At 46.4% G+C, this 57671-nt stretch carries 52 protein-coding genes, 4 tRNA genes and 1 pseudogene; 21 read left to right on the top strand and 36 right to left on the bottom strand.

Annotation, left to right across the window (positions count from 1 at the left end):
- Nucleotides 1–153 precede the first annotated feature (153 nt).
- Nucleotides 154–1146, bottom strand: coding sequence for a 6-phosphogluconolactonase (gene pgl / locus HH682_RS12885; protein ID WP_214237947.1), 993 nt, complete (start codon nucleotides 1144–1146; stop codon nucleotides 154–156).
- 137 nt (nucleotides 1147–1283) lie between these two features.
- On the opposite strand from pgl, the gene HH682_RS12880 reads away from it, so the two are divergent.
- Nucleotides 1284–2102: a pyridoxal phosphatase gene (locus tag HH682_RS12880; protein WP_214237946.1), complete on the top strand. Its 819-nt coding sequence runs from the start codon at nucleotides 1284–1286 to the stop codon at nucleotides 2100–2102.
- 36 nt (nucleotides 2103–2138) lie between these two features.
- Here the strand turns inward: HH682_RS12880 and HH682_RS12875 are convergent, their stop codons facing one another.
- On the bottom strand, nucleotides 2139–2279 hold the full coding sequence (locus tag HH682_RS12875) for an AcrZ family multidrug efflux pump-associated protein (RefSeq protein WP_048911819.1): 141 nt from the start codon (nucleotides 2277–2279) through the stop codon (nucleotides 2139–2141).
- Between the two features lie 161 nt (nucleotides 2280–2440).
- On the opposite strand from HH682_RS12875, the gene modF reads away from it, so the two are divergent.
- The 6 genes from modF to gpmA all read left to right on the top strand — a co-directional run bounded on the left by modF (nucleotide 2441) and on the right by gpmA (nucleotide 9952).
- Nucleotides 2441–3916: a molybdate ABC transporter ATP-binding protein ModF gene (gene modF, locus HH682_RS12870; RefSeq protein WP_214237945.1), complete on the top strand. Its 1476-nt coding sequence runs from the start codon at nucleotides 2441–2443 to the stop codon at nucleotides 3914–3916.
- A 292-nt stretch (nucleotides 3917–4208) separates the two neighbouring features.
- Nucleotides 4209–5627 (top strand): NAD(P)/FAD-dependent oxidoreductase, encoded by a 1419-nt coding sequence (locus HH682_RS12865; RefSeq protein WP_214237944.1) that lies wholly within the window; start codon nucleotides 4209–4211, stop codon nucleotides 5625–5627.
- 219 nt (nucleotides 5628–5846) lie between these two features.
- A complete protein-coding gene (gene galT, locus HH682_RS12860) occupies nucleotides 5847–6890 on the top strand; it encodes a galactose-1-phosphate uridylyltransferase (protein ID WP_214237950.1) in 1044 nt (347 codons plus the stop codon).
- A complete protein-coding gene (gene galK / locus HH682_RS12855; protein WP_214237943.1) occupies nucleotides 6890–8044 on the top strand; it encodes a galactokinase in 1155 nt (384 codons plus the stop codon). The genes galT and galK overlap by 1 nt, the downstream gene beginning before the upstream one ends.
- Nucleotides 8038–9057 carry a galactose-1-epimerase gene (locus HH682_RS12850; RefSeq protein ID WP_214237942.1) on the top strand — a complete coding sequence of 340 codons (1020 nt, stop codon included), beginning with the start codon at nucleotides 8038–8040 and terminating at the stop codon, nucleotides 9055–9057. Before galK ends, HH682_RS12850 begins: the two co-directional genes overlap by 7 nt.
- Before the next feature lie 142 nt (nucleotides 9058–9199).
- Nucleotides 9200–9952, top strand: a complete 753-nt coding sequence (gpmA, locus tag HH682_RS12845; RefSeq protein ID WP_214237941.1) for a 2,3-diphosphoglycerate-dependent phosphoglycerate mutase — start codon at nucleotides 9200–9202, stop codon at nucleotides 9950–9952.
- A 30-nt stretch (nucleotides 9953–9982) separates the two neighbouring features.
- Here gpmA and aroG read toward each other — a convergent pair whose 3' ends face one another.
- From aroG to HH682_RS12825, 4 genes are all read right to left on the bottom strand, one after another.
- The gene (gene aroG / locus HH682_RS12840) at nucleotides 9983–11038 is read right to left on the bottom strand and encodes a 3-deoxy-7-phosphoheptulonate synthase AroG (RefSeq protein ID WP_214237940.1); all 1056 of its coding nucleotides are present in this window, start codon (nucleotides 11036–11038) and stop codon (nucleotides 9983–9985) included.
- A 99-nt stretch (nucleotides 11039–11137) separates the two neighbouring features.
- Nucleotides 11138–11854, bottom strand: a complete 717-nt coding sequence (gene pnuC, locus HH682_RS12835; RefSeq protein WP_214237949.1) for a nicotinamide riboside transporter PnuC — start codon at nucleotides 11852–11854, stop codon at nucleotides 11138–11140.
- Between the two features lie 550 nt (nucleotides 11855–12404).
- Nucleotides 12405–12728 (bottom strand): type II toxin-antitoxin system RelE/ParE family toxin, encoded by a 324-nt coding sequence (locus tag HH682_RS12830; protein ID WP_214237939.1) that lies wholly within the window; start codon nucleotides 12726–12728, stop codon nucleotides 12405–12407.
- A complete protein-coding gene (locus HH682_RS12825) occupies nucleotides 12703–12933 on the bottom strand; it encodes a ParD-like family protein (RefSeq protein WP_214237938.1) in 231 nt (76 codons plus the stop codon). Before HH682_RS12825 ends, HH682_RS12830 begins: the two co-directional genes overlap by 26 nt.
- Nucleotides 12934–13261: 328 nt before the next feature.
- Between HH682_RS12825 and HH682_RS12820 the strand changes: the two are divergent.
- Nucleotides 13262–13976, top strand: a pseudogene (locus HH682_RS12820) (IS1 family transposase).
- 85 nt (nucleotides 13977–14061) lie between these two features.
- Here HH682_RS12820 and HH682_RS12815 read toward each other — a convergent pair.
- The 19 genes from HH682_RS12815 to sdhC form a co-directional block, all read right to left on the bottom strand.
- Nucleotides 14062–14137 (bottom strand) — tRNA-Lys (locus HH682_RS12815).
- A gap of 166 nt (nucleotides 14138–14303) precedes the next feature.
- Nucleotides 14304–15101: a cell division protein CpoB gene (gene cpoB, locus HH682_RS12810; RefSeq protein ID WP_214237937.1), complete on the bottom strand. Its 798-nt coding sequence runs from the start codon at nucleotides 15099–15101 to the stop codon at nucleotides 14304–14306.
- 9 nt (nucleotides 15102–15110) lie between these two features.
- On the bottom strand, nucleotides 15111–15641 hold the full coding sequence (gene pal / locus HH682_RS12805; RefSeq protein ID WP_048911808.1) for a peptidoglycan-associated lipoprotein Pal: 531 nt from the start codon (nucleotides 15639–15641) through the stop codon (nucleotides 15111–15113).
- 44 nt (nucleotides 15642–15685) lie between these two features.
- Nucleotides 15686–16981, bottom strand: a complete 1296-nt coding sequence (gene tolB, locus HH682_RS12800; protein WP_214237948.1) for a Tol-Pal system beta propeller repeat protein TolB — start codon at nucleotides 16979–16981, stop codon at nucleotides 15686–15688.
- Nucleotides 16982–17094: 113 nt separating this feature from the next.
- Complete coding sequence (tolA, locus tag HH682_RS12795; protein WP_214237936.1) at nucleotides 17095–18459, bottom strand: cell envelope integrity protein TolA; 1365 nt, start codon at nucleotides 18457–18459, stop codon at nucleotides 17095–17097.
- A gap of 25 nt (nucleotides 18460–18484) precedes the next feature.
- Complete coding sequence (gene tolR / locus HH682_RS12790) at nucleotides 18485–18913, bottom strand: colicin uptake protein TolR (RefSeq protein WP_214237935.1); 429 nt, start codon at nucleotides 18911–18913, stop codon at nucleotides 18485–18487.
- Nucleotides 18914–18927: 14 nt separating this feature from the next.
- The gene (gene tolQ, locus HH682_RS12785; RefSeq protein WP_214237934.1) at nucleotides 18928–19614 is read right to left on the bottom strand and encodes a Tol-Pal system protein TolQ; all 687 of its coding nucleotides are present in this window, start codon (nucleotides 19612–19614) and stop codon (nucleotides 18928–18930) included.
- A complete protein-coding gene (gene ybgC, locus HH682_RS12780; protein WP_214237933.1) occupies nucleotides 19611–20015 on the bottom strand; it encodes a tol-pal system-associated acyl-CoA thioesterase in 405 nt (134 codons plus the stop codon). Before ybgC ends, tolQ begins: the two co-directional genes overlap by 4 nt.
- A 243-nt stretch (nucleotides 20016–20258) precedes the next feature.
- Nucleotides 20259–20366, bottom strand: coding sequence for a cytochrome bd-I oxidase subunit CydX (cydX, locus tag HH682_RS12775; RefSeq protein ID WP_214237932.1), 108 nt, complete (start codon nucleotides 20364–20366; stop codon nucleotides 20259–20261).
- 12 nt (nucleotides 20367–20378) lie between these two features.
- The gene (cydB, locus tag HH682_RS12770) at nucleotides 20379–21518 is read right to left on the bottom strand and encodes a cytochrome d ubiquinol oxidase subunit II (RefSeq protein ID WP_214237931.1); all 1140 of its coding nucleotides are present in this window, start codon (nucleotides 21516–21518) and stop codon (nucleotides 20379–20381) included.
- 18 nt (nucleotides 21519–21536) lie between these two features.
- Complete coding sequence (cydA, locus tag HH682_RS12765) at nucleotides 21537–23099, bottom strand: cytochrome ubiquinol oxidase subunit I (RefSeq protein ID WP_214237930.1); 1563 nt, start codon at nucleotides 23097–23099, stop codon at nucleotides 21537–21539.
- A gap of 414 nt (nucleotides 23100–23513) precedes the next feature.
- A complete protein-coding gene (sucD, locus tag HH682_RS12760; protein ID WP_214237929.1) occupies nucleotides 23514–24389 on the bottom strand; it encodes a succinate--CoA ligase subunit alpha in 876 nt (291 codons plus the stop codon).
- A complete protein-coding gene (sucC, locus tag HH682_RS12755; protein WP_214237928.1) occupies nucleotides 24389–25555 on the bottom strand; it encodes an ADP-forming succinate--CoA ligase subunit beta in 1167 nt (388 codons plus the stop codon). Before sucC ends, sucD begins: the two co-directional genes overlap by 1 nt.
- Before the next feature lie 57 nt (nucleotides 25556–25612).
- Nucleotides 25613–26833 carry a 2-oxoglutarate dehydrogenase complex dihydrolipoyllysine-residue succinyltransferase gene (gene odhB, locus HH682_RS12750; RefSeq protein ID WP_214237927.1) on the bottom strand — a complete coding sequence of 407 codons (1221 nt, stop codon included), beginning with the start codon at nucleotides 26831–26833 and terminating at the stop codon, nucleotides 25613–25615.
- Nucleotides 26834–26848: 15 nt separating this feature from the next.
- Complete coding sequence (gene sucA, locus HH682_RS12745) at nucleotides 26849–29659, bottom strand: 2-oxoglutarate dehydrogenase E1 component (protein ID WP_214237926.1); 2811 nt, start codon at nucleotides 29657–29659, stop codon at nucleotides 26849–26851.
- A gap of 218 nt (nucleotides 29660–29877) precedes the next feature.
- On the bottom strand, nucleotides 29878–30591 hold the full coding sequence (locus tag HH682_RS12740; protein ID WP_214237925.1) for a succinate dehydrogenase iron-sulfur subunit: 714 nt from the start codon (nucleotides 30589–30591) through the stop codon (nucleotides 29878–29880).
- A 15-nt stretch (nucleotides 30592–30606) separates the two neighbouring features.
- The gene (gene sdhA / locus HH682_RS12735; protein WP_214237924.1) at nucleotides 30607–32373 is read right to left on the bottom strand and encodes a succinate dehydrogenase flavoprotein subunit; all 1767 of its coding nucleotides are present in this window, start codon (nucleotides 32371–32373) and stop codon (nucleotides 30607–30609) included.
- On the bottom strand, nucleotides 32373–32720 hold the full coding sequence (gene sdhD, locus HH682_RS12730) for a succinate dehydrogenase membrane anchor subunit (RefSeq protein ID WP_214237923.1): 348 nt from the start codon (nucleotides 32718–32720) through the stop codon (nucleotides 32373–32375). Before sdhD ends, sdhA begins: the two co-directional genes overlap by 1 nt.
- Nucleotides 32714–33103: a succinate dehydrogenase cytochrome b556 subunit gene (gene sdhC, locus HH682_RS12725; protein ID WP_214237922.1), complete on the bottom strand. Its 390-nt coding sequence runs from the start codon at nucleotides 33101–33103 to the stop codon at nucleotides 32714–32716. Before sdhC ends, sdhD begins: the two co-directional genes overlap by 7 nt.
- 607 nt (nucleotides 33104–33710) lie before the next feature.
- Here sdhC and HH682_RS12720 point away from each other — a divergent pair.
- Nucleotides 33711–34991: a citrate synthase gene (locus HH682_RS12720; RefSeq protein WP_214237921.1), complete on the top strand. Its 1281-nt coding sequence runs from the start codon at nucleotides 33711–33713 to the stop codon at nucleotides 34989–34991.
- 44 nt (nucleotides 34992–35035) lie between these two features.
- On the opposite strand, the gene aroE is transcribed toward HH682_RS12720, so the two are convergent.
- From aroE to seqA, 8 genes are all read right to left on the bottom strand, one after another.
- Complete coding sequence (aroE, locus tag HH682_RS12715; protein WP_214237920.1) at nucleotides 35036–35893, bottom strand: shikimate dehydrogenase; 858 nt, start codon at nucleotides 35891–35893, stop codon at nucleotides 35036–35038.
- Nucleotides 35894–36064: 171 nt separating this feature from the next.
- Nucleotides 36065–36997, bottom strand: a complete 933-nt coding sequence (locus HH682_RS12710) for a 5-oxoprolinase subunit C family protein (RefSeq protein ID WP_214237919.1) — start codon at nucleotides 36995–36997, stop codon at nucleotides 36065–36067.
- Nucleotides 36991–37647 carry a 5-oxoprolinase subunit PxpB gene (gene pxpB, locus HH682_RS12705; RefSeq protein WP_214237918.1) on the bottom strand — a complete coding sequence of 219 codons (657 nt, stop codon included), beginning with the start codon at nucleotides 37645–37647 and terminating at the stop codon, nucleotides 36991–36993. Before pxpB ends, HH682_RS12710 begins: the two co-directional genes overlap by 7 nt.
- Nucleotides 37648–37764: 117 nt before the next feature.
- Nucleotides 37765–38508: a type 2 GTP cyclohydrolase I gene (locus HH682_RS12700; RefSeq protein ID WP_214237917.1), complete on the bottom strand. Its 744-nt coding sequence runs from the start codon at nucleotides 38506–38508 to the stop codon at nucleotides 37765–37767.
- A 21-nt stretch (nucleotides 38509–38529) separates the two neighbouring features.
- Complete coding sequence (phrB, locus tag HH682_RS12695; RefSeq protein WP_214237916.1) at nucleotides 38530–39963, bottom strand: deoxyribodipyrimidine photo-lyase; 1434 nt, start codon at nucleotides 39961–39963, stop codon at nucleotides 38530–38532.
- 10 nt (nucleotides 39964–39973) lie between these two features.
- Complete coding sequence (locus HH682_RS12690) at nucleotides 39974–40795, bottom strand: YbgA family protein (RefSeq protein ID WP_214237915.1); 822 nt, start codon at nucleotides 40793–40795, stop codon at nucleotides 39974–39976.
- Between the two features lie 120 nt (nucleotides 40796–40915).
- On the bottom strand, nucleotides 40916–42556 hold the full coding sequence (gene pgm, locus HH682_RS12685; RefSeq protein ID WP_214237914.1) for a phosphoglucomutase (alpha-D-glucose-1,6-bisphosphate-dependent): 1641 nt from the start codon (nucleotides 42554–42556) through the stop codon (nucleotides 40916–40918).
- 28 nt (nucleotides 42557–42584) lie between these two features.
- Nucleotides 42585–43127: a replication initiation negative regulator SeqA gene (gene seqA / locus HH682_RS12680; RefSeq protein ID WP_214237913.1), complete on the bottom strand. Its 543-nt coding sequence runs from the start codon at nucleotides 43125–43127 to the stop codon at nucleotides 42585–42587.
- 221 nt (nucleotides 43128–43348) lie between these two features.
- On the opposite strand from seqA, the gene HH682_RS12675 reads away from it, so the two are divergent.
- The 4 genes from HH682_RS12675 to fur all read left to right on the top strand — a co-directional run bounded on the left by HH682_RS12675 (nucleotide 43349) and on the right by fur (nucleotide 45744).
- Nucleotides 43349–44119 carry an alpha/beta fold hydrolase gene (locus HH682_RS12675; protein ID WP_214237912.1) on the top strand — a complete coding sequence of 257 codons (771 nt, stop codon included), beginning with the start codon at nucleotides 43349–43351 and terminating at the stop codon, nucleotides 44117–44119.
- Between the two features lie 147 nt (nucleotides 44120–44266).
- Nucleotides 44267–44548 carry a LexA regulated protein gene (ybfE, locus tag HH682_RS12670; protein WP_214237911.1) on the top strand — a complete coding sequence of 94 codons (282 nt, stop codon included), beginning with the start codon at nucleotides 44267–44269 and terminating at the stop codon, nucleotides 44546–44548.
- A 120-nt stretch (nucleotides 44549–44668) separates the two neighbouring features.
- Nucleotides 44669–45199, top strand: coding sequence for a flavodoxin FldA (gene fldA, locus HH682_RS12665; protein WP_214237910.1), 531 nt, complete (start codon nucleotides 44669–44671; stop codon nucleotides 45197–45199).
- A gap of 98 nt (nucleotides 45200–45297) precedes the next feature.
- Nucleotides 45298–45744 (top strand): ferric iron uptake transcriptional regulator, encoded by a 447-nt coding sequence (gene fur, locus HH682_RS12660; protein WP_214237909.1) that lies wholly within the window; start codon nucleotides 45298–45300, stop codon nucleotides 45742–45744.
- 87 nt (nucleotides 45745–45831) lie between these two features.
- Here fur and HH682_RS12655 read toward each other — a convergent pair whose 3' ends face one another.
- From HH682_RS12655 to nagE, 3 genes are all read right to left on the bottom strand, one after another.
- Complete coding sequence (locus HH682_RS12655; RefSeq protein ID WP_214237908.1) at nucleotides 45832–46782, bottom strand: hypothetical protein; 951 nt, start codon at nucleotides 46780–46782, stop codon at nucleotides 45832–45834.
- 258 nt (nucleotides 46783–47040) lie between these two features.
- Nucleotides 47041–48705, bottom strand: coding sequence for a glutamine--tRNA ligase (glnS, locus tag HH682_RS12650; protein ID WP_214237907.1), 1665 nt, complete (start codon nucleotides 48703–48705; stop codon nucleotides 47041–47043).
- 152 nt (nucleotides 48706–48857) lie between these two features.
- Entirely contained in the window at nucleotides 48858–50849 is a 1992-nt protein-coding gene (nagE, locus tag HH682_RS12645) for an N-acetylglucosamine-specific PTS transporter subunit IIBC (RefSeq protein WP_250318694.1), read from the bottom strand.
- 341 nt (nucleotides 50850–51190) lie between these two features.
- Here nagE and nagB point away from each other — a divergent pair, with 341 nt between their 5' ends.
- From nagB to HH682_RS12605, 8 genes are all read left to right on the top strand, one after another.
- Complete coding sequence (gene nagB, locus HH682_RS12640; RefSeq protein WP_214237905.1) at nucleotides 51191–51991, top strand: glucosamine-6-phosphate deaminase; 801 nt, start codon at nucleotides 51191–51193, stop codon at nucleotides 51989–51991.
- A gap of 41 nt (nucleotides 51992–52032) precedes the next feature.
- Nucleotides 52033–53181 (top strand): N-acetylglucosamine-6-phosphate deacetylase, encoded by a 1149-nt coding sequence (nagA, locus tag HH682_RS12635; protein ID WP_214237904.1) that lies wholly within the window; start codon nucleotides 52033–52035, stop codon nucleotides 53179–53181.
- 8 nt (nucleotides 53182–53189) lie between these two features.
- Nucleotides 53190–54428 (top strand): DNA-binding transcriptional regulator NagC, encoded by a 1239-nt coding sequence (gene nagC / locus HH682_RS12630; RefSeq protein ID WP_214237903.1) that lies wholly within the window; start codon nucleotides 53190–53192, stop codon nucleotides 54426–54428.
- Between the two features lie 23 nt (nucleotides 54429–54451).
- Nucleotides 54452–55213 (top strand): HAD-IIA family hydrolase, encoded by a 762-nt coding sequence (locus HH682_RS12625; RefSeq protein WP_214237902.1) that lies wholly within the window; start codon nucleotides 54452–54454, stop codon nucleotides 55211–55213.
- 271 nt (nucleotides 55214–55484) lie between these two features.
- Entirely contained in the window at nucleotides 55485–57149 is a 1665-nt protein-coding gene (asnB, locus tag HH682_RS12620) for an asparagine synthase B (protein WP_214237901.1), read from the top strand.
- Nucleotides 57150–57395: 246 nt separating this feature from the next.
- Nucleotides 57396–57472: transfer RNA gene (locus HH682_RS12615), tRNA-Met, on the top strand.
- 8 nt (nucleotides 57473–57480) lie between these two features.
- Nucleotides 57481–57565: transfer RNA gene (locus HH682_RS12610), tRNA-Leu, on the top strand.
- Between the two features lie 30 nt (nucleotides 57566–57595).
- Nucleotides 57596–57670: transfer RNA gene (locus HH682_RS12605), tRNA-Gln, on the top strand.
- Nucleotide 57671 lies beyond the last annotated feature (1 nt).

The raw sequence follows: 57671 nt of genomic DNA, 5'->3' as shown, positions 1-57671 counted from the left end.
GGATAATGTTGTTGTGCAAATTTACCGTAGTCCATACAACGATTAGCGATTTGCTTAATGTTTAGATAAAAGAGGGTCTTCTTGAGATCCTCTTTTATTGGGCATAATCTTTTTCCCTGAATCAGAAGTGCCACCTAAGTGGCACCTTGCGATTTATTCAGGGGTATGGGCAATCGCCCACATCGGTCCCTGACCTGCCGCATAACGACCTAAATCGGTTAGCTGCCCGCTTTGCTGATCAATACGGTATACCGCGACATGATGAGATTTTTGGCCAGTTGCGATTAAAAACTGCCCTGCTTTATCCAAGGTAAACCCGCGTGGTTGCGTCTCTGTCGGGTGGAAACCCACTAAGGTCAGCGCATCCCCTTGCTGAGACACGGCAAAGATAGTCAGTAGACTACTGGTCCGATCACAGGTGTAGAGAAACTTCCCATCGGGCGTGAGATGAATATCCGCGGCCCACGGGGTTCCAGTGAAATCTTCCGGTTGGGTCGGAAGAGTCTGGACTACCGTATCGTCGCCGCTACCTAAAGCAATAACCATTACCGTGCTATCTAATTCATTAATGGTGTAAGCGAACTGACCTTGTGGATGAAAGGCCATATGACGAGGACCTGCGCCTGCCGCTGATTCAATTTGCGTCACGTTAGCATCATCCAAACTCTTATCGTCACGTAAAGGATAAACACAGATACGGTCTTGCTTTAACGCGGGAACATAAAGCTGGTTATTGGTTAAGTTGATATTCGCGGAGTGACAACCGTCTAAACCTTTCAGTATTTGGGTCGGAGTGGTAGGTTGGCCTTCCGCACCAAGCTTGCCATAGCTCACGAAGCCATCATGGTAATAGCCAATATACAGAGCCTCACCTTCGCGATCCGTAGCAAGGTAGGTGGCACTACCAGGAAGCACAGCTTCATCGAGCCAAGTCAATGTACCTGTTGCGCCGATTTTCCAAGCTGCCACGCGGAAGTCAGGTTTTACACCCGCGTATAACACCTGCTGGCGTGAGTTAATGGCTAAAGGCTGCGGTTGACCCGGCGCCTTGACCGTTTGCAAAAGTGTCAGGTCTCCTTGTTCAGTCAGTTGCCATACATGGATCTCTTCACTTTCTGGGCTAGCTGTATAGATAACTTGTTTCATGCGCTCTCCTTAACTTGTAGTAAGATCTAGTTTGCATCAATTCTATAATTGTAACAGTGATTTTGTGCGAGATTTGCTGCTTCGCTCTATTCAGGTGTAGACTTTTTTCATACATCATAAAATTAAGTGACGTTATTATGGATTATCGAGTTATCGCATTAGATTTAGATGGGACCTTACTAACGAGTCAGAAACAGGTATTGCCCGAATCCATTGAAGCCCTCTCTCGGGCCAAAGCCGCGGGTTATCACGTGTTAATTGTGACAGGTCGTCACCATAGTGCAATTCATCCTATTTATCAGACCTTAGCGCTTACCGATCCCGCTATTTGTTGCAATGGTACCTACTCTTATGATTATCAAAAACGTTCGGTGATCAACAGTGATCCGCTTCCTGCTCAAGAGTCCGAAATCGTGATCGCGTCATTACGCCAAGCGCAAATTAAAGGATTACTGTATGCCGGTGACGCGATGTACTATGAGCATCCCACCCCCCATGTGATTCGTATGCAAGCGTGGGCCGAACAGTACCCAGTAGAATTACGTCCCGTTTTCCGTCAAGTCAATGACCTGATGTCAGTCGTTGAAAGCGGTGAACCCTTATGGAAATTCGCCTTAGCACATTCCGATCTTTCGCAATTACATGCTTTCGCTGACCGTGTTGAAGCCGAGGCACAGGTGGTATGTGAGTGGTCATGGAAGGATCAAATTGATATTGCTAAGCGCGGAAACAGCAAAGGCAAGAGACTAGCAGAATGGGTTAACGCGCAACAGCTATCAATGGACCAAGTGGTCGCTTTTGGTGATAATAATAATGATTTGAGTATGTTAGAACGGGCTGGTATTGGTGTAGCGATGCAAGAAGCAAAACAAGAGATTAAAGATCGCTGTCAGGTCGTTATCGGTAGTAATGATGCGCCTTCTATTGCGCAGTTTATTGAGTCTAGGCTTCTGTAGGGACTCTGCCTATGCCGAGCAGGCATAGGCGACACATCAGGCTGAGTTTTTTTCGTTCTTAGTTCCTGAAATTAGGTTAAATAGCTCACCTAATCCCCAAATTAATCCCAAAATAACGGCCATCAGTACAGGTACCATGATGATCGCCATCAGCAAACTTTTCAGCAGTTCAAGCATAGTCTTATCCCTTCGGCGTAAAAAACAGCTATTTTAACGAGACTCGAGGTGAGTGGATACCGCTTTTTGTGCCTTTATTCTGATCAGTCCTAAACAGGAAGGATTGACAAGCTTGCGGCGGGTCGCTAAAACTAAGGTAAATGCATAAAATGGTATAAAACATGAAAATATTGCATATTTCGCAATGTACATTTCATCGTGGGGAACATTGGTCCTTACATATAGACGACTTCAACTTAACTGAAGGCGAAAGTGTCGCGCTGGTCGGGACGAATGGCAGTGGTAAATCTTCCTTAGCCTTGGCGTTAAAAGGAGAATTACCCAACGCTAAAGGCACTCTCGTCAATCAATTTACGTCCCCCACTCGGCTCTCTTTCGAACAGCTTTCCGCCTTCATTAATCAAGAATGGCAACGAAATAATAGTGATCTTTTCAGCGAAGGGGAAAATAGTGACGGTAAGCTGACGCGCGACGTTATTCAAGAATCCTGGGGTGATAGTGAGCGCTGTGAAGCCTTAGCCAAACGCTTTGGTATTGCCCCATTGCTGGATCGCCCGTTTAAGGTGCTCTCGACGGGAGAAACTCGCAAGACGTTATTGTGCCAAGCCCTGATGGCGGATCCCGATCTATTGATCCTCGATGAGCCTTTTGATGGACTGGATGTCGAGTCTCGTACCGCGTTACACCAACTGCTGTTGGAATTACAACAACAAGGGCTAACCTTAGTTTTCGTGATCAATCGTTTCGAAGATATACCGCCCTTCGTCGACCGTGTTGGCTTACTGATCGAAGGCCACTTAGCCTCTTTAGCGCCGCGCGAGCAAGTACTGGCTGACAACATTGTTGCCCAGCTTCATCATCTTGAGCAATTATCCGCGGTACAACTCCCCGAAAGAGATACCCCGCTAGCTAACCAAAATATATCGCCCTCTTCTCCATTGATAAGCTTACTATCGGGCCATGTTTCGTGGGATGAGAACGTCATTATCGATAATCTCACTTGGCAGGTGAACCCCGGTGAGCATTGGCAAATCACTGGCCCGAATGGCGCTGGTAAATCAACATTACTGAGTTTAGTGACCGGCGATCATCCACAAGGGTACAGTAATGATCTGACCTTATTTGGTATCCGACGGGGAAGTGGTGAGACCTTGTGGGATATCAAAAAAAATATCGGTTATGTCAGCAGTAGCCTACATCTCGAGTATCGAGTTAGCGCCTCGATTCGCACGGTTATTTTATCCGGTTATTTCGATTCCATCGGCCTTTATCAAGTACCTGGGGACCGTCAACAGGCGCTAGCTGATCAATGGTTAGCGTTAATCGGTATCTCCGCTGATCAAGCACACCTCCCCTTTCATGACTTATCGTGGGGCCAACAACGGTTAATTCTTATCGTGCGTGCATTAGTCAAACACCCACAATTATTAATCCTTGATGAACCTCTACAGGGACTGGATGCACTCAATCGTCAGCTGATTAAACAGTTTGTCTCAATGCTGATTGCCCAAGGTACTACACAGTTATTATTTGTTTCTCACCATGCTGAAGATGCACCACGTTGTATCACTCACCGACTCCGCTTTGTCGCAAATTCACATGGCGGCTACGACTATGTACAGGATGCATTAGCCTGAAACCACTGTACCCACTGCACCCACTGTTACGGCAGTGGGCACCTTTCAAAAACAGATATAAAAACCACCAAATAATAACATTTCAAAATATTTTGCTACATATTATACAAAATAATAACATCCGCGCGCTTTCGTTAGGCTTGTTTACCATTTTCTGCTGAAGCATCTCCCCCTAGTGGTTGATTATCCTCTGCGAGTGCAGCGGCCTCATGGAAGCGTTAAGAACAGTGGTTAAGCCTCTGTATTGATTGAATCATGGCTGTAGAGTCACCCACCATTTGAAAAATATATAATGAATATTTCTAGAAGAAAATTTTTAGTCGGATCCGCTGCTGCCGTTGCAGTGATTGGCGGTGCCAGTATTGTTACGCCAATGTTACGTCGTGAAGGACGCTTTGTGCCTGGACACCCGCGCTGGGGATTCGTCGAAGGTGAAAAGGGAGCCCTACCCCAACACGCCGATGTGGTGATTATCGGCGGTGGGATCAATGGCATCATGACGGCGATTCGTATGGTTGAACGTGGATTGTCAGTGGTTGTCGTTGAAAAAGGAAATATTGCGGGTGAACAATCTTCACGTGCTTACGGGCAAGTGATCACTTATAAAATGCCGGATGCCACTTTCCAACTGCATCACTTGGGCAAAAAGTTGTGGCGCGAAATGAATCAAAAAGTGGGCGTCGACACCAGCTATCGTACCCAAGGGCGAGTCGAAGTTCCATTGGATGAGGCGGATATCAGTGCAGTACAACAATGGATTAAAGATAAACAAGAGAAGGCCGGATTTGGCGTACCATTGAAAACCCGCTTTATCGAAGGCAGCGAATTAAAAAATAAATTGCTGCATGCAACAACTGATTGGAAGTTAGGTGCTTTCGAAGAGGATTCTGGCAGTCTGGATTCTGAAATTACCAGTTTTGTGATGGCCGATTATGCAAAACGCATTGGTGTAAAATTTTATACCAACTGTGCGGCGAGAGGGATTGAAACCGCTGCTGGGAAGGTTTCAGATGTGGTGACAGAAAAAGGAGCCATTCGTACCTCAATGGTGGTAGTCGCGGGGGGAGCATGGACCCGTAAATTTATGGGTAATCTTGATATTGATATCCCGACCCTTCCCGCTTATCAATCGCAACAAATCATAAGTGCAGCGCCCGGGGCTCCTTCTGGTAACGTTGCCCTGCCTGGAAATATCTATTTTAGACAACAATCGAACGGGACTTACGCTACGTCACCTCGTATCATTACCGCACCCGTGGTAAAAGAGTCGTTTACTTATGGCTATAAATATTTGGGTCTATTATCCGCACCTGATTTCCCCGTGCATATCGCGCTTAACGAGCAGTTGATTCACTCTTTGACTGAACCCACGCACTGGAAACTTAACGAAATCTCCCCTTTTGAAACACAACGGGATATGACCGCATTACCTGATATTCAGGATCTTGATGACTCGTTGATAAAATTGGCAGAGGAATTTCCTGCTTTCAAGGCTGCAAAAGTGATCGACCGCTGGAGTGGTGCAATGGCCATCGCACCGGATGAAGTGCCAATTATTTCGACAATAAAGCAGTTACCGGGCTTGGTGCTCAATACTGCCACCGGATGGGTGATGACGGAAAGTCCTGTCTCTTCCCTACTCACCACCAGCCTATTATTAAATGAAAAACCGATTATTGACGTTGAACCTTTCAGTTTGAATCGCTTTTAGTGAATAAGGCTCGCACCGTAATTCAGAATACTGGATTACGGTTTTTTTCCTTACATAAGTGTAATCGGTTACACAAAACATTATAATTTACGCTGAAATCCTCGATTAATCCTGTAACCTTGTGTGTAAACGCTTCCATAAATAGTAGCCTGATCACAAAAAACCTCTCACGTTCATGCTACGCTTTATCTAATATTGCTTTAAGATTATGAGATGACTATGCAAACATTCGATCCGATCGACCATCCTCATCGCCGATTTAATCCTTTGATTGGTGAGTGGGTATTAGTGTCCCCCCATCGTGCAAAACGGCCATGGCAAGGCGCTGAAGAGAGAGTTTCCCCGCAACAGCTCCCGCAGCACGATCCTGAATGCTATTTATGCCCTGGTAATACTCGTATTAATGGTAAAGTAAACCCTAATTACGATACGCCTTTTGTATTTACCAATGACTTTTCAGCTTTATTACCCGACACGCCAGCCGCGGATAAAAGTGATGATGAGTTGTTCCAACTGGAAAGCGCACGGGGTATTAGCCGTGTAATCTGCTTCTCGCCAGATCATAGTAAAACGCTACCGGAATTAACGATCTCAGCAATCACACAAGTCATACAGGTATGGCAAGAACAACTCACGGAGTTAGGGAAAACCTATCCTTGGGTACAAGTTTTCGAGAATAAAGGTGCGGCAATGGGCTGTTCAAACCCGCATCCTCACGGCCAAGTGTGGGCAAATAGCTTTATTCCTAACCAAATCGCCACCGAGGATCGCCAGCAACGCGACTATTATCAGCGCCATCACAGCCCGATGTTATGGGACTATGCACAGAAAGAGCGCCAACAAAAAGAACGAGTCGTAGTCGAAACCGAACACTGGATCGCTGTCGTACCCTGGTGGGCGGTGTGGCCTTTCGAAACCTTATTACTTCCAAAGGCTAAGATTGCTCGTTTGACCGAGATCTCCCCCGCCCAACGTGACGATCTCGCACTAGCCTTAAAACAGTTGACCAGTCGTTACGATAATCTGTTTCACTGCTCGTTTCCCTACTCTATGGGTTGGCATGGCGCGCCTTTTACGAAAGAAGATCCTTCACACTGGCAATTACATGCCCATTTTTATCCGCCACTGCTACGCTCCGCCAGCGTCCGTAAGTTTATGGTGGGTTATGAAATGTTAGCCGAGGTTCAGCGTGACCTTACCCCTGAACAAGCAGCAGAACGCCTTCGGTCCGTGAGTGACCGCCACTTTCGAGAGACTCCATAATGATCACTGAACTTAAACAGCGTTGCGAACAACGTTTTCAGCACCTTTTCGGCTACGCCCCGACCGATTTTTTTCAAGCGCCTGGCCGCGTCAACTTGATTGGTGAGCATACCGATTACAACCAAGGTTTTGTTCTCCCCTGCGCCATTGATTATCAGACGGTCATCAGCTGTGCAAAACGCCAAGATAATCGGGTACGCGTCATTGCTGCTGATTACGATGACCAAATGGATGAGTTTTCCTTGGAAGAGCCGATTGTGTTTCGTGAGTCAGCGATGTGGGCGAATTATCTGCGTGGTGTGGTCAAACATTTACGCCAAATCAATGACCAGTTTCAGGGAATGGACATGGTGATTAGTGGTAACGTACCACAAGGTGCCGGGTTGAGCTCCTCTGCCTCCTTGGAGGTAGCCATCGGGACCGCTATTCAACACTTATGGCAACTACCGATTACCCCTGTGGAAATAGCGCTCAATGGCCAAGCGGCTGAAAACCAGTTTGTTGGCTGTAATTGCGGCATTATGGATCAAATGATTTCGGCAATGGGCAAAGCTGACCATGCATTATTACTAGACTGTCAGTCGCTTAAAACAGAGTCTGTTTCTATGCCAGACGATATTGCTGTGCTCATTGTGAATTCTAATTTTCGACGGACGTTAGTGGGAAGCGAATATAATTTACGCCGCGAGCAGTGCCAGCAGGGTGCCGCATTTTTCGGCCAGCCCTCTCTTCGGGAAGTCTCACTTGAAAGCTTCCACGCACGAGAAGCGGAAATGGATCCTACCGTCGCTAAACGAGTGCGGCATATTTTAACCGAAAATCAACGTACCCTAGAGGCAACCCAAGCGCTTAACCAAGGTGACTTAAAACGTATGGGACGGTTAATGGCGGAATCTCACAACTCAATGCGTGACGACTTTGCGATAACGGTGCCACAAATTGATCGTTTGGTAGCGTTACTGCAAGAAGCGATCGGTGAAGAAGGCGGCGCACGCATGACAGGAGGAGGCTTCGGCGGCTGTGTCGTCGCGCTCCTACCCGCCCACAAAGTCGACGCGGTTAAAGCAGCCATGGCTGATCGCTATTTCGCTGCCACGGGAATTAAGGAAACTTATTATCTCTGTCACGCTTCACAAGGCGCTAGCTCATGTTAACGACTAAGGCACATGCTCCCGACGGTCAGCCGTTTAATATCGCTGAACTGCGTAATTCGCAAGGGATGGTTGTACGCTTTATGGATTGGGGAGCAACATGGCTTAGTGCTCAGATTCCGCAAGCGGATGGCAGCCTGCGTGAAGCTATTCTTGGCTGCGGATCGCCAGCGCGTTACCTTCAACAAACCGCGTATCTGGGTGCAACGGTAGGACGTTATGCTAATCGTATTCGCCAAGCTTATTTAAGCCAAATCGACTGTCCGCTAGCGAGTAACCAAGGACCTCATCAATTACACGGCGGGCCAGAAGGGTTTAGTCATCGGCGCTGGCAACAAGTGAGTCATGACACCAATAGATTAACCTATCGCTTGTATTCTCCTGAGGGTGACCAAGGTTTTCCAGGGATTCTAAACGTTGAGTTAACCCTGACGCTGAATGATGATAATCGCCTCGATTTCTGTTTTACAGCACAAAGTGATGCCCTCACCCCACTCTCTTTAACAAACCATGCCTATTTTAATCTGGATGGGGTACAAGGCGATATCCGAGCGCATCAACTTGCACTGCACAGCTCGTATTTTCAACCCGTCGATACTGAGGGACTTCCTGATGGGGAGTGCCTACCGGTAAATCAAACCGCTTTCGATTTCCGCTCACCAAAATCCCTTTCGCAGGATTTTCTGTCTGACCGTTTTCAACAGGCGGTAGGGGGTTATGATCATGCTTTCGTGCTTGACCCTCACGCTATAGAGCAGCCTGTCGCAACGCTCACGTCGACAGATGGTCAATTACAGATGAACCTGTTCAGTAGTGAACCTGCATTGCAGGTCTATACCGGAAATTACCTCGCAGGTACGCCGTCACCTCAGGGGGAATACCAAAATTATCAAGGCATTGCATTAGAGCCTGGCTATTGTCCTGATGCGGCAAATGATACGCCACCTGCGGGATGTTGGTTACCCGCAGAGGAAATTCGGCAGATTCGTTTTGGGTATCACTTTATCAGTGCTTAAAAAGTCACCGCAAAGTCGGCCAGAGACTTACGCGACGAGCCCTTTTCCGCTATGGTAGTGGCAGTAGTGTCTCTTGACCGAGCAGTTGTTGCGGTGAGAACCATTTTTACAGTGAATGATTAATCATTGAAGGAGCTTTACGATGGCAGTAACTAAGCTTGTACTGGTCCGCCACGGCGAAAGCCAGTGGAACCAAGAAAACCGCTTCACCGGCTGGTATGACGTTGACCTTTCTGAAAAAGGACGTGGAGAAGCGCAAGCTGCGGGCAAACTTCTCAAACAAGAGGGGTTCACTTTTGACTTCGCTTATACTTCTGTTCTTAAACGTGCCATTCATACGCTGTGGTCTGTATTAGATGAGCTTGACCAAGCGTGGCTCCCCGTTGAAAAGAACTGGCGTCTAAATGAACGCCACTACGGTGCCCTGCAAGGTCTTAACAAAGCAGAAACCGCAGAGAAATACGGTGACGAGCAAGTTAAACAATGGCGTCGTGGCTTTGCCGTGACACCACCAGACTTAGAGCGTTCTGATGAACGTTTCCCGGGCCATGACCCACGTTATGCTTCACTGAGCGCGGAAGAGCTTCCAGTGACTGAAAGTTTAGCAACCACCATCGAGCGCGTAATTCCTTACTGGAATGAAGCTATCCTACCGCGTATTAAAAGCGGTGAGAAAGTGATTATCGCTGCACATGGTAACTCCCTGCGTGCACTGGTTAAATATCTTGAAGGTCTTTCTGAAGATGAAATCTTAGAACTTAATATCCCAACTGGCGTGCCATTGGTTTATGAGTTTGACGAGAATTTCAAACCATTAAAACGTTACTATTTAGGTGATGCCGAGGAAGTCGCTGCCCGTGCAGCGGCGGTCGCTAACCAAGGTAAAGCTAAATAAATAAAAAAGGCCGGCTAATCCGGCCTTTTTTCAGGCTTTACGACGTGCTCGTACTGCCTCTGCTAATTGTTTTAATACGTGCTCGGTGGCAGGCCAACCGATGCAAGCATCCGTCACACTCTGACCATAAGTGAGGGGTTGTCCACTCTCTAAACTCTGATTACCTTCCACCAAGTGACTTTCAATCATTACACCCATAATCGCTTTATCACCTTGCGCGATCTGTCCTGCGACATCGGTTGCCACATCCATCTGTTTTTGATACTGCTTAGAACTGTTGGCGTGACTAAAATCAATCATTACTTGCGGGGGTAAACCGGCTTGGGTCAGACCCGCCTTTACTGCTGCCACATCTTCGGCGCTGTAGTTAGGCGTTTTGCCACCACGCAAAATGATATGACAATCTTTATTTCCCGCGGTCTCGACAATGGCAGAGTGCCCATATTTGGTCACGGACAAAAAGCAATGTCCTGCAGAGGCTGCATTGATGGCATCAATTGCCACTTTAATCGTACCGTCAGTCCCATTTTTAAAGCCAACCGGGCAAGAAAGACCTGACGCTAATTCGCGATGGACTTGAGATTCCGTAGTGCGGGCGCCAATGGCTCCCCAGCTCATTAAGTCGGCCAAGTATTGAGGGGTGATCATATCTAGAAACTCACCCGCGGTCGGCATACCGAGGTCGTTGATATCCAGAAGTAGCTTACGGCCTAGTCGCAATCCTTCATTAATATCAAAACTACCGTCCATATACGGGTCGTTGATCATTCCTTTCCAACCAACGGTCGTGCGCGGTTTTTCAAAGTAGACACGCATGACGATTTCTAACTCATCTTTCAATTCATCTCGCAGCGCCAATAGACGTTGTGCATACTCCATCGCGGCATCAATATCATGAATTGAGCAAGGGCCAATGACGACAAGCAATCTATCATCTTGTTGCTGTAAGACCTGCTGAATGGCTTGACGGCTCTTTGCGACCGTATCAGCGGCACGATCCGTAGCAGGAAATTTCTCTAGCAGTGCCACTGGCGGTAAAAGTTCTTTAATTTCTGTGATCCGTAAATCGTCGTTTTTATAGCTCATTATTATTCCATCACGATAAGTGTACTGTTGTCCTAGCGATACTCTAACGTGCCGCTGTCAAACTGCAAACCCTAATTACCACTTTTTCCCCCTAGGGAATTAAGAAGTGTGTGGACTCTCATTCTGCGAGGCTTTGCTGGACCAGAGACGCACACCATTCATCGCGATAAGCGTTAGAATCATATATTCAATCGACATGGCATAAACCCCTTGTAAGGTGAATATGGCCACGCTGATGATGTTAATGATCACCCAGAGTATCCAGTTTTCTACCCATTTACGTGTCATGAAAATCATCGCCACGACCGATAATATGGTCATACAGGCATCCCAGAAGGGATAAGCATCGGGTTGTAATACTGGTAGCTGAGCCTCAAGCCCAACTTGATTGAGAAGAATTACCGTAAGCCGAGCAAATTGACCAAAAATGGTATCAATAAAGAACGTCATCATAAGAATTGCGATGATCGAGACCGCTAACCACATCCCCCTCGCCCGAGCGCCAAGCCAACGAATCTGCAGTTCTCCCTGCTGTGAAGAAGTTTTTCTGGTCCAGGCATACCAGCCGTAGATGTTGGCCAGTAAGAAAAAGATTTGCAGCAGTAAGCTGGAATAGAGCTGAATTTGATAAAAAATTACCGCAAATAATAAAACGTTAACGGTGCCAAATAGATAATTGATGATTTTCTCTTTGCTCGCCAACCAGATACAGAGCAATCCACACAAGGTGCCTACTGCTTCTATCCACGACAGATCGTAGCCCTGTTTGCCCCAAGGAATATGCACTAACAACGTATTGATACTAAAAAAATTCATCATCACACCTCATGTTTAGTATACTAAACAACATACCCGAAGTGAGTGGCTTTGTCTTATTAATTCTTTGTTTTCAACTGAGCAAATCGGCGTGCGTTTCGGTAAAACTCGCGCAATGACTGAGGGTGCGGGCATAAAGATACCGAAGGCCGTAAAGCTCGCTACACGGCGGAAGACTAACCCGCTATGTCGTATTAATTGCCCTTTTTGCGGGCACATACACTGGCAGCAACATAGCTACTTTTTGAAGGTTGTCAGGATACGGAATGCGAAGGCTCAAAGGGCTAATTTATGGCAAAATTAACGACGAAGTCGATCATCGCAGCGGCCGGAAGGCAGGAGCGCTTTTTTCAGATACTCTTAAAGGGTTACACCGATTGAATGACCGCCCGTTAGAATACTGGGTAGATGATTTCAAGTGCAAAGTCGAAGCCAATCAGAACAACCGCAGTTACGTCTCGTTCCAAGAGCTAAGCGACTCAATAGATTGGCGTGTAGAATTTGAGTAAATTAAGAGGCAAAAAAAAGGCGCATGAAGCGTTTTTTATCACTATTTCACTGACTTTATGTCTTGTTTTCGATGCCGTTTTTGATCGTTATAAAAGTTTTCATGCGGCCCGAAACTCAGTAAATAGAGTCTAAATTCAGACTCAATAAAGCTATAGCCCAATAAGCATTGGCGGCCGTTCAAATCGAACTTATACACTCGGAGGTAAGACAGATCTCCTTTCTTCTTCTCACCCGCGGTTGGGTTGTCTATAACAAAATCAATTGCATCTTCTACAATAGCGCACTCATTATCAGGTAGCTTAGACAAAGCCTTTTCGAATCGGCGGCTTTGAAATACCTCAAGTGCATTTTGTTCTCCGGACATATCGTGATCCTAGCGAATTATCTAACTCTTGCTTAGCTAGAAGCGTTTGCATCACAAATTCATAGGTAAGGTCAGGGTTTTCTTCAAGAATCTTCCCGATGCTTGCCCAGTGCTCTATTTGCTTTGGCACGCTACGCTTAGCAACGTCAGCGTACATTTTAGTTGATTCTACAAAGCTGTCGTCTAACCGAACGCTAGTAGCCATAAGTTTTCACCGAATATTGTGTCAGGGGTAATTGGTAACGAGTAACGAGTAATTACACATTATCCTTTCGAGAAATTAGTCTTAGGTGAACTTTGAAACCTTTGTATCAGGTTTCGTAAATTGCATGAGACAATGCACAGTATCGCTAAACGCGACAAAATGCAACAACCTTGTTTAAGAAGTGAACCGCCAAGGCTTTTTACAAACAACCATCAAGCAATAATAAAAATATTAATCAGTAGGTTAACCCTTTCCACCCTCATTAGTGGGTCAAATATTCAAAGCGGTGATCATGTTATAAAATCACTCTTTTTGCAGAGTGTATCTGATGGCTAAAATTGACGTAAAATGCCCTTTTGTGCGCAGACCGAATCTATTAAAAAACAGGGTCAGGGTAGAACAGGGCATCAGCGCTATCGCGGCCAGTTATGCCGCCGTACTTTCCTGCTCGACTATGCCTATCTCGCCTGTCAGCCCGGAATGAAAGAACAGATTGTCGATCTTGTAATGTACAATGCGGGCATTCATGACACCGCTCGAACGCTACATATCAGTATCGATGCCGTTACTCGTACCTTAAAAAACTCTCGCCGCGATGTGTACCCCCCACTAGAAAATCTCCAAGTTCAGCTTATCTGCGAAGTTGAGGCAATGTGGTATTTGTTGACAATAAGAAGTAACAGCGCTGGCGGTGGTATGCGGGGAGCCTCGTCTCAAACGCATTATTGCCCATGCTTTCGGTGACCGGAGTAAAAAGACGCTACGTAAATTGCTGGGGCTACTGTCGGGCTTCAATGTTGCCTTCTGGTGTACAGATAACTTTAGCACTTATTAACTGTTGCCGAGTAAAAATCACATCACAGGCAAGCTTTACACACAACGCATTGAGCGAGAAAACCTGAATCTTCGTAACCTGGTTAAGACGACTCAATCGCAAGACTCTCGGGTACTCAGAATCAGCAGAAATGCACGATAAGGTAATCGGTACGTTCATCGAGCTTGAGCATTACTACATGAAGCGGATCTACATATTGAATACGTGACCCGCTGAATTTTATTGGGATAAAAAAAACCGCGTCAGCATTCACTGGCGCGGTCATTACAAGAGACTTAGCTCATGTAAGAATTTGGTGGGTCGTGCAGGATTCGAACCTGCGACCAATTGATTAAAAGTCAACTGCTCTACCAACTGAGCTAACGACCCGATTTTCCTTGCCAAAAACACTGTTTAAGTTTGTCTCGGCAACGGCGGCATATATTACTGATTTACCGAGACAGCGCAACCATTAATTTAAAATAAATCATCAGTTGCTTACCTTTACAGCGACACGGACACTATTCAGCCAGAAATTGCTGAAAAAATCTTAACATTACTCCGCTAAGGCTTTTTGCGCCGCTTTCGCCGAAGGCGTATTAGGATAGAGCTGAATCACCTGTTGCCAAACCGATTTGGCTTTATCCAGCTGATTTTTATCCTTCATGATTGTTCCGATCTTCAACAAGGCTTCTGCCGATTTCGGAGATTTAGGATATTTTTTCACTACCGTCGCAAAATAGTAAGCGGCATCATCTTTCTGCCCCTTATTATAATATAGCTGTCCTAACCAATAGTTAGCATTAGGCTGGTAGGTGGAGTCTGGATATTTCTTAACCCAAGCTTGTAATGCAGCCATCGCATCATCGGGCTTGTTCTGTTTTAACACCAAGTCGACAGCCGCGTTGTAGTCTTTATTCACATCACCAGTCTGGGTCCCTACCTGCCCTGCAGAATCGCTAGCAGATTGGACGGCAGAAGGCGTCTGTTGACTACTCTCCGTCGCACCTGAAGTGGAGGCAGAGGCCGTTGCAGCCGCCCCGCTACTACTTAAGGTGTCGATTTGTTGATATAGTTGTTTTTGCCGTTCAACCACTTGGTTCAGTTGATAGCTATTTTGTTGGATCTCACCACGCAGCGCATCAATATCACTTTGTGTATCACTCAACTGCTGTTGCAGTTGCTGGAGAAGTTGAGATTGTGCGTTGGTGATTCGTTCGAGGGTGGTGACACGGTCTTCGGTAGATCCCGAGCCAGCGCTACTGATTGACGCCTGGGCATGAGCGGCCGGAACGGCCGCTACGCCAATCAGTAACGACAGACCCAATGTATGAAGTCTGAAGTTACTAATCATAATTTTCTCTTAGTATACCAATACAGCACGACGGTTTTTCGCCCATGCAGCTTGGTCATGACCTAAGACTGCTGGCTTCTCTTTACCGTAAGAGACGATAGACATTTGATCTTCGCCTACGCCTTTACCTTGCAGGTACATTTTAACTGCGTTAGCACGACGCTCGCCTAAGGCAATGTTGTATTCTGGCGTACCGCGCTCATCCGCGTGACCTTCGATCGTCACTTTGTAAGATGGGTTGCTACGTAAGAAGTTAGCGTGTTGATCTAACATCTGTGCAAACTCAGGCAGGATGTCGTACTTATCCAGACCAAAGTAAACAATGTTGTTTTGTTGCAGTTGTTGCATCTGCAGACGAGCTTGCTCGTCAGAAGACATGTTGCCGTTGCTGCCATTGCCAGACATGCCGTTACCGTAAGCGCTATCTGCACCAGTGGTAGAGCCTGATTGGTCATTGTTGTTCTTATGAGAAGAACATGCAGCAACCGCTAACACTGGCAGAGCCAGCAGTAAACCTTTCAGCACTTTATTGAATTGCATTTCGAAAATCCTATTATAGTTTGCCATACATATTTACACATGCATCACAGATACGGCGACCAGGCAGGGAATTTTACCTGTCCATCAGTCGTCGGAAGACGCGCTTTGAAACGCCCGTCGGTCGAAACCAACTGCAATACGGAACCATAACCCTGTGTGGAGCTATAGATCACCATCGTGCCGTTAGGTGCTAGACTTGGCGTCTCATCCAGATAAGAGCTTGACAATGTTTGTACCGCTCCTGTCTCTAGATCTTGTCGAGCGATGTGTTGCGCACCACCTGCAGTGCTTACCATCACCATTGATTTACCATCGGTTGCGACATCAGCGTCTTGGTTTTGACCACCTTGCCAAGTGATACGCTGTGGTGCGCCACCGTTGATATTTAATTTATAAATTTGAGGCAGTCCGCCTTGGTCAGACGTGTAGGCAATGTTCTGACTATCAGGGAACCACGTCGGTTCAGTGCTGTTATAACGGCCATTAGTTATTTGACTAATTTGGCCTGAGGCTAAATCCATCACATAAAGATTTAAGCTACCCGTTTTCGACAGTGCGAAAGCAAGCTTAGTCCCATCTGGTGAGAACGCAGGTGCACCATTATGACGTGGGAAAGAGGCAATTTGACGAATGCTGCTGTTCGATAATGTTTGTACCACCAATGCCGAACGACCACTTTCGAACGTAACGTACGCGACTTTGCTACCGTCTGGCGACCATGCCGGTGACATTAACGGTTCGCTTGAACGGTGTACCACAAATTGATTGTAGCCATCGTAATCCGACACACGCAGTTCGTAAGGGAATTGGCCGCCATTGGTTTGCACCACATAAGCAATTCGCGTACGGAAAGCACCTTTAATGCCGGTTAACTTTTGAAAGGTTTCATCACTGGCTGTATGGGCTGCGTAGCGTAACCATTGCTTGGTAACTTTATACGAGTTCTGTGACAACACAGTACCCGGTGCGCCCGCGGTATCAACGAGTTGATAGCTAATTTGGTAACTACCATCAGCATTACCTTTGACTTGTCCTACGACCACTGCATCAATACCCAGCGCTGACCATGCAGCAGGTTGTACCTCTTGTGCACTCGCGGGCTGTTGAGGAAGACGCGAACGATCCAGAGGATTGAACTTACCACTGTTACGTAAATCTGCCGCGACGATACCACCAATATCTTCAGGGGCTGAACCACCACCAGTCCATTGGAAAGGGACAACACCAATAGGACGAGCCGTGTTTACACCTTGAGTAATTTCAATATGCACCTCTGCTTGGGCTACAGCCGCCCACACTAGCAGAAAAAAGCTCAACGTTATTCGTAATGCCTGTTTCATCTCATCTCCCATATCTGAGCAATTGCTCATGATAAGTGGTTTCCTAATATCTGGAGTATCGCATTAGCGATACTCCAGCGTTCCCTGTCGCCACAGGTCGTGTTACAACAAACTTATTGACCCGGTTTAAAGGTAATGGTCGCATCTTTCACCGCCGCCCAAACCTCTTGACTAGGCGGTTTGGGAATATGTGCCATTCGCGATGCCGTGAGTGCAGCTTGGCAAAGTGCCGGATCGCCCCCTGCAGACGTCGCAGAAATTAACAGTCCATCGGGCGCTAATTTTATATGCACAGAACACTGCTTACCGACATAGTTATCTGCATCATAAAATTTACCCTGAATCGCACTTTGTACCTGACCAAGATAGCTCTGGATCGCTGCGCCGGAAGCCCCTGATTTTTTCTGATTTCCCTGTCCGGATGCTCCGCCACTTGCTGCAGATTTAGGTGCATTTTTTCCGGATGATAATCCCCCTAAGAGATCATTTAGTGCGTCATCATTTTTCGCAGCCTTCGCTTTAGCAGCTTTTGCCTCTGCTGCAGCCTTCGCTTTTGCATCAGCTTTTGCTTCAGCGGCGGCTTGGGCTTTGGCCTCTTGTGCTGCTTTGGCTTTTGCCTCAGCGGCGGCTTGAGCCTTGGCTTCTTGAGCTGCTTTCGCTTTTGCTTCAGCGGCGGCTTGAGCCTTGGCCTCTTGAGCTGCTTTGGCTTTTGCGTCAGCAGCTGCTTGAGCTTTAGCCTCTTGAGCTGCTTTGGCTTTTGCGTCAGCAGCTGCTTGAGCTTTAGCCTCTTGAGCTGCTTTGGCATCGTCCGCCGCTTGGGCTTTAGCTTCTTGCGCTGCTTTCGCTTTGGCCTCAGCTTTCGCTTGGGCAGCCGCTTGCTTGGCTTGCTCTGCAGCCTCGGCTTTCGCTTGGGCAGCCGCTTGCTTGGCCTGCTCTGCCGCCTCGGCTTTCGCTTGGGCAGCCGCTTGCTTGGCTTGCTCTGCAGCCTCTGCTTTCGCTTGGGCAGCCGCTTGCTTCGCTTGCTCTGCGGCCTCGGCTTTCGCTTGGGCAGCCGCTTGGTTCGCTTGCTCTGCGGCGTCTGCTTTCGCTTGGGCAGCCGCTTGCTTAGCTTGCTCTGCGGCGTCTGCTTTCGCTTGGGCAGCCGCTTGCTTGGCTTGCTCTGCCGCCTCAGCTTTCGCTTGGGCAGCCGCTTGCTTGGCTTGCTCTGCGGCGTCGGCTTTCGCTTGGGCAGCCGCTTGCTTGGCTTGTTCAGCTTTAGACTCGCGCTGACTCTGCTTAGACGCGTTGTATTGTTCGACCACGGCGCCGGGATCGACCATCACGGCATCAATATCACTCCCGCCACCGCCACCAGAGCTTGTTTCGATATGTTCATTCATTGAGCTAATGATCAGTATAGCGACTAACACAATGTGCAGCGCGATAGAGATGATCACCGCTCTTTTCAACTTATCGTTTTGTTCCGTTAACTTCGACACTCACGATTCCCGATATGATTCGCTATTAAATGGGTTGTGTCATTAAGCCCACTGATTTCACCCCTGCTTGATGCAGTAGATTCAGCGCCTTAATAATTTCGTCGTACGGCACTTCCTTCGCTCCACCAATTAGGAAAACCGTTTTAGGATTCTGTTCCAACTGACGCTGCGCTTCATTGACTACCTGTTCAGGAGGCAGTTGTGTCATACGATTATGATCCACAACAATACTATATTGACCGACCCCTGCAACTTCGACAATCACCGGTGGGTTATCGTCGCTCGAGACCGTTTTGGAGTCTGTTGCATCTGGCAGGTCCACTTCAACGCTTTGCGTAATAATCGGTGCCGTAGCCATAAATATCAGCAATAAAACGAGCAATACGTCCAATAAAGGCACGATATTAATTTCTGATTTTAAGTCACGACGTCCGCGACCGCGCGATCTAGCCATGAGTCAACCCCTGATTACTTAGTCATTTCGCTGTTATAAGCCTGACGGTGCAAAATGGCAGTAAATTCTTCTGCAAAATTGTCGTAACCTTGCTCAAGCTTATTGACGCGCTGATTCAGGCGGTTATAAGCCATGACCGCTGGGATCGCAGCAAAAAGACCGATTGCTGTAGCAATAAGCGCTTCCGCAATACCCGGTGCCACCATTTGTAAGGTTGCTTGTTTGACCGCGCCCAGAGAGATAAAGGCATGCATAATGCCCCAAACGGTACCAAACAGCCCGATATAAGGACTGATTGAACCTACCGTTCCTAGAAAAGGGATATGTGCTTCTAGGGTTTCCAATTCCCGATTGGTCGAAATACGCATTGCACGGGTCGCACCTTCCACTACTGCATCAGGCACTGGGCTATTAATTTTATGTAAACGCGCAAACTCTTTAAAACCAGAATGGAAAATCTGTTCGGTGCCCATTAACTCGTCACGTCGAGTTAGGCTCTCTTGATATAACTTAGATAGGTCGACACCAGACCAAAATTTCTCTTCAAACTCGACAACTTCACGAGATGCGGCATTGAGAATGCGTGTACGTTGAATAATGATAGCCCATGAAACCACAGAAAAAGCTATTAAAATCAACATGATGAATTTGACCAAAAGGCTCGCCTTAAGGAACAAATCAAGAATATTCATGTCAGTCACTGCGTAAACTCCGCGACAATAAACGTAGGAAGCGCTATGGGCTTCATCTGGTGTAAATTAATGCAGGCAATCAACACCTCTGCTTCATTAATTACTTTCCCGTCAGCGTTCAAAATACGTTGAAGAAAAGTAATGGTAGCGCGTGTCATGTTGACGATTTCAGTCGTCACCTCAAGGATATCGTCTAAACGCGCGGCCGCCCGATAATCCACATTCATTTTTCGAACGACAAAACCAACTTGTTGTTCGAGGAGAAATTGTTGATTAATCTGTTTGGCACGTAACATTTCTGTTCTTGCACGTTCGTAAAAAGCGACATAGCTTGCATGATAAACAACGCCTCCGGCATCAGTGTCTTCATAGTAAACTCTGATTGGCCAACGAAACAGCATTTGACTCACTCCACATCCCTATAATGGTTTAAACTCCGCTACTATACGCAAGAGCAATGAGCTTGGGAATGGGGCAAACTCTGCTTGATAAAATAATTATTTCTCTTTACGTTTTGGTGTGACAAAGTCAAATCAGTAACAATTAATTATATTTATTTATCAATAAGTTAATTACACCCATAAAAAAACCCTTCTGCATCTATACAGAAGGGTTAGCTTTAAAGATAAACAAACTAATTCAATTAATCAGTGTTAAGGATTAGGTGTTTTCTCATTTTCACTATTTTCCAGCGCTAAAGCCGTCATTACACCAAAAGAACAGGCAAGTAATGTGCCTAGGATCCAAGCGAAATACCACATAAGACTTACCTCTTAATATAATGAGTGGGTGTTCTTTTCAATATCTTGCTGAGTTACCCGACCAAACATTTTGTAATAGCACCAAGCGGTATACGCCAAGACAATAGGCACGAAGATCATCGCCGCAAATGTCATGGTGGTAAGCGTGAGCTGGCTTGAGGTTGCATCCCACATCGTCAGGCTATTATTAATGACAGTACTTGATGGCATGATAAAGGGGAACATTGCCACACCCACTGTCATGATGACACAAGCAATGGTTAATGATGAGCTAAAGAACGCCCACCCTCCTCGTTGCACTGAGGCTAAAACAAAGGTCGTTAACGCAAATACGAGTCCACCTAGGGGAAAAATCCATAAACTCGGTGTGGTGGAGAAATTCTCTAGCCATAATCCTACCCCAGTCTCCACTTCTTTACCGATTGGGTTAGATTCGGCTGCATGATTGAGGGTAGACGCTAACTGATACCCTTCTATCCCATTCGCCAACCACACACCGGCTAACGCAAAACAGACAAACATAACTGCGCTACTTATTTGGCTACAACGCTGACTTCTTTTCAATAACACTGAATCGGTACGCATCATAAGATAAGTCGCACCTTGCGTCAGGATCATGGTCAGGCTGACTATCCCCGTTAACAACGCAAACGGGTTGAGCAGTTGGAAAAAGTTTCCGGTATAAAATAAGCGTAAATCATTATCGAAGTGGAATGGTACCCCTTGTAAAAGATTACCGAATGCCACACCAATAACCAGAGGCGGTACAAAGCTTCCTATAAAGATCCCCCAATCCCACATGCCCCGCCATGTTGGATTTTCTAGCTTAGAACGGTAGTCAAAACCAATCGGACGGAAAAAAAGTGAAGCAAGCACCAACATCATCGCAACATAAAATCCAGAAAATGCCGCGGCATAGATCATCGGCCAGGCAGCAAATAGCGCTCCTCCAGCCGTAATCAACCATACTTGGTTACCATCCCAATGGGGTGCAATGCTATTGATCATGATGCGTCGTTCAGTGTCTGTACGACCTATCAAGCACCCCAACATCCCAACGCCCATATCAAAGCCATCGGTAACAGCGAAACCAATAAAGAGGATGCCAATGAGCAGCCACCACACAAAGCGTAATACTTCGTAATCAAACATGAATGCGTCCTCGATTCTTTAAACTGAAGCGTTATCCGTAGATTGCTCATGATGGTATCGGCCAGTTTTCAAGCTCGACGGGCCTAAACGGGCGAACTTAATCATTAAATACATCTCAGCAATAATGAATAAGGTGTAAAGCCCAAGCACTAACCCCATCGAAAAGAGAAGATCACCGACAGTTAAGGATGAATTGGCCACGGCCGTCGGTAGCACTTCGCCGATTGCCCACGGCTGACGTCCGTATTCCGCCACAAACCAGCCTGACTCAACCGCTATCCAAGGCAAAGGGAGTGCACACACTGCCGCTTTCAATATTACGCGATTTCTTGCAATACGATTACGTAATACAGTAATAAACGACGCGGCAATCACTAAGAAGATCAGTGCGCCACACAACACCATAATGCGGAAAGAGAAATAGAGCGGTGCAACACTCGGGATTGAATCTTTAGTAGCTTGCTGAATTTGAGCTTCCGTCGCGTCGCTGACATTCTGTGTATAGCGTTTGAGCAATAATCCGTATCCGAGATCCTTTTTATGGCTTTCAAAGGCTTCACGTACCGCCATTTCTTGATTACCACTGCGTAACTCGGTTAATAAGGCATAGGCTTTCATCCCATTGCGGATACGAATTTCATGCTCAGCTAAGAGATCTTTCAACCCCAGCACAGGCTTATCGGTGGAACGGGTGGCTATCAGTCCGAGTAGGTATGGGACTTGAACTGCATAATGGTTTTTTTCAGCCTGTTGGTCGGGAAGACCAAACAGTGTGAAAGCGGCTGGCGCAGGTTGTGTTTCCCATTCCGCTTCAATCGCGGCCAGTTTAGTTTTTTGCACATCCCCCATTTCGTATCCAGATTCATCACCGAGAATGATGACCGAAAGTACCGCTGCCATACCAAAACTTGCGGCAATAGCAAAAGAGCGTTTCGCAAACGCAACATCGCGCCCTTTCAATAAATACCATGCACTGATAGCCAAGACAAAAATTGCGCCAGTGGTATAGCCGGAAGCGACGGTGTGCACAAATTTAACTTGCGCGACGGGATTGAGTACTAATTCGGAGAAGCTCACCATCTCCATTCGCATGGTTTCAAAATTAAATTCTGATGCGACAGGATTTTGCATCCAACCATTCGCCACTAATATCCATAGCGCGGATAAGTTTGATCCCAGCGCCACTAACCATGTCACCGCTAAATGTTGAACTTTCCCTAAGCGATCCCAGCCAAAGAAAAATAGCCCGACAAAGGTCGATTCTAAAAAGAAAGCCATTAATCCTTCAATAGCTAAAGGGGCGCCAAAAATATCGCCAACATAATGCGAATAATAAGACCAGTTGGTGCCAAACTGGAATTCCATCGTCAGACCGGTGGCGACCCCGAGGGCAAAATTGATCCCAAACAGTTTTCCCCAAAACTTCGTCATGTCTTTATAAATTTGCTTACCCGTAAAAACGTAGACCGTTTCCATAATCGCCAGCAAGAACGCCATACCGAGCGTTAGTGGGACAAAAAGGAAGTGGTACATTGCGGTTAACGCAAACTGTAAGCGAGAGAGTTCGACGATATCAAACATCCTTACTCCTTTTTTCACTCTAGTTTTCACCCGTTACTGGAAATTATTCCAATAACCTTAATGAAATCTAAAGAGATGATGTTAATAATCCAGCATAATAGTAATAAGAGGCATTATGATTAGGCTGCTTATTATCTGCCGATGCCTAGAGCTATTATTTAATAAATGATAGCCTTCCACCCCAATTAAAGGTTCTAAGTAGAGAGAGGTGCTCACGGTGATAGTGGAAGATAATGTAATCTTAGTGATTAATTATTTCTAGAAACTAACGAAGGGTTAATTGATCTCGATCTAGATAATTATAACTATATTTATGAAAAATTATATTGTTAAAATTATTCACTATTTTTGTTTTATTTTTGAATAAAAAAAAGCCATCGAACTGTCGATGGCTTAATAACAAATACTAATTAATTAGCGAGCAGGTAGAACCGCTTTCACCGCATCACCGATATCGGCAAGGCTGCGCACTGTTTTAACACCCGCAGCTTCTAATGCCGCAAATTTCTCGTCAGCAGTGCCTTTACCGCCGGCAATGATGGCACCTGCGTGTCCCATACGTTTACCTTTCGGGGCCGTTACACCGGCAATGTAGCTAACGACAGGTTTAGTGACATGTGCTTTGATATAAGCGGCTGCTTCTTCTTCGGCACTCCCACCAATTTCACCGATCATTACGATCGCTTCAGTTTGCGGATCTTTCTCGAATAACTCAAGAATATCGATAAAGCTTGAACCCGGAATAGGGTCGCCACCAATACCAACACATGTCGATTGACCGTAGCCAATATCGGTTGTTTGCTTCACGGCTTCATAAGTCAGAGTGCCTGAACGTGAAACAATCCCGACACGACCTGGTTGGTGAATGTGGCCTGGCATAATACCAATTTTACACTCGCCTGGAGTGATCACACCTGGACAGTTAGGACCGATCATCCGCACACCTGCTTGGTCCAATTTCACCTTCACCGTTAACATATCCAGCGTAGGAATACCTTCGGTAATAGTGATGATCAGTTTTATGCCTGCATCAATCGCTTCTAAAATACTGTCTTTACAGAATGGCGCGGGAACGTAGATTACAGAAGCAGTCGCGCCTGTGACTTCCACCGCTTCCCGTACAGTATTGAACACCGGTAAACCTAAGTGCGTTGTTCCGCCTTTACCTGGGGTTACGCCACCCACCATTTGCGTGCCGTAAGCGATCGCTTGTTCGGAGTGAAACGTGCCTTGGCCACCGGTAAAACCTTGGCAGATGACTTTAGTATTCTTATCAATCAAAATAGACATTATTTACCCTCCGCCGCAGCGACTACTTGCTGGGCAGCGTCAGTCAAACTGGTAGCTGCAATAATATTTAGACCACTTTCTGCTAAACGTTGTGCACCTAATTCAGCATTATTTCCTTCGAGACGAACGACGACAGGGACATTCACCCCCACCTCTTCAACTGCACCGATAATACCGTCGGCAATCAAGTCACAACGGACAATCCCACCAAAGATATTCACCAGTACCGCTTTCACCGCATCGTCAGAAAGAATAATTTTGAATGCTTCCGTCACGCGCTCTTTGGTTGCCCCGCCCCCAACATCGAGGAAGTTAGCCGGTTGCCCACCATGGTGTTTAACGATATCCATAGTGCCCATCGCTAAGCCTGCACCGTTAACCATACAGCCGATGTTGCCTTCCAATGCAACATAGTTTAGTTCCCATTGTGCCGCATGAGCTTCACGGGAATCTTCTTGGCTTGGATCATGCATTTCGCGTAATTCAGATTGACGGAACATCGCGTTGCTATCAGCGCCAAGTTTTCCATCTAAACAGATGAGGTCACCTTGGGTGGTGATGACCAGCGGGTTAATTTCAACTAATGCCAGATCGCGCTCAAGGAATAATGTCGCCAGTCCCATAAAGATTTTCGCGAATTGACTGACTTGCTTACCTTCCAGTCCTAATTTGAACGCGAGTTCACGACCTTGGTAAGGCATTGGACCCGTTAACGGGTCCAGGGCCATTTTATGAATTAAGTGTGGGGTCTCTTCAGCGACTTTCTCAATTTCAACGCCACCTTCCGTTGACGCCATAAACACCACGCGGCGAGTACTGCGGTCAACGACTGCTCCGAGGTATAGCTCTTTATCGATATCGGTAGCGGCTTCAACCAAGATTTGGTTGACCGGCTGTCCTTGCCCATCAGTTTGATAGGTCACTAAACGCTTGCCTAACCAGCCTTCGGCAAAGCTACGGATCTCTTCTTTGCTCTTAACGACTTTTACGCCACCCGCTTTACCGCGACCGCCCGCATGGACTTGGCATTTCACTACCCAAGGTCCACTACCAATTTTTGATGCTGCTTCTTCAGCTTCACGAGGCGTACTGCAAGCATAACCAGACGGCGCAGGTAAGCCATAACGAGCAAAAAGCTGTTTCGCCTGATATTCATGTAAATTCATAGGGTATTATCCGTTCAGGTCAAAAAAATAGGCGCATATTACACGCGCCACAGTAAATTAGACATCCAGTAGCAGACGTGCAGGATCTTCAAGCAGGTCTTTAATCGCAACGAGGTAGCCCACTGATTCACGACCATCAATCAGACGGTGGTCATAAGAGAGTGCGAGATACATCATTGGAAGGATTTCGACTTGGCCGTTGACTGCCATCGGGCGATCCTTGATAGCATGCATCCCTAAGATCGCGCTTTGTGGTGGGTTGATGATCGGTGTCGACATCAAGGATCCAAACACTCCACCATTGGTGATCGTAAAGTTGCCACCGGTTAATTCTTCAACCGTTAACTTGCCATCACGTCCTTTGATCGCTAACTCTTTAATTTTCTTCTCGATGTCAGCCATGCTCAATGCATCAACATCTTTCAGTACAGGTGTGACCAAGCCACGTGGCGTTGACACCGCAATGCTGACATCAAAATAGTTGTGATACACCACATCATCGCCATCGATTGAAGCATTCACTTCTGGATAACGTTTAAGGGCTTCAACCACCGCTTTAATGTAGAAAGACATAAAGCCTAAACGCACACCATGACGTTTCTCGAACGCTTCGCCGTACTGCTTACGTATTTGCATAATTGGCTTCATATTGACCTCGTTAAAGGTGGTCAACATGGCGGTGCTATTTTTGGCTTCTAACAAACGCTCTGCAACACGTTTACGTAAACGCGTCATCGGAACACGTTTCTCACTACGGTTTGAAAGAGGCATGGTTACAGACTGGGCAGCGGTCTCTGTTTTAGACGCTGATTTCGCCGCGGCAAGATGTTTTTCAACATCTTCACGGGTAATACGTCCACCCACACCCGTACCTTTAATTTGCGTGGCATCCAAGGTATGTTCAGCGATTAAGCGGCGAATAGCAGGGGTTAAGAAATCATTGGACTCGTCACTATTTTCCGGCGTCGTTGCGGCGGAATCAGGTGCTGAAACCGGAGAAGGCGTTGGCGTAGCTGTGCTCTCTTTGCCTGCACTATTACCCTCTTTAAGACGACCCAATAGCTGACGAGAGACGACTGTCGCCCCTTCTGCTTCAACGATGGCTTCCAAAATACCGTCAGCCGCCGCAGGCACCTCTAAAATCACTTTATCGGTTTCAATTTCTACCAGCACTTCATCGCGCTGGACGCTGTCACCGGGCTGTTTGTGCCAAGTTGCAACCGTGGCATCGGCAACAGATTCCGGTAAATCGGGAACGAAAATTTCTAAGCTACTCATTGTCTTTCCTTTTTATCAATCAACGTTCAGCGCATCATTAACTAATTCTTGCTGCTGCTTTTGGTGAACAGACATATATCCCACAGCTGGAGAAGCGGAAGCCGCTCGGCCAGCGTAGCGTAATTTGGCCCCAGCGGGGACGACATCATGGAAATTATGTTGGCTACAATACCAAGCGCCTTGGTTAAGCGGCTCTTCTTGGCACCACACGAAATCAGTAACATGGCTGTAAGCACTGATCGCCTGTTGGACCGCTTTGTGTGGGAACGGATAGAGTTGCTCAATACGAATAATGGCAACGTTGTCTTGCTCGTTTTTACGACGTTGCTCTAGTAAATCGTAATAAACCTTACCGGAACAGAGCACCACACGTTTAACCTTCTGCGCATCCAGCGAATCGATTTCTGGAATAGCAGGCATAAACTCGCCTTGTGCCAGTTCATCCATACCTGAGATTGCTAGCGGATGACGCAACAGGGATTTCGGAGACATCACCACCAGTGGACGGCGCATACCGCGAAGTGCCTGACGACGTATCATGTGGTAAACCTGTGCTGGAGTCGAGGGCACACAGACCTGCATATTTTGATCGGCACATAGCTGCAGATAACGTTCAAGACGAGCCGATGAGTGTTCTGGACCTTGGCCTTCGTAGCCATGAGGTAACAGCATCACTAATCCACACATCCGGCCCCATTTTTGCTCACCTGAACTGATGAACTGGTCAATCACCACTTGAGCACCGTTAGCGAAGTCGCCGAATTGTGCTTCCCATATCGTCAAGGTACGGGGTTCTGCTGTCGCATAGCCATATTCAAAGGCCAGTACGGCTTCTTCGGATAAGACGGAATCCCATACTTTGAATACACCCTGCCCTTTACGGACATGGTGAAGGGGTGTAAAGGTCGAGCCATTGCTTTGATTATGTATGACCGCGTGACGATGGAAGAAGGTACCACGTCCTGAATCCTCACCCGATAAACGGACTGAAACGCCTTCGTCAACTAAGGTGGCATAAGCTAAGTTTTCTGCGCCGCCCCAATCGAAAGCTTTGTTTCCTTCCGCCATCTCATGACGATCATTATAAATTTTCTTCACACGAGATTGCGCTTCGATCTCAGCAGGGATCTGACTTAGATTAACCGCAATCTGTTTGAGTCGATTCTGGTCAACCGTCGCAGGATAAGCTTCATCCCACTCGTGATTTAGATAAGGTGACCAAGTACAGGAGTTCAGCGTCATTGGACGCCACTCTTCCACCACACATTCCCCTGCATCCAGTGCATCGCGATACACATTGACCAGTTCAGTCACTTCGCCTGCACTGACGACGTTAGAGGCCGTTAATTTATCCGCATAAATTTTACGCGGCGTGGGGTGTTGCTTAATTTTTTTGTACATCACGGGCTGCGTGGCACTCGGCTCATCAGCTTCGTTATGCCCATGGCGGCGATAGCACACGAGATCGATAAAGACGTCCCGCTTAAAGGTATTACGATAATCCAAGGCTAAGCGCGTCACAAAAGCGACCGCTTCGGGATCATCGGCATTAACGTGGAAAATCGGCGTCTGAATCATCTTGCCGATATCCGTACAATAAGGCGTAGAACGCGCATCTTTCGGATTAGAGGTGGTAAAACCGACTTGGTTATTGATCACGATACGTACAGTGCCGCCAACCATATAACCTCGTGCTTGAGACATATTTAGCGTCTCTTGCACCACTCCTTGGCCAATTACCGCCGCATCACCGTGAATGGTGATTGGCAGGACTTTGTTAATGGCTGAAGGCTCATCAAGACGGTCAAGACGTGCACGAACAGATCCCATTACCACTGGGCTAACAATTTCTAAGTGAGAGGGGTTAAACGCCAAGGCTAAGTGAACCAAACCACCTTCTGTTTCTAGATCCGATGAGAAGCCCATATGGTATTTCACATCACCGGCACCCAGATGCTCATGATGTTTACCGGCGAATTCATCGAACAGATCTTGTGTTTTTTTACCGAGAACGTTGATCAGCACGTTAAGGCGGCCACGGTGTGCCATACCCAGTACCACTTCTTGCGTTCCCTGCTTACCCGCATGGCGGATCATTTCACGCAGCATTGGGATTAAAGCATCCCCGCCTTCAAGAGAAAAGCGCTTGGCTCCAGGGAACTTAGCCCCTAAATACTTTTCCATTCCTTCAGCAGCGGTAAGCTCTTTTAAAAATTTTTTCTTTTCTTCCGCACTGAAGGTTGCTTGACCGGCGACCGATTCGATACGTTGCTGAATCCAACGTTTCTCTTCGGTGTTGGTGATATGCATATACTCCGCACCAATTGACCCGCAATAAGTCTGTTTCAATGCGTCAAATATATCGGAAAGTTTCATTGTCTCTTTGCCTGAGGCAAACGAACCGACATTGAAGCTTTCATTAAAATCACTGGCACTTAAACCATGAAATGCCGGATCGAGATCAGGAACTTCCTCTTGTTGCCACAGCCCTAAAGGGTCTAAATTGGCTTTTTGATGGCCGCGGAAACGAAAAGCATTGATGAGTTGTAATACCTTAACCTGTTTGGAGTTGGTTTCAGGATCACTCACCGAGGTAGTATAACGTGTCGCATCTTTGGCTAGACGCCGAAAATACTCTCGCGTTGTGGAATGATATTGATCAGGTCTTAGTGCGTCCGCGGGGAATTGTGCGAACCTTTCACGCCAGACACTATCTACCGAGTCAGGATCGGTGAGGTAATCCTCATACAACTGCTCGATATAGGACTGGTTCGCGCCGGCCAGCCAGGATGAGTCTAGCCAGGATTTCATTGCGCTATTCTGCATAGTGATCCCTTAAGCAATGCTATGCTTTTCGTAATATAATTCACCGTTAAACGGAGATACCCAAACAGATGACCGCTCTGTTCTATCGGTTCAGCGATACGAGTGCAAAGAGTACTGCCCCCGCAGGGAACCTTTGGCAATTCGACGACTTACTGTGCAATCGAATTGACAAAGATGCCAGTAAAACAACGGGGAGTCACCCTCCCCGCTTGATGATGCTATGCACCACGTTTCAGTAACATGGATTTGATGTGACCAATCGCCTTAGTCGGGTTGAGACCTTTAGGGCAGACATTGACACAGTTCATAATGCTATGACAACGGAATACGCTGAAAGCATCATCCAAATTATCCAAACGTGACTCTGTCTCGGTGTCACGACTATCGATTAAGAAACGATAAGCAGCGAGTAATCCTGCGGGACCGATAAATTTGTCCGGGTTCCACCAAAATGATGGGCAGGATGTAGAACAGCATGCACAGAGAATACACTCATACAGTCCGTCAAGATGTGCGCGGTCTTCCGGCGATTGTAAAAATTCACGTGCAGGTGGATTTTTATTATCATTTAACAAGAAAGGCTTAATCTTCTCGTATTGGGTGTAAAACTGTGCCATATCGACGACTAAGTCGCGAACAACCGGTAAGCCAGGTAGTGGGCGAATAATAATCTTCCCTTTACCAGACAGTGCAGAGACCGGTGTGACACAAGCTAATCCATTTTTCCCGTTCATGTTAATGCCGTCGGAACCGCAGACGCCTTCACGGCATGAACGACGAAACGCTAGCGTTGGGTCTTGCTCTTTTAATTTAATCAGCGCGTCCAATAACATCATGTCGCGCCCTTCTTCCGCCTCCAGCGTATAGTCTTGCATACGCGGAGCATCATCGACTTCTGGGTTATAACGATATACAGAAAATTCGAGCTTCATTAGTCTCTCCGCCAATTAGTAAGTACGCACTTTGGGAGGGAACGCTTCGCGCAGCGTAGGCTGCATGTTCACCTCACGTCGGGTCATACTCTCACTCTGTGGCAGATAGAGGCTATGACATAACCATTTCTCATCATCCCGTTCTGGGTAATCGAAACGACTGTGAGCACCACGGCTTTCTGTACGATAGTTTGCCGCCACTGCCGTTGCAAAAGCAGTTTCCATCAAATTATCGAGTTCTAAGCATTCAATACGCTGTGTATTAAAATCGGGTGAGCGGTCATCGAGACGCGCATTGTGTAAACGCTTACGGATCGATTTTAGCTCTTCTAAGCCTTTAGCCATCGCATCGCCTTCACGGAAGACCGAGAAGTTGTGTTGCATACAGGTTTGTAGTGCTTTACGAATCTCAGCGGGATCTTCACCCTCACGGTTATCTTCCCAGCGTTGATAACGGCTCATCGCTTGTGCGATCTCTTCTTCGGTCGCCTCTCGCAGTGTGCCCTGAGAAGCGATCGATTCTTGCAGATGTAAGCCCGCTGCACGGCCAAACACTACAAGGTCGAGTAAGGAGTTACCGCCCAAGCGGTTAGCCCCATGTACTGACACACAAGCAATCTCACCCACCGCAAATAACCCTGGCACAACAACGTCGTTACCTTGGGCATCAACCGTCAAGGCTTGACCTGATACCTTAGTCGGGATCCCACCCATCATGTAGTGACACGTTGGGATGACAGGGATCGGCTCTTTAATGGGATCCACATGCGCAAAGGTGCGAGAGAGTTCCAAGATCCCTGGTAGCCGTGACTCGAGGACTTCGCTGCCTAAGTGGTCGAGTTTTAATTTGAGGTGTGGACCCCAAGGGCCATCACAACCACGACCTTCACGAATTTCGATCATCATTGAACGGGCAACAACGTCACGGCCAGCAAGGTCTTTGGCGTTAGGAGCATAACGCTCCATAAAACGCTCACCATGCTTATTCAATAAGTATCCACCTTCACCACGACAGCCTTCCGTCACCAGAACGCCAGCACCCGCAATACCTGTTGGGTGGAACTGCCACATTTCCATATCTTGAACCGGCACGCCTGCTCGAAGCGCCATGCCCACGCCATCCCCTGTATTGATGTGCGCATTGGTCGTTGATTGGTAAATACGTCCTGCTCCGCCCGTAGCCAATATCGTTGCCTGGGCTTTGAAATAGACGACTTCACCCGTTTCAATACAGATTGCCGTACAGCCTACTACTGCTCCATCGGCATTTTTTACCAAATCTAAAGCGTACCACTCGGAAAATATGGTGGTATGGTTTTTTAAATTTTGCTGGTAAAGCGTATGCAATAAAGCATGCCCAGTACGGTCAGCCGCCGCTGCCGTTCGTGCAGCTTGCTCGCCACCGAAATTCTTCGATTGACCGCCAAACGGACGTTGGTAAACGGTGCCATCTTCTAAACGAGAGAAGGGTAAACCCATATGCTCAAGCTCTAAGATCGCTTCGGGGCCGGTTTTACACATATATTCGATAGCGTCTTGGTCACCGATATAATCGGAGCCTTTGACGGTGTCGTACATGTGCCATTCCCAGTTATCTTCATGCGTATTCCCTAATGCCACAGTAATGCCGCCTTGTGCGGAAACAGTGTGAGAACGGGTGGGAAATACTTTTGATAATAACGCACAACTTTGACCAGATTGTGAAATTTGTAGTGCTGCACGCATACCCGCGCCGCCCGCACCAATCACAATCGCATCGAATTCTCTAACAGGCAGTTTCATTACGCACCCCACACCACAAATGTGCCATAAATCGCATAGCTCGCTAATGCGATAATAATAATCAGTTGCACGACCAGACGGACAGCAAGGTTTTTAACGTAATCAGTCAACACCTGCCACATGCCAATCCAGCCGTGAATGAGAATCGATAATAGCGTGAGGAGCGTAAATACCTTGGTAAAAGGCATGGCAAAAAAGCCGCGCCACATATCGTAGTTAAGTGGGCCGCTGACCACGAAAAAACCAAGAATATAGACGACATACAGTGCAATCAGAATCGCGGCTGCTCGCAGCAATAACCAATCATGTACGCCATTTCTTCCGAGTGCGGAAACATTGTTTACCATACGAGAACCCCCGCTAAAATCGACAGTATGGCTGCAATGATAAAGGAGGCCACAGCACTCCGTTTTCCAGCAACCATGGTTTCTTCCATAAAGCCAAAGTCCGCAAGCAGATGGCGGATTCCCCCGACAATATGATAGGCCAGTGCTGTTAAGATCCCCCACAGGATAAATTTCACGAAGAAACTTCCCATGATGGCAGCCGCTTGATTGAAACCTTCTGGAGATGAGAGAGAGAGCCCTAGCAACCAAAGTAAGATTCCCAGCGCGACGAAGGTAATTACGCCTGATACACGGTGGAGAATGGATGCTATTGCAGTAACGGGAAACCGGATCGTCGAGAGATCCAAGTTGACAGGTCTTTGTTTATTCACGGTTTTGCCCACACAGCTCTTTTTTATTATGTCTCCTCCGGCCCTGCTGCTTGCCAACTTCTGGTGAAGCTCACTTACAGAACAGTCACATCCAGTGTTAGACGAAAAAAACGCTGGGTGCCTCCTGAAACAGGTAAATCCGGAGACCTAGTAGGGATTATAGAGAGATCACAATCTTATTACAATTACTCTACAATTTCTTTGTGTAAATTAAAACAAATCAGTGATCTAACTCACTATTACTGACATTTACTTATCGCTAATCCACTGATTTGATGCAAATAAAGGCTTTATTTTACATTTAGACACAATAAACCACGACATTACCAAATGTTATAGTTTTTTAGCTATTTAATTACTATAGGTTATGAAAAATAGAATAGATGACGAAATTTATTTTTTTTACGAAAGATTCACGCTGTGAGATAGTCGCTAAAATTATTTTAAAACAAGGGCATCCCTGTGATTGCTCGACATATCGTATGATTATTCAGCGCATTGCACCGGATGATCGCTATATCGTTTGACTCAGTTTTGATATAAATTGATGACAAAATTTTAACAAATTCGCGAAACAGTATTTGGAGATCGTTCCAATCGTTCTTTTTGGAGGCAGTAAATGACAGATAAAAAGGTGACACTTAAACTCGACTCTAGTGAGTCAGTCGTCGACCTGAATGTACTTAAAGGAACATTAGGCCAAGATGTTATCGATGTGCGCACGTTAGGATCTCATGGCGTTTTTACTTTTGACCCTGGCTTCACTTCGACAGCGTCTTGCGAATCCAAAATCACTTATATTGATGGTGAGGAAGGTATCCTGCTGCATCGCGGTTTTCCTATTGCTGAATTAGCCACGAAATCCGATTACCTTGAAGTCTGCTACATCCTGCTCAATGGTGAAGTCCCTACCGCGGAACAATACCAACAATTTAAAACGCAAGTTACTCGCCATACTATGATCCACGAGCAGATCACCCGACTGTTCCATGGATTCCGTCGTGACTCACACCCAATGGCCGTTATGTGTGGGGTGACCGGTGCTCTCGCAGCGTTTTACCATGACTCAATGGACGTCAATAATCCTCGCCACCGCGAAATTGCCGCGTTCCGTTTACTGTCCAAAATGCCTACCGTTGCCGCAATGTGTTACAAATATTCTATTGGGCAACCTTTTGTCTACCCGCGTAACGATCTTTCCTATGCCGGGAACTTCCTGCATATGATGTTTGCGACACCGTGCGAAGAGTACAAAATTAATCCGGTATTAGAACGTGCAATGGACCGTATTCTTATTCTGCATGCTGACCATGAACAAAATGCGTCAACGTCAACGGTAAGAACCGCTGGCTCTTCTGGGGCGAACCCTTTTGCCTGTATCGCTGCGGGAATCGCTTCATTATGGGGGCCAGCACACGGTGGTGCTAACGAGGCGACATTACATATGCTCGAAGAAATTAGCAGCGTCGAACATATCCCAGAATTTGTACGTAGAGCAAAAGATAAAAACGATTCGTTCCGTTTAATGGGCTTTGGTCATCGGGTCTACAAAAACTATGATCCACGTGCCACCGTTATGCGTGAAACCTGCCATGAGGTCTTAGAAGAATTAGGAATGAAAGATGATTTATTGGAAGTTGCGATGCAACTTGAGCATATTGCGTTGAACGACCCCTATTTCATCGAACGTAAATTATACCCTAACGTCGATTTCTACTCAGGCTTGATCTTGAAAGCGATGGGGATCCCCACCTCGATGTTTACCGTTATTTTTGCGATGGCACGAACCGTTGGTTGGATTTCTCACTGGATAGAGATGCACGAAGAAGGAATGAAAATCGCACGTCCGCGTCAGCTATATACGGGTTATACCGAACGTAAGTTTGAATCGAAGCGCTAAGTTTAGTGCACGCTTCGGGGAGAGCGATGCTCTCCCCTTTCAACTTATTTAGCGTTAAAGATCGCTTCTAACGATGCCTTCATTGGCGCACGATCAACTTTCTTACCAAACCAATTATAAACGTTTTGTGCGCCTTGGTTGACCAGCATATTTAAGCCATTTAATGTAGTGCATCCCTTTTTACCCGCCTCGCGAAGTAATTTTGTTTCGGGAGGATTCGGGATCACATCTGCCACGATCATCGCTTTATCAATGGATGCGAGATCAATGTCTGGAATCGCTTCTTCATCGTTTAAACCAATCGACGTAGCATTGACCAAAATCTCAGTTTGACTATCAATCGCTACTTGCTTGGTCCATTTTGTGAACGAAGCCTTCGCATCGGTATTCTTTTCAATCAGTTTAACTAAGGCCTCGCCGCGCTCTTCATTGCGGTTAATCAGAGTAATATGTTTTGCGCCCGCCAAGGCAGCCTCAACGGCAATCGCACGCGCAGCTCCCCCTGCACCGAGTAAAGTAATATGCTTACCTTTTACCGAGGTAATATCACTGAGCGCTTCAATAAAGCCCTGTCCATCAGTGTTATAACCGGTAAGTTTACCGTCTTTAATCACAACGCAGTTAACCGCACCAATGACTTGGGCTGAGGTATCGAGCTCGTCAAGATATTGAATGACTTCTTGTTTGTTGGGTAGTGAGCAGCTAAAACCTTTCCATCCCATGGCTATCGCGCCATTGATTGCTTGCTCAAGCTTCTCTGGACCGACTTCACAGGTGATGAAACGCGCATTCATTCCTTCTTTCTGATAACCCGCTTCGATCATGCGAACCGTCGGGTTTTCGCTACAAGGTGAAGAAAAAGAACCCGTCAGATCACTCAGAAAGTTTATCTTATTTGCCACGTAAAGCTCCTTGTCAATTTTATAATGGAACCGGTACCTTTGTGGTGCGGTTTTTCTAAAGTGTTTAAATAAGTGTAGTCAATATGCGCCAACATAAACAGCCACCAGCCAAAGAGTCGTTACTATCAGCGTCGAAAAAACGTAAAAAAGTTTTACGCAATCAAATCGTCCTCAGGAGTGTCTACTAACGCCCCATTCAATCATATTCAATACCTGCTGCTGGGCAAGCGCCGCTTCGCGTGCTTGCGCTAAGGTACAATAAAGAAAATGTAGCGGTTCCCGGGGACGTAATTGCGCCAAATGATAAAGATCACACTCAATAACCTGGCCAATACGCGCATAACCGCCAGTGGTTTGCGCATCGGCTAACAGGATAACGGGTTGACCACTGGGGGGAACTTGGATCGTCCCGGGTAATACACCATGGGAAAGCAACTCTTCACGATGGGAGAACTTTAATCCCCTTCCCTGCAGTCGATGACCCATCCGATTGCTTTGCGCGGTTAATGTCCACCCTGTACGCCAAAAAGCCTGCTGCGAATCGTTGGTAAACTGTTTGAACTCCGGACCAGGAATAACACGTACTCGGTTACCCCAGAGTAACTGTCTCACCCCTATGGAGCACTCAAACTGTTGTGATGCATGCCCCAGAGGTAATGTGTCGCCATTTTGTAAAAAACGGCCTTGAAAGCCACCAAACCCAGCATTCAAGTCAGTGCTTTGTGAACCCATCACCTCGGGGAGGTCGAATCCACCGCTAACAGCCAGATAGCTTCGCATTCCTCTCAAAGGGGACTGCAGATGTAACGTCTGACCTGCTCGAGCATAATATCGCCAACCTGTCGCCACTCTCTGCCCCGATAAACGACTTTGGCAATCGGCACCCGTCAGCGCGAACCAACAGGATTGTTCAAAGCGAAGAAGAGCATTCCCTTGTGTAACTTCAATGACAGCCTGATTTTTATCATTACCTACTAGTATATTGGCCGTTTGCATAGCAGGAAAATCCAATGCGCCACAGCGCCCGACACCATATTGACCCAAACCAAACCGACCGCCATCCTGTATGGAGCTGGCTAAGCCTGCTTTAATCACCGTCAGCATATTCCATCCTTATTCGGTACAAAACGAACGGTATCGCCAGGGCGCAATAAGAAAGGGTGTTCGCGTTTCTCATTGAATAACTGGCAAGAGGTCTGTCCGATAATTTGCAATCCCCCTGGGGAGGTTAAGGGATAAATACCGGTTTGGGTCCCCGCAATACCAACACTGCCGGCTGGCACTGATAATCGAGGCGTTTTATGGCGTGGACAAGCTAAGCTAGGGGATAGCCCCGAAAGATAAGGAAAACCAGGTTGAAAACCAATGAAAAATACGGTGTAGCGTTCAGCGCTATGGGCCTCAACCACTTGTTTGGGCGTTAATCCCACCCTCTCGGCCAGTGAGACTAAATCAGGGCCTGCCGAGTTACCGTAAAGAACGGGGATATCGATATTTCGAGAATGGGGGAGGAATGATTGCGCTTCTTGCCACCATATTTTGAGTAAGGCTATCGCCTCCTGTTGCGAGGCAGGAATAGCGTTCAGCTGAATGGTGAGGTTGTTCATACCGGGAACGACTTCCGCCACCCCCGGTTCGTGGATAACCTTCTGAGCCAGCCCCCAAATACGTTGTTGCAGAGAAAGCGACACGGGTGGCGGGGACTCAATCACCAGTGTTCTTTCGCCCAACATATAATAACGCATCGCTGACAAAGCTCACTCCCTAGTGGTGAACACAATAGGTCTATGAAACATTATATTAACTTATCAGTTATTGGCGGTGGCGGTAAGGGATAAAAACCTGTTTTATTGAGTATTTAACACAGTAACTCACACCGGATTGTCAATATCGATAAAGGTGACGTCGACACCATGCGTACGCGTTAACCACTCACCCAAGGCCTGGATCCCTCCCCGCTCGGTAGCATGGTGTCCGGCACTGAAGAAGTGTATCCCGCGTTCACGAGCGATATGTGCCGTTCTTTCAGAGACTTCTCCGGTAATAAAAGCATCGACGCCTGCATCTGCCGCTCGTTCAATGAAGTCCTGTGCGCCGCCCGTACACCAGGCAATACGTGTGATTATCCCTTTTTCGTCAGGGCCACAATATAGGGGTTGGCGTTGTAAGCGCTCGGCTAACCGTTGAGACAGTTGTGACGCGCTAAGGGGCTTCTCAAAGTGGCCTTCAAGCAAGTAAGCTTCGATTTCTCCCGTAACCGTGATATCTAATAACTTAGCCAGCTGCACGTTGTTGCCTACTTCTGGATGAGCATCTAAGGGCAAGTGCCATCCGTACAAATTAATGTCGTGGGTCAATAGGGTCTTAAGACGTTGACGCTTCATATTTTTAATGACCACTGGCTCGTTCTTCCAAAAATAGCCATGGTGGACAATAATCGCATCAGCCTCCAGTTCCACCGCTCGGTCCAGTAATGCTTGGCAAGCAGTCACTCCCGTCACAATTTTTTGTACCCTCTCACGCCCTTCGACTTGTAGGCCATTAGGCGCGTAGTCTTTAAATTGAGAACTGTTTAAGTAACGGTCAATATGCTGTTCTAAGAGGGTGTTTTTCATACTCTGTCCTAACTCTAACGATTATCGATGTTTTCGCGCCTGTTCAAATGCTTGCAGGGTCACTTCCCGAGCATGGCGATGTTCCACAATTGGTCGCGAGTAATCAAGTTTCTTATTCTGTTTATCTGCCCATAACCAAGGCTCGTGAATATTTTTTTCAGGAACCTCCTCAAGTTCTGGAAGCCATTGATGGATAAACGTGCCCTGTGGATCGAAACGCTCGCTCTGACGAGTAGGATTAAAAATCCTAAAATAAGGCGCCGCATCAGTACCTGTTGAAGCAGCCCACTGCCATCCCCCATTGTTGGCCGCTAAGTCGCCATCGATAAGTTGTTGAGAAAAATAATGCTCTCCCCATCGCCAATCAATCAACAGGTCTTTCACTAAGAAACTGGCACATACCATTCTTAAGCGGTTATGCATCCAACCGGTTTGATTCAATTGACGCATGCCAGCATCGACTATGGGGAAACCGGTGTTTCCTTCACACCATGCAGAAAAATGCTTTTTGTTATTCTGCCACGTAATATGATCCGTCCAGGTTTGGAAAGGCTTATAGCGACAAAGCTGCGGCTCAGCGACTAAAAGATGACGATAAAAGTCTCTCCAGATCAGTTCGTTTAACCAAGTCGCCGCCCCACCAGCCTGTTCAAATACATGAGGATGATCATTGATGACACGTTTCGCACACTGTTTTGCTGAAAGCAGTCCAATCGCCAAGGCTGCAGATAAACGGCTGGTATCATCTTCGGCAGGTAAGTCACGCTGCTCAGCATAACCCTCTACTCGACTTTTTGAAAACTCACGCAGTCGCGATAACGCGGCGTCGTGACCCGCAGGAAATCTTTTTGAGTCGTATTTCCCTTCGTTGGTCGAAAAGTCAGGCAATGCTGAAGGCTTAACGGAAGAAGGATAGGAACGTTTCTGAGGAAGTGTGCTGCACTCTACCTCTTCTGTACTCAGTTTCTTGAGGACCGCACGGGAAAAGGGAGTGAAAACATGATACATCTTCCCCTGCCCCGTCAGCACCGAGCCTGGGGGGTAGAGTGTCGAGTCATTAAACCCTTGGCATACGATATCTTGTTGGTGGCAAAGCGCTTCAATACGCTGGTCGCGTTGGCGTTCGTTCACTTCATATTGGTAGTTATAGAACACTTTATCTATTTTATGCTTTTCACATAACTGCATGAATTCTTTTTCAAGCGTTTGATAAGTGGCTGTTTCAATAACTAACAGCGGGATCCTTCTTTCTTTCAGATCCTGCTGGAGTACGACTAATGCATCATACTGATAGTTGAGCTGTCGGGCGGAAACATTGTGCTGTTGCCATTGCTCCGGTGTTATACACCATAAAGCGATTACCTCAGCCTCGTTATCGATACAGGCGGCGGAGAGTGCAGGGTTATCCCGTAAGCGTAAATCGTGGCGAAACCATACTAAATGCTGCTGCGACATATCATTCTGCCTATAAATCGTATTCAATAAACCAAGGATAAAGATAACGTTGTTGAGCTAACCACCCGTGTGGAGCGGCAGCCTGCATTGTTCGTAGCGTTGCCTTTACCTCACCTAGAGAGACTTCCCCCAATCGATATTGGTGGATAAGTGCGGTAAGCCGTTGACGAGCCTCATCATTGACCTTTTTACGAAAGTACCCCTGCAGATGCATCACAACATTAGTGTGATTCTGCACCGTCGCAGGGTAGCGCAGTAAACGCATAAAATGCTGACGATACTGATGTGCAAACTCGTATAAGGAAGGTTCATGCTTGATATTGGCGACTAACGGCCCGAGCTGCCGATAAGCAGGTTGTGAATGAGCCAAAAATTGCATTTTATAACGCGTATGGAACTCAATTAATTTATGAGTCGTTAACGCTTCACTTAGCAGTTGATTAAACTCGTGCAAAACACTTATCTGCTCAACAAAATGATCCCACTGTGACGCATCAGCCAAATCATTCTTATTGATCACCGGCACAACATCTAGCTCTTCGGCGAGTAAACAAAATAGCCGTCTGATTTTAGAGCTTTCAGGATGATCGGGTGGATAATAGTTATCGATCACTACACCACAGAGTGTGTCGAGAAATAACCCCTGCCCATCGAACCACTTTTCTAGATGAAAAGGAGGTGAAAGGAGTTCATCGATACTTTTGTGAGTTAATGGAATATCAATGATGGAGACGCTCACAGGCCCCGCTTCGCTCTGGAAAACCTGAGGGAAATTTAGGGTGTCGACTATAGCGTCAGCAGGCCAATAAAATCTGGCAAGTGTGAGCTGCATTCATTGTCATCCTTTTCAATTAACTGGGTAAAATCTTACCCTTAAGTATTAATTAGCATCGTTTAAGTGTAGCCAATAATAAAAAAGGCGCCATTAAGGCGCCTTATCACAGCAGAGCAATTAAGCGTTTTTCAGAACTTCACTAACAATTTCTACTGCTTCTTTTTCAATACGTTGGCGATGTTCAGCCCCAAGGAAGCTTTCACAATAGATCTTGTAAGCATCCTCTGTACCTGAAGGACGCGCCGCAAACCAGCCGTTTTCAGTCATTACCTTTAGACCACCGATAGCAGCATCATTACCCGGTGCACGAGTCAGGCGAGCAATAATGGGATCACCGGCCAGCGTGTCAGCGCTAACCATCTCTGGTGAGAGCTTAGACAACGCACTCTTCTGCGCAGAAGTCGCCGCAGCTTGTAGGCGGTTATAGCTCGGCGAACCAAACTTTTCAGCCAGTTCATCATAATGTTGCTGTGGGTTTTTCCCCGTTACCGCTGTGATTTCGGCCGCAAGTAGACACATAATGATGCCATCTTTATCCGTTGACCAAGCCGTTCCGTCGAAACGTAAAAAAGATGCCCCTGCACTCTCTTCACCGCCAAAACCGAGCGTACCTTCGTAAAGACCGTCTACAAACCACTTAAAGCCGACCGGCACTTCAATCAGCTTGCGGCCAATACTCTCCACTACACGGTCAATCATCGCACTGGAAACTAATGTTTTACCGACAGCAACATTTTGTCCCCATTGTGGACGATGTTGGAAGAGATAATTAATCGCTACGGCCAAGTAGTGGTTAGGATTCATTAATCCCGCAGGCGTAACAATACCATGACGGTCGTAATCGGGATCGTTACCAAAAGCCAGGTCAAATTGCTCGCGATATGCCAATAATCCCGCCATCGCACACTCTGAAGAGCAGTCCATACGCACTGCGCCATCTTTATCTAAATGCATAAAGCGGAATGTTTGGTCAACGTGGTCGTTCACCAGAGTGATATCTAACTGGTAATGCTCGGCAATACGTTTCCAATACTCAATACCACTGCCGCCGAGTGGGTCCACACCAAGATGGAGACCCGCTTTCTTGATTGCAGCAAAATCAATGACCTCTGCAAGTCCTTCAACATAAGGCTGAATAAGGTCAACTTGCTTAAGCAGTGAACTGGCATTGACCTCAGTAATTGAAAGACGCTTAACACCTTCCAAGCCCTGTTGGATTAATGCATTAGCTCGGTCTTCAACCACTTTAGTGATATTGGTATCGGCAGGTCCACCATTAGGCGGGTTATATTTAATCCCCCCGTCTTCTGGAGGATTATGCGAAGGCGTAATCACAATCCCATCGGCCTGAGGGCCAGATTGTTTGTTGTGTTCCAAGATAGCATTAGAGATAGCAGGGGTTGGCGTATAGCCGTTATCGGTTTGGATAATCACTTCAACGCCATTTGCTAAAAGCACTTCAAGTACCGAAATCATGGCGGGCTCTGAAAGCGCGTGAGTATCTTTACCCACATAGCAAGGGCCTGTAATCCCTTGCTTCTGGCGCTCTTCGGCAATTGCTTGGGCAATCGCCAAGATATGAGCTTCGTTAAAACTCTGACGTGTAGCGCTGCCGCGATGCCCGGAGGTACCAAACTTTACAGCGTGTTCCGTATTGGATACATCTGGCGTCAATACATAATATTGAGCCGTCAACTGCGCCACGTTGATAAGATCGTTTTGCCCAGCGGGTTGCCCTGCTCTAGGGTGAGTTGCCATGAGTACTTCTCCGGTACAAGTTATAATTTTATAGCGTTCCGCAAACCTTATCTGTCAGTTCCTGCGGTAACTTCATTGTTTGCATAATATGTTCAACCATACTGCATTTACGGCCAGTATTAGTATTTGTGATAACCCAATAGGGAGTGCCAGAAATATGCTTAGGCTTGGTGTGGTTGCCACTTTGTAATAACGTCAATTCATCGCCTGCAAAATAGAGACGAGTCCGCCCTTGCATGGATTGCGTTGCTTGAGAAAAAGCCTCCGCATCCAGCTGATAAAGCGTTGACAGAATTAACATAAACCGATTTACCGCACGCTTTTGCTCGGCGTACACATCGGAGAGCAGTAACTCACGCACGGCACGAACACGATCAGAAGGCTTCTTATCATTTGACGCTTTTGCCTTAGATAACGCCTCAGAAGTAATGGCTGCGGTGTCTGCTTCCTGCAACGCTTGGTCAGTGACTTTTAACATTCTGCGTAAAATCTCAGACGCGCTCTCACCAATATGCTGTGTATGGCTGGCGATAAAGCGATATAGGTCGTCATCTATTTCAATCGTTTTCATTGTAGTCCGTGCAAAAATATTTGAGACTTAAGCCAAATGAATGAGAGAAACAATTCGTAGGACCTAAGTCGGTGCGATTATAAATTTAAACTGGCGTTAACCAACAGTTTTAACCTGTTTCCCGCCAAAACTCAGATAATGCCTTAAGCTTTCGGTAAATAAGCTTCAAGGTAAATTTCATGATACCTTAACTTACCCTATTAGCAGTAAGATCTTTAACGATGATTTTAAATAACCGCCTGCATTCTGCACAATTTGCCAGCAATCAACCCGCAATACTTCTTATTCATGGCTTATTTGGAAGTTTAGATAATCTCGGGATCCTTGCCCGTGACCTCCGTCAAACTCATACTGTCCTACAAGTCGATGTACGTAATCACGGATTATCGCCGCGTAGCGAGCAGATGGATTATGCAGCAATGGCGCAAGATATGTTTGATACGCTCGACTCACATCACCTTTCGGACGTTATTGTTATCGGGCATTCCATGGGCGGTAAAATTGCCATGGCCATGACGGCTCTCTTCCCCTCTCGCATCAAACAGCTGGTCATTATTGATATTGCCCCAGTTCATTACACGACCCGTCGCCACGATAGTATGTTTGCCGCCATGGAAGCGGTCACTCAAGCCGGAGTTAGCGACCGACGCGAGGCAAAAAGCATCATGGAACGTACTCTTGATGAAGCAGACGTTATTCAATTTCTCTTAAAATCTTTTCATCATGGCGAGTGGCGTTTTGCCATCTCGGCGCTTTGGAACAACTACACCACGATTTCAGACTGGGAGACACTGCCTGAGTGGCATGGACCAGTACTGTTTATTCGCGGCAAAAATTCAACCTATCTTGATGCGTGCTATCAAGCGCTTCTGCTCGCGCAATTTCCCCAAGCGAAAGCCTATGTTATTGCCGGTGCGGGTCACTGGGTTCATGCCGAAAAACCGCAAGCGGTACAACGCGCAGTAAACCGTTTTTTATCTATCACAGGATAAAAAATCGTTCAGTGACGATTTTCGATGGCGCTGTACGGTGCGGTAGAGTATTATTGCGCGCTCATTTTTAGCAGGCATCAACGACCTATTTCATGATGCAGCATAGGCTTAACCCTAAGACGTCCTGCAGGTACTCATTTTCTCATCATGGCAAAAGAACACACTGATCGAACGACGCTAGACTTGTTTGCAGAAGAGCGCCGACCTGGCCGCCCGAAGACGAGTCCTTTAACACGCGATGAGCAGTTACGTATTAATAAGCGTAATCAGTTAAGACGAGATAAAGATAAGGGCCTACAGCGTGTTGAACTGAAGATGCCCAGTGAAATCGTCGAAGCATTGAATACGCTAGCAGACCAACACAATATGAGCCGAAGTGAATTAATCGAGACGATGATCGCTTCACAACTCGCACTTAGCAGTGATTAATACGCACTCACGGATAAATCTGTAAACTTTACAAGTTCCGCAAGATTTTCAGGTCTGCTATCATCATGACAATCATTATTCACTCTATTTAGAACATAGATTCAAGAGGTAAAGCTCCCCATGGCAATCGTAGGCATCTTTTTCGGTAGTGATACCGGCAACACTGAAAATATCTCAAAAATGATCCAGAAGCAGCTAGGTAAAGAAGTTGCTGACGTTCATGATATTGCTAAATGTGCCAAAGAGGACCTTGAAGCTTATGATATCCTCTTGCTCGGTATCCCTACTTGGTATTACGGTGAAGCGCAATGTGATTGGGATGACTTTTTCCCAACGCTTGAAGAGATTGATTTCGCAGGTAAGTTAGTCGCCCTCTTCGGCTGCGGTGACCAAGAAGATTACTCGGAATATTTTTGTGATGCCTTAGGGACTATTCGCGATTTTATTGAGCCTAAAGGTGCGGTTATTGTTGGGCACTGGCCGACTGAGGGTTACCATTTTGAAGAGTCTAAAGGCTTGGCGGATGATAAACATTTCTTAGGCCTAGCGATCGATGAAGACCGTCAGCCTGAACTCACAACTGAACGTGTAACGAGCTGGGTGCAGCAAATTACTGATGAAATGCAGTTAAAAGAAATCCTTAATGCTTGATGGGGTTTTTCTACCAAATGTGTTACCGTAATAGGCGAATTTAAATATAAAAGGGGCTTCTCAATGTCCCTTTTAATAAAGCAACAGGACAATACTGCATGACTGATAACAACTCTGCACTGAAAAAAGCTGGACTGAAGGTCACGCTACCAAGATTAAAAATTTTGGAAGTGCTTCAGGAACCAGAATGTCACCACGTCAGTGCGGAAGATTTGTATAAGCGGCTTATTGATATGGGTGAAGAGATTGGTTTAGCGACAGTTTATCGCGTATTGAACCAATTTGACGATGCAGGCATCGTTACCCGCCATAATTTCGAAGGTGGAAAATCAGTTTTCGAATTGACACAGCAACAGCATCACGATCATCTGATCTGCTTAGACTGTGGTCGTGTCATTGAGTTTTCCGACGAATTTATTGAGACTCGTCAACGCGATATCGCAAAGCGCTTTGGTATCAAACTGACTAACCACAGCTTATACCTCTACGGCCACTGTACCGCTGGCGACTGTCGTAAAGACGACACGCTGCACGAAGAACACTAAGTTAAAGAGCTTAAAAAACCCCACCTTATGAACTGCACCCAAAAAGTTGGACACTCAACGAAGTAAGGTGCAGTTTTTTATTTGTCTTTATGACTCCATTACCGCGATAGGTTCTTTACCCCCTTTTAACGGCATCCGCTTTCTTACGCTATCTCTTAAATATTGAGCTGATGAGTCAGCGTGGAGTTGACGAGCGAAGGCTAGCTCGGCTTCACCTATATTCGGCTGAATAGCATCTGGAGATGGGACAAGTTGACCGCTCTCTAAATGGTAACAGTAATCCCCCCCTTCATTAGCCTCAATAAATATATATTGCGTGATATCCCGCTGATGCTGTTCGAAAAAAGATAACTTCTCTTGATGAGTCATCATCCAGCGCTGGCTGAGGTGACTTTGGTGCAGCGTCGTCAGAAAAGCAGTGATTTCTACGGCCGCGTTGTCAAGAAGGTAGAACCCTTGATTAATCATCACATAAAGCCTATTCAGCACTAGACGGTAGCGCTGGTAATCGCTAAATTTTTGTCCTACAAAGCCTTGGCTTGTCACGTGTTTATCACAGGCGATCAGTAATGTTGCCAGGGTAACCGCTTCGTCAAACCATTCGTGAAGTCTTGCTGATAGTTCCAGATCTTTGTCGACAAAAGTACGATAAGTATCGAAACTCTGCGCTTTATTATAAAGCGTCGCGGCAAGGTAGAGCCCCTCTTCACAGGAAGCTATGGTGGCGGTAGCCAGCATAATCTGTTGCCCAATAGCCGCCAACACTGCTGTCAATTCCTTACGCTCTAAAGCCTCCTGCCCGCTCCGCGCATTTTTTTCTAGCCGTTGAGCACAACCCCTTATAGGGGAATGGATTAAGGGATCACTGAGTGAGCGGTGCAAGTAATGGCCCTTGCCCGTCTGACGGTATAAATGTGAGAATATCGCTAAATACCCTTCTCCTAATTGATAAAATTGCAGAGCTTCTGGCTTCATACCAAAGTAGAAGTCTTTATAACGGCATAATTTTTCAAATCCGGCTAATACAGTATTTATCATTATTCACTCGCCCCACTGAACGCCAATTGGCGTGCAATCATTTTGCTCATTATTTTTTAGCAAAAAACGCTTAAACCATAGCTCAATACCCCCTTTTACTCGTGGATGATTAAGATAAGATTAAAAAGTCGAAAAAAGATAAATTGAGAGTGAGTGATGAATATCGCTGTGGATTTTACGAATTGAAAGAAAGATGGAACATCAAAGGAAGGATTTAGCAGTAAGACACTCAAACGAGTGCCCTACTACTTAGTAGAATTAGACTGCTTTCTGCCAGGTATCTCGTAATCCGACTGTGCGGTTAAATACCAGATTATCTGGACGAGAATATTTGCTATCTGCGCAGAAATAGCCTTCTCGTTCAAATTGATAAGGCTTACTCGCCTGGGCGGTCGCTAAGCTTTGTTCCACAAAACCTTGGCGAATAGTTAATGAATCTGGATTGATCGCCGTGAGGAAATCATCTTCAGCGGCAGGATTTGGTACGCTGAATAAGCGATCGTAAAGTCGAAACTCTGCTGGGAGACCGGTCGCTGCCGAGACCCAATGAATGACGCCTTTTACTTTGCGTCCATCTGCAGGATCTTTTCCTAACGTATCCCGATCACAGGTGCAATGGATAACGGTGATTTCACCTTGCTCATCCTTTTCGATACGTTCGGCTTTCACCACATAAGCATTACGTAAACGGACTTCTTTGCCCAGTACCAATCGCTTATAGTGTTTGTTCGCTTCTTCACGAAAATCTGCGCGGTCAATCCAAATTTCACGGCTAAAAGTCACTTCGCGTGACCCCATATCTGAACGGTTCGGGTGCTCAGAAACCGTTAAGGTCTGTTGGTAATCCTCGGGTAAATTATCAATAACCATTTTTACCGGATCCAACACAGCCATTGCTCTAGGAGCATTTTCATTCAAATCGTCGCGAATACAAGATTCTAAAGAAGCCATTTCTACAATATTATCTTGTTTAGTGACACCGATACGTCGACAGAATTCGCGTAAAGAAGCGGCAGTGAAACCACGGCGGCGCAAACCAGAAACTGTCAACATACGAGGGTCATCCCACCCCTCAACCACTTTTTCGGAAACCAGTTGCGTCAGCTTACGCTTGGACATCACTGCATATTCGAGGTTAAGACGAGAAAATTCGTATTGTCGAGGACGGGCTTCAATAGAGATATTATCCAATACCCAATCGTAAAGACGACGGTTATCTTGGAACTCTAGGGTACAAAGTGAATGCGTAATCCCTTCAATCGCATCAGAGATGCAATGGGTGAAATCATACATCGGGTAGATGCACCACTTGTTACCCGTTTGGTGATGTTCGGCAAATTTAATACGATAAATGACCGGATCACGCATTACGATAAAGTTTGAAGCCATATCAATTTTAGCGCGAAGGCAGGCCGTTCCTTCTGCAAATCCACCCGCACGCATTTTTTCGAACAGCGCCAAGTTCTCCTCAACACTGCGATCACGATAAGGGCTATTTTTACCTGGCGAAGTGAGTGAACCACGATATTCACGAATTTGTTCAGGCGTTAACTCATCAACATAGGCCAAGCCTTTATTGATAAGCTCTACCGCGTAGCCATAAAGGCGATCGAAATAGTCAGAGGAGTAGCGAGGTTCGCCCTGCCAAGTAAATCCTAGCCACTCGACATCGCGCTGAATTGACTCGATAAATTCCACGTCTTCTTTAACCGGATTGGTATCATCGAAGCGTAAATTGCACTGCCCTTGATAATCTTGAGCGATACCGAAATTTAAGCAAATAGACTTCGCATGGCCAATATGTAGGTAACCATTGGGTTCAGGCGGGAAACGAGTATAAACCTGGTTATGTTTACCACTCGCCAGATCTTCATCAATGATCTGACGAATAAAGTTGGTTGGGCGGGCTTCAGCCTCACTCATCTTAAATCCCTCAATTACGGTGAACGGTACTTTGTCTTAACAGTTATACCTTATGATCCATAAAGCTAGACCGATAAACAACCGTTAGTTAATAAACAGCGATAAAAAAGGCAGGATTATCCCCTGCCTTTTAGTTATTCACCATTAAGTGACTATTTTATAATCGCTAACAACGGCGAATGTCCTGCTACCACATGGTTTTCTGATTTTAACACCAGTTGTGCATAGTCTTCGCTGTTACTGACCACAATAGGACTAATCATTGAAGGAGCATGTTCGGAGAGATATGCCAAGTCCATTTTTAAAATCGGCTGACCTTGCTCCACCTCAGCGCCTTCTTCGACTAATCGCTCAAACCCTTTGCCTTCAAGCGCTACCGTATCAATCCCCATATGAACGATGATTTCTGCCCCTTCGTTCGACTCAAGACAGAATGCATGATTGGTGGCAAAGATCTTTACGATAGTCCCCGCTAACGGTGCAACCACTACCTCGCCAGTGGGATTGATAGCAACTCCATCCCCAACGGCTTTGGAGGAGAAAGCCGCATCAGGGACTTGTTCCAGCATGACAATCTCACCACTCACTGGCGCGACCAGCGTTGCCAGCGCGGGCTGACTCTCTTCGCTCTGGGTAGCAGGTGCTACCACCTCATTGACCTTAGGCGTACCGATTTGTGGTGGTAACACGGCACTAATCGGGCCTTTTTTACTAACTGACTTCATCGCTTCCGCGATAGCTTCTGCTTGTGTCCCCACAACAATTTGTACGCTCTGTTTATTAAGGTGCAGTACACCGGAAGCCCCTAATTTTTTCGCTAATACATCATTCACTTTATCCGCATCAACCACTGACAGACGTAAACGGGTAATACAGGCGTCAATATTAGTGAGGTTAGTGGAACCTCCGACCGCTGAAATATAGCGGCGGGCAAGAGACTCATTACGTGACTCCCCTTCCTCAGGTTGACTAATACTCTCCTCCCCTCCTTCCATCTCCACTTCCGTCTCACGTCCTGGTGTTTTAAGGTTAAATTTAAGAATTGTGAAGCGGAACACGGCATAGTAAATGACGAAGAAAACCAGACCTTGTGGAATTAACATATACCAGTGTGTGGCGAGGGGATTACGCGATGACAAGATCATATCAACTAACCCTGCACTGAAACCAAAACCCGAAATCCAATGCATTGACGCAGCAATAAATACAGAGATTCCGGTTAATATTGCGTGAATAACAAACAGAACTGGCGCAACAAACATAAAGGAGAATTCGAGGGGCTCAGTAATACCGGTGAAGAACGCGGCGAAAGCTGCGGCAAGCATAATACTACCGACTTTTGCTCTATTCTCTGGATGTGCACATTGCCAGATCGCTAAGGCAGCCCCCGGTAGACCAAACATCATCACTGGGAAAAAGCCAGCCTGATAACGGCCAGTGATCCCGGCTATGCCCGTTCCCTCAGCGATGGATTTTGCGCCGCCTAAGAAATTAGGAATATCGTTAATCCCTGCGACATCAAACCAGAATACCGCATTCAGCGCATGGTGAAGGCCTACTGCAATCAAGATTCGGTTAAAGAAGGCATAAATACCGGCCCCTAGCGCACCCATCTTCTGAATATGGACCCCAAAATCAACCAAGGCATTAAAGACCAATGGCCAGATATACATCAAGATAAAGGCGACCGCGATCATCAGAAAAGAGACCAAAATCGGCACTAAGCGACGGCCACTAAAAAATGAGAGTGCTTTAGGGAGTTCAACATGACTGTAACGGTTGTAAACTTCCGCCGAACAAATACCGACTAGGATTCCAATAAAAGGATTTTTAATTTTCTGGAAGGCTAAGGGCACTTGATCAAGAGGAATATGTTGAATCAGGCTGACGGCAGTCGGCGCACATAAATTAGTGACTACCAGGAAACCGATAAATCCGGTTAAAGCCGCCGCACCGTCTTTGTCTTTCGACATACCGTAAGCGATACCAATTGCAAAAAGCGCTGGCATATTATCCAGAATCGCCAACCCTGAAGTGGTGAGTAGCGCGGCGATTGCGTTATTGGGATGATTACTGCCTTGTTCAATCCAATAACCAATCCCCATCAGTATAGCCGCTGCGGGTAAGGTCGCTACTGGCACCATAAGCGCCCGCCCCACGCGTTGTAAATAATTTAATAGACTCACCTAAAACCCCTCAGCTACGTACGGATTATGATAATGACAATGATTTGGTCGTCGTACTCTTTATGCGCCAATCATCAACGACCTATTAAAGAGTTAATTAATTCTCTTCGCAAATTAAACCGTCTATTTTTATGACAACCATCAACAATTTTATGTTTTTAAATGGATATTTGTAGCCTTTATCGCCTACTTATTTTAGTATTAAAAATATCATTTCTCGCGTCCGGATGTTGATCAATGATAAGGGTGTGAAGTTATCCGGTTACCGAGTCTCTTATTCATGCATCAACGAGGTAAATATGCGATTGATTCCACTTGCCTATGCAGAACAAGTTGGCCAATGGGCTGCCCATCATATCGTCAAGCGTATTACTGCTTTTCAACCCACAGCCAACAACCCCTTTGTTTTAGGGCTACCGACGGGAGGCACCCCTTTACAGACCTATAAAGGTTTAATTGCCCTCTATCAAGCTGGCAAGGTTAGCTTTGAGCATGTGGTCACATTCAATATGGACGAATATGTTGGATTACCACAAGAACATCCTGAAAGTTATCATAGTTTTATGTATAAAAACTTCTTTGATCACATCAATATTCGAAAAGAGAATATTAACTTACTCGATGGTAATGCTGACGACGTTGAGGCAGAGTGTCAGCGCTACGAACAAAAAATCCAAGCTTACGGTAAAATTCATCTATTTATGGGTGGCGTGGGTAACGATGGCCATATCGCGTTTAATGAACCGGCCTCCTCGCTCTCTTCCCGGACCCGCATTAAAACCTTGACCCACGAAACGCGACTCTCAAATTCTCGCTTTTTTAACAATGATATTGATGCAGTACCTAAGCACGCCTTAACCGTTGGCGTTGGAACCCTTCTTGATGCGGAAGAAGTGATGATTTTAGTCACAGGTAGTGCTAAAGCACTCGCCTTGCAGGCTGCTGTAGAAGGGAATGTTAACCATATGTGGACTATTAGCTGCCTACAACTCCATCCTAAGTCTTTGATTATTTGCGACAAGTCATCCACTATGGAGCTCAAAGTCAAGACCGTTGATTACTTCCAAGAGATGGAAGCAGAAAATATTAAAAACTTTTAGACACAACGGGTAAAAATCCATTAACCGCTTGGGAGTGTAAAATGTATGCATTAACCGAGGGTCGTATTTTTAGCGGCTCGCAAATATTTGAGAACTATGCGGTAGTCATCGATGGACAGACTATCACTGAAATCTGCCCTATTGCAGACCTCGATACCAAAATTGAACGTCGCTCGGTGGCTGGCGCAAATATTGCTCCAGGGTTTATCGACCTCCAATTGAATGGCTGTGGCGGGGTACAGTTCAGTGAGCAGCTCAGTGCACTGAGCGTGGAAACATTAAGTCAGATGCAACGCACCAATGAGGCATCAGGCTGTACCAGCTTTTTACCGACGCTGATTACCAGTAGCGATGAAATGATAAAGCAAGCAGTAGAGACCATGCAACGCTGGCTCGCTGAGCATCAACACCAAGCCTTAGGGCTACATCTAGAGGGTCCTTGGTTAAATAAAGAGAAGAAAGGCACCCATGATGAGATGTTAATTCGCCCGCCCACTCCAGCACTGGTGAACTTTCTTTGCGAAAACGCCGCAGTCATCAGCAAAATCACGCTTGCCCCCGAATGTGTCCCCGATTCAGTAATTAAACAGTTGGTGGCGGCAGGAATAGTGGTCTCTATTGGCCATTCCAATGCTACCTACGAGCAAGCCATGGCGGGGTTCGATGCAGGCATCACTTTCGCAACGCACTTGTATAATGCTATGCCACTCCCCGCAGGAAGAGCCCCAGGCGTTATTGGCGCAGTATTGGACTCTCCCGCCGTTTACTGTGGTATGATTGCCGATGGTCACCATGTCCATTTTGCCAGTCTACGCACTGCGCAGAAAATTAAACAAGCACAAGCTATTTTGGTGACCGATGCAACGGCGCCTGCGGGCACCCACATTGACCATTTCACCTTTGCGGGAAAGACCATTTATTTTAAAGATGGGCTTTGCGTCGATGACAAAGGTACGTTGAGTGGTTCCGCTCTCACCATGATTGAAGCGGTAAAAAACAGCGTCGAATATTTGGGCGTTCCTCTCGATGAGGCGCTAAGAATGGCAAGCCTCTATCCCGCACGAGCAATCCACGTAGAGCGGAAATTAGGCACGTTACAGGCGGGGAAAATTGCCAATATCGTCGTTTTCACATCCGGTTTTGAAGTTATTGAAACCATCGTCAATGGTGACACAGTCTATCATAGGTAAATATTGGTATGCCCAATAGCGGTGCTGCACAAATTGGTAATGTTGATCTGGTCAAGCAACTCAATGGCGCCGCAGTCTATGGCCTCATCGATCAGCACGGCCCCATCTCTCGTATTCAGGTCGCAGAATTAAGTCATCTTGCCCCTGCCAGCGTGACGAAAATTACCCGCCAATTACTGGAACGTGGGCTAATTAAAGAGGTCGAACAACAAGCCTCTACTGGCGGAAGACGGGCTATATCAATTATCACCGAAACCCGCCCTTTTCATACCGTTGCCGTCAGATTAGGGCGCAAAGATGCGACTATCGCCTTATTTGATCTCAGTAGCAAAGTCTTGGTTGAACAGTGTTATCCACTGACTGCGGAGACTCAACCGGTATTACAGCAGCAACTGTTCACCATCATTGAGCAATTTATCGCAGATAATAAGCACGTTATTCGTGAATTGATTGCAATTTCGGTTATTTTGCCAGGATTGGTCGATCCTGAAAATGGCAAAGTTCGCTCTATGCCTCATATCGCGGTTGAACAGTGGCCATTGGTTGACGCTCTAACAAAGACATTTAAATTAGCCAGCTTTGTCGGACACGACATTCGTAGTTTAGCGCTAGCTGAATACTATTTTGGCGCGGGAAGTGACTGTTCCGATTCCTTACTTGTCAGGATTCATCGTGGGGCGGGAGCCGGTGTGATCATCAATGAAAATATTTTCGTTGGTCGTAATGGTAATGCGGTCGAAATCGGTCACATTCAGGTTGATCCACTGGGAGAACGCTGTGATTGTGGTCACTTCGGTTGTTTAGAAACAGTAGTCTCAAATCCCGCTATCGAAAAAAAGATCAAACAACTATTAAACGCCGGTCATGAAAGTACCTTATCGGTTGAAGCCTATACTATTCACGATATCTGTAGAGCCGCTAACCTTGGCGATCCGCTCGCGAGTGAAGTGCTCAAACACGCCGCGCTAACTCTCGGAAAAGTTATTGCCTCATCAATTAACCTGTTTAATCCCCAAAAAGTGATCATCGCCGGTGAGATTACTGCTGCAGATGCTATTCTTTTTCCTATCATACAACGCTGTATTGATACGCAAACGTTAAATGCTTTCGGCGAAAATTTACCTGTTGTCAGCTCACAGCTCGGTAATCGTACCGCGATTGGCGCTTTTGCTTTGGTAAAGCGTGCTATGTTAAACGGTAAACTACTCCAGCATCTTTTGGATGATGGGAGGAAAATCCCCAGCTAGTTCGACCTATTAGGAAGATAGAAATGACACTTAAAAATGTGATTTGTGATATTGATGGCGTACTGATGTACGATAATAAGGCGGTTGAAGGGGCTGGGGCTTTTTTGCACCGCCTCATCGACAACGATGTCCCTGTCGTGTTGTTGACCAACTATCCTTCACAAACATCCCAAGACCTCGCTAACCGCTTTCACTCCGCGGGTATAGAAGTCCCGGCTTCATTGTTTTATACCTCAGCCATGGCCACTGCAGATTTTCTTAGCCAACAACCGGGCAAAAAAGCCTATGTTATCGGTGAAGGTGCCTTAGTGCATGAGCTATATAAAGCGGGCTTTACCATTACCGATGTTAACCCGGACTTTGTCATTGTGGGTGAAACCCGCTCCTATAACTGGGAAATGATGCATAAAGCGGCTTATTTTGTGGCCAATGGTGCGCGTTTCATCGCAACTAACCCAGATACCCATGCCAAAGGATTTGTACCGGGTTGCGGTGCCCTTTGTGCAGGGATTGAAAAAATTTCCGGGCGATCTCCTTTCTATGTAGGTAAACCGAGTCCCTATATTATTCGGGCTGCGTTAAACCGTATCCATGCGCACTCTGAAGAAACCATCATTATTGGCGATAACTTACGCACGGATATTCTTGCAGGCTTCCAGGCTGGCTTAAAAACCGCTCTGGTTCTTTCGGGCGTGTCGCAACAACAAGATGTTGAAAATGTTCCCTTCCGGCCTGATTGGATTTTCCCTTCTGTCGCCAATATCGATTTCGCTGACCTCAACTAATCCTCTAAGGCCTTTTACAGTAAAAGGCCTTTTTTATAAAAGTCATCAAAAAACCTCAAACACAAAATATTATCTAATTTTAATACTATAATTTTAGATAAAATCAAATAAATAACCTTGGTCTATATCTATTTTACGATTTTTTGTGAAACTACTTGCATTCAATATACCAAATAGCGCATTTTCTTATACAAGGCGTCTAGGAAAGGCCCAAATCAATAACTTAAACGCAAAACAGCTATCATCACTGGATGAGTTCAGGAGTAGAAATATGTGTTCGATTTTTGGTGTACTGGATTTACAAACTGAGACAACAGAATTACGTAAGAAAGCGTTAGAGCTTTCAGGCTTAATGCGTCATCGTGGACCGGATTGGTCAGGAATTTTTGCTGACGAGCACGCTATTTTAGCGCATGAACGCCTCTCCATTGTCGATGTAAATAATGGTGCCCAACCTCTCTACAATGCTGATCGAACCCACGTCTTAGCGGTTAACGGTGAGATTTATAACCACCATATATTGCGTAGTGCGCTGCAAGACAAATATCAATTCCAAACTGGTTCTGACTGTGAAGTGATCTTGGCACTCTATCAAGAAAAAGGTCTCGATTTCCTTGACGATCTGCAAGGCATGTTTGCTTTCGTCCTTTACGATACTGTTAAACAAAGTTGGCTGATTGGACGGGATCATATCGGAATTATTCCTCTTTATTACGGCCATGACGAACACGGTAACTTGTTTGTGGCCTCGGAAATGAAGGCATTAGTTCCCGTCTGTCGCACAATTAACGAGTTCCCTCCAGGGAGCTATATGAGTAGTGAAGATCACCAGATTCATCGCTACTATCAACGCGACTGGATGGAGTATGAAAACGTGGCGCAAGCTGTCACGGATAAAAACGCACTCAAAGATGCTCTGGAAGAATCAGTTAAAAGCCACCTGATGTCTGATGTACCTTACGGAGTATTACTTTCTGGCGGATTAGACTCATCAATTATCTCAGCAATTACCAAGCGTTTTGCGGCAAAACGCGTTGAAGATGCCGATCAAAGCGATGCTTGGTGGCCACAACTTCACTCTTTTGCAGTAGGATTGAACGGTGCTCCAGATTTAAAAGCAGCGAAAGAAGTCGCCGAAGCGCTGGGAACAGTTCATCACGAGATTAACTTCACCGTGCAAGAAGGCCTTGATGCGATCAAAGATGTGATTTATCACATTGAAACCTATGATGTGACCACTATTCGTGCATCAACACCTATGTATTTGATGTCACGTAAGATCAAAGCCATGGGTATCAAAATGGTGTTATCCGGCGAAGGTGCAGATGAAATTTTTGGAGGTTACCTTTATTTTCATAAAGCGCCTAACGCCAAAGAGTTTCATGAAGAAAACGTGCGTAAACTGGCTGCACTGCATATGTATGACTGCGCGCGCGCCAATAAAGCGATGTCAGCTTGGGGCGTAGAAGCACGTGTACCGTTCTTAGATAAGCAATTTTTGGATGTGGCGATGCGTATCAACCCTGCGGACAAAATGTGTGGCCAAAATGGTAAAATGGAAAAACATATCCTGCGTGAATGCTTTAGTAGCTATCTCCCGGAGAGTGTTGCTTGGCGTCAGAAGGAGCAATTTTCCGATGGTGTAGGTTATAGCTGGATTGATTCCTTAAAAGAGGTCGCGGCTCAGCAAGTCACTGATCAACAATTGTCCACGGCCAGTTACCGTTTTCCTTACAATACTCCAGCGTCTAAGGAAGCTTATCTATACCGCGAGATTTTTGAATCACTTTTCCCTGTAGCGAGTGCGGCAGAGTGTGTGCCTGGTGGGCCTTCAGTTGCTTGCTCTTCAGCAAAAGCTATCGAATGGGATGAAGCCTTTAAAACAATGGATGACCCTTCGGGCCGTGCAGTAGGCGTTCACCAATCAGCCTACTAAGTGTCTCTGTCGAGCTACCTTAAACCCTCTTTTATGAGGGTTTTTTTTCGCCATCAGCTTTTCGCGATGCAGTAAAAGAGCCGAACAATTTTAGTATTTTGGTTAAGTTGCCACCAGCTTGCGTATTCTGCAACCAAACAGAACGTAATTTAATAAAAAGCTTTAAAAAGTGGTTGACCGACTCAGTGCAAATTAGCATAATGCGCCCCGCAACGCCGACAAAGGTAGCGCAAAAAAAGTAAAGATGGCTACGTAGCTCAGCTGGTTAGAGCACAGCACTCATAATGCTGGGGTCACAGGTTCGATTCCCGTCGTAGCCACCATCTTTAATGCGGAAGTGGCGAAATTGGTAGACGCACCAGATTTAGGTTCTGGCGCCGCAAGGTGTGCGAGTTCAAGTCTCGCCTTCCGCACCATTTTGTACTATCTTTAGAAGCTAAGCATGTTGGGATATCGCCAAGCGGTAAGGCACCGGTTTTTGATACCGGCATTCCCTGGTTCGAATCCAGGTATCCCAGCCAT

It is taken from the genome of Rosenbergiella gaditana (genome assembly GCF_018494065.1).
Lineage (GTDB): Bacteria > Pseudomonadota > Gammaproteobacteria > Enterobacterales > Enterobacteriaceae > Rosenbergiella > Rosenbergiella gaditana.
This window is presented reverse-complemented; position numbering and strand designations above follow the sequence as displayed.

Bases quoted from the DNA above. Each gene is read 5' to 3' on its own strand.
- pgl (WP_214237947.1), bottom strand. From the start codon at position 1,146: ATGAAACAAGTTATCTATACAGCTAGCCCAGAAAGTGAAGAGATCCAT.
- HH682_RS12880 (WP_214237946.1), top strand. From the start codon at position 1,284: ATGGATTATCGAGTTATCGCATTAGATTTAGATGGGACCTTACTAACG.
- HH682_RS12875 (WP_048911819.1), bottom strand. From the start codon at position 2,279: ATGCTTGAACTGCTGAAAAGTTTGCTGATGGCGATCATCATGGTACCT.
- modF (WP_214237945.1), top strand. From the start codon at position 2,441: ATGAAAATATTGCATATTTCGCAATGTACATTTCATCGTGGGGAACAT.
- HH682_RS12865 (WP_214237944.1), top strand. From the start codon at position 4,209: ATGAATATTTCTAGAAGAAAATTTTTAGTCGGATCCGCTGCTGCCGTT.
- galT (WP_214237950.1), top strand. From the start codon at position 5,847: ATGCAAACATTCGATCCGATCGACCATCCTCATCGCCGATTTAATCCT.
- galK (WP_214237943.1), top strand. From the start codon at position 6,890: ATGATCACTGAACTTAAACAGCGTTGCGAACAACGTTTTCAGCACCTT.
- HH682_RS12850 (WP_214237942.1), top strand. From the start codon at position 8,038: ATGTTAACGACTAAGGCACATGCTCCCGACGGTCAGCCGTTTAATATC.
- gpmA (WP_214237941.1), top strand. From the start codon at position 9,200: ATGGCAGTAACTAAGCTTGTACTGGTCCGCCACGGCGAAAGCCAGTGG.
- aroG (WP_214237940.1), bottom strand. From the start codon at position 11,038: ATGAGCTATAAAAACGACGATTTACGGATCACAGAAATTAAAGAACTT.
- pnuC (WP_214237949.1), bottom strand. From the start codon at position 11,854: ATGAATTTTTTTAGTATCAATACGTTGTTAGTGCATATTCCTTGGGGC.
- HH682_RS12830 (WP_214237939.1), bottom strand. From the start codon at position 12,728: ATGTCCGGAGAACAAAATGCACTTGAGGTATTTCAAAGCCGCCGATTC.
- HH682_RS12825 (WP_214237938.1), bottom strand. From the start codon at position 12,933: ATGGCTACTAGCGTTCGGTTAGACGACAGCTTTGTAGAATCAACTAAA.
- cpoB (WP_214237937.1), bottom strand. From the start codon at position 15,101: ATGATTAGTAACTTCAGACTTCATACATTGGGTCTGTCGTTACTGATT.
- pal (WP_048911808.1), bottom strand. From the start codon at position 15,641: ATGCAATTCAATAAAGTGCTGAAAGGTTTACTGCTGGCTCTGCCAGTG.
- tolB (WP_214237948.1), bottom strand. From the start codon at position 16,981: ATGAAACAGGCATTACGAATAACGTTGAGCTTTTTTCTGCTAGTGTGG.
- tolR (WP_214237935.1), bottom strand. From the start codon at position 18,913: ATGGCTAGATCGCGCGGTCGCGGACGTCGTGACTTAAAATCAGAAATT.
- cydX (WP_214237932.1), bottom strand. From the start codon at position 20,366: ATGTGGTATTTCGCTTGGATCCTAGGCACATTACTTGCCTGTTCTTTT.
- cydB (WP_214237931.1), bottom strand. From the start codon at position 21,518: ATGTTTGATTACGAAGTATTACGCTTTGTGTGGTGGCTGCTCATTGGC.
- cydA (WP_214237930.1), bottom strand. From the start codon at position 23,099: ATGTTTGATATCGTCGAACTCTCTCGCTTACAGTTTGCGTTAACCGCA.
- sucD (WP_214237929.1), bottom strand. From the start codon at position 24,389: ATGTCTATTTTGATTGATAAGAATACTAAAGTCATCTGCCAAGGTTTT.
- sucC (WP_214237928.1), bottom strand. From the start codon at position 25,555: ATGAATTTACATGAATATCAGGCGAAACAGCTTTTTGCTCGTTATGGC.
- odhB (WP_214237927.1), bottom strand. From the start codon at position 26,833: ATGAGTAGCTTAGAAATTTTCGTTCCCGATTTACCGGAATCTGTTGCC.
- sucA (WP_214237926.1), bottom strand. From the start codon at position 29,659: ATGCAGAATAGCGCAATGAAATCCTGGCTAGACTCATCCTGGCTGGCC.
- HH682_RS12740 (WP_214237925.1), bottom strand. From the start codon at position 30,591: ATGAAGCTCGAATTTTCTGTATATCGTTATAACCCAGAAGTCGATGAT.
- sdhA (WP_214237924.1), bottom strand. From the start codon at position 32,373: ATGAAACTGCCTGTTAGAGAATTCGATGCGATTGTGATTGGTGCGGGC.
- sdhD (WP_214237923.1), bottom strand. From the start codon at position 32,720: ATGGTAAACAATGTTTCCGCACTCGGAAGAAATGGCGTACATGATTGG.
- HH682_RS12720 (WP_214237921.1), top strand. From the start codon at position 33,711: ATGACAGATAAAAAGGTGACACTTAAACTCGACTCTAGTGAGTCAGTC.
- HH682_RS12710 (WP_214237919.1), bottom strand. From the start codon at position 36,997: ATGCTGACGGTGATTAAAGCAGGCTTAGCCAGCTCCATACAGGATGGC.
- HH682_RS12700 (WP_214237917.1), bottom strand. From the start codon at position 38,508: ATGAAAAACACCCTCTTAGAACAGCATATTGACCGTTACTTAAACAGT.
- phrB (WP_214237916.1), bottom strand. From the start codon at position 39,963: ATGTCGCAGCAGCATTTAGTATGGTTTCGCCACGATTTACGCTTACGG.
- HH682_RS12690 (WP_214237915.1), bottom strand. From the start codon at position 40,795: ATGCAGCTCACACTTGCCAGATTTTATTGGCCTGCTGACGCTATAGTC.
- pgm (WP_214237914.1), bottom strand. From the start codon at position 42,556: ATGGCAACTCACCCTAGAGCAGGGCAACCCGCTGGGCAAAACGATCTT.
- seqA (WP_214237913.1), bottom strand. From the start codon at position 43,127: ATGAAAACGATTGAAATAGATGACGACCTATATCGCTTTATCGCCAGC.
- HH682_RS12675 (WP_214237912.1), top strand. From the start codon at position 43,349: ATGATTTTAAATAACCGCCTGCATTCTGCACAATTTGCCAGCAATCAA.
- ybfE (WP_214237911.1), top strand. From the start codon at position 44,267: ATGGCAAAAGAACACACTGATCGAACGACGCTAGACTTGTTTGCAGAA.
- fldA (WP_214237910.1), top strand. From the start codon at position 44,669: ATGGCAATCGTAGGCATCTTTTTCGGTAGTGATACCGGCAACACTGAA.
- fur (WP_214237909.1), top strand. From the start codon at position 45,298: ATGACTGATAACAACTCTGCACTGAAAAAAGCTGGACTGAAGGTCACG.
- HH682_RS12655 (WP_214237908.1), bottom strand. From the start codon at position 46,782: ATGATAAATACTGTATTAGCCGGATTTGAAAAATTATGCCGTTATAAA.
- glnS (WP_214237907.1), bottom strand. From the start codon at position 48,705: ATGAGTGAGGCTGAAGCCCGCCCAACCAACTTTATTCGTCAGATCATT.
- nagE (WP_250318694.1), bottom strand. From the start codon at position 50,849: ATGGTGCCAGTAGCGACCTTACCCGCAGCGGCTATACTGATGGGGATT.
- nagB (WP_214237905.1), top strand. From the start codon at position 51,191: ATGCGATTGATTCCACTTGCCTATGCAGAACAAGTTGGCCAATGGGCT.
- nagA (WP_214237904.1), top strand. From the start codon at position 52,033: ATGTATGCATTAACCGAGGGTCGTATTTTTAGCGGCTCGCAAATATTT.
- nagC (WP_214237903.1), top strand. From the start codon at position 53,190: ATGCCCAATAGCGGTGCTGCACAAATTGGTAATGTTGATCTGGTCAAG.
- HH682_RS12625 (WP_214237902.1), top strand. From the start codon at position 54,452: ATGACACTTAAAAATGTGATTTGTGATATTGATGGCGTACTGATGTAC.
- asnB (WP_214237901.1), top strand. From the start codon at position 55,485: ATGTGTTCGATTTTTGGTGTACTGGATTTACAAACTGAGACAACAGAA.